The sequence below is a fragment of the Stenotrophomonas sp. BR163 genome, from assembly GCF_047520985.2.
Classification (GTDB): domain Bacteria; phylum Pseudomonadota; class Gammaproteobacteria; order Xanthomonadales; family Xanthomonadaceae; genus Stenotrophomonas; species Stenotrophomonas sepilia.
In genome coordinates this window covers 90419-148089 of the sequence record NZ_JAXBRE020000007.1, presented here as the reverse complement: position 1 = coordinate 148089, position 57671 = coordinate 90419, and the positions used below count along the sequence as shown (strand labels likewise).

43 protein-coding genes, 1 tRNA gene and 2 pseudogenes (1 of these 46 cut by a window edge) are annotated in these 57671 nt (G+C 65.3%); 22 read left to right on the top strand and 24 right to left on the bottom strand.

Going from position 1 to position 57671, the window contains the following annotated elements:
- The 4 genes in view from ACM0PY_RS08530 to ACM0PY_RS08515 are tightly spaced (each overlapping or abutting the next) and all read right to left on the bottom strand, a layout consistent with a single transcriptional unit that may run on beyond the window.
- Positions 1–130: the start of a pilus assembly protein PilP gene (locus ACM0PY_RS08530; RefSeq protein WP_005418914.1), read on the bottom strand. It extends 404 nt beyond the left edge of the window; 130 of the gene's 534 nt are visible here — the first part of the coding sequence; it begins with the start codon at positions 128–130; the stop codon falls past the left edge of the window.
- On the bottom strand, positions 130–786 hold the full coding sequence (locus ACM0PY_RS08525) for a type IV pilus inner membrane component PilO (RefSeq protein WP_057493352.1): 657 nt from the start codon (positions 784–786) through the stop codon (positions 130–132). Before ACM0PY_RS08525 ends, ACM0PY_RS08530 begins: the two co-directional genes overlap by 1 nt.
- Entirely contained in the window at positions 783–1667 is an 885-nt protein-coding gene (locus tag ACM0PY_RS08520) for a PilN domain-containing protein (protein ID WP_180884799.1), read from the bottom strand. The genes ACM0PY_RS08525 and ACM0PY_RS08520 overlap by 4 nt, the downstream gene beginning before the upstream one ends.
- Positions 1667–2725, bottom strand: coding sequence for a pilus assembly protein PilM (locus ACM0PY_RS08515; RefSeq protein ID WP_014038321.1), 1059 nt, complete (start codon positions 2723–2725; stop codon positions 1667–1669). Before ACM0PY_RS08515 ends, ACM0PY_RS08520 begins: the two co-directional genes overlap by 1 nt.
- A 219-nt stretch (positions 2726–2944) precedes the next feature.
- On the opposite strand from ACM0PY_RS08515, the gene ACM0PY_RS08510 reads away from it, so the two are divergent.
- Positions 2945–5368 carry a penicillin-binding protein 1A gene (locus tag ACM0PY_RS08510; RefSeq protein ID WP_065179086.1) on the top strand — a complete coding sequence of 808 codons (2424 nt, stop codon included), beginning with the start codon at positions 2945–2947 and terminating at the stop codon, positions 5366–5368.
- 151 nt (positions 5369–5519) lie between these two features.
- Positions 5520–6164: a hypothetical protein gene (locus ACM0PY_RS08505; protein WP_134972357.1), complete on the top strand. Its 645-nt coding sequence runs from the start codon at positions 5520–5522 to the stop codon at positions 6162–6164.
- A 341-nt stretch (positions 6165–6505) separates the two neighbouring features.
- Here the strand turns inward: ACM0PY_RS08505 and ACM0PY_RS08500 are convergent, their stop codons facing one another.
- The 15 genes from ACM0PY_RS08500 to gmk form a co-directional block, all read right to left on the bottom strand.
- Positions 6506–7252, bottom strand: coding sequence for a hypothetical protein (locus ACM0PY_RS08500; RefSeq protein WP_134972356.1), 747 nt, complete (start codon positions 7250–7252; stop codon positions 6506–6508).
- Positions 7253–7321: 69 nt separating this feature from the next.
- Positions 7322–11923, bottom strand: coding sequence for an ESPR-type extended signal peptide-containing protein (locus ACM0PY_RS08495; RefSeq protein WP_180884797.1), 4602 nt, complete (start codon positions 11921–11923; stop codon positions 7322–7324).
- Between the two features lie 65 nt (positions 11924–11988).
- A complete protein-coding gene (locus ACM0PY_RS08490; protein ID WP_065197144.1) occupies positions 11989–12699 on the bottom strand; it encodes a pilus assembly protein in 711 nt (236 codons plus the stop codon).
- 18 nt (positions 12700–12717) lie between these two features.
- Complete coding sequence (locus tag ACM0PY_RS08485; protein WP_180884795.1) at positions 12718–13851, bottom strand: CblD like pilus biogenesis initiator family protein; 1134 nt, start codon at positions 13849–13851, stop codon at positions 12718–12720.
- Positions 13848–16574, bottom strand: coding sequence for a TcfC E-set like domain-containing protein (locus ACM0PY_RS08480; protein ID WP_180884793.1), 2727 nt, complete (start codon positions 16572–16574; stop codon positions 13848–13850). The genes ACM0PY_RS08485 and ACM0PY_RS08480 overlap by 4 nt, the downstream gene beginning before the upstream one ends.
- A gap of 59 nt (positions 16575–16633) precedes the next feature.
- Positions 16634–17131: a CS1 type fimbrial major subunit gene (locus ACM0PY_RS08475; RefSeq protein WP_134970379.1), complete on the bottom strand. Its 498-nt coding sequence runs from the start codon at positions 17129–17131 to the stop codon at positions 16634–16636.
- Positions 17132–17407: 276 nt separating this feature from the next.
- A complete protein-coding gene (locus tag ACM0PY_RS08470) occupies positions 17408–17770 on the bottom strand; it encodes a NirD/YgiW/YdeI family stress tolerance protein (RefSeq protein WP_134970377.1) in 363 nt (120 codons plus the stop codon).
- Between the two features lie 318 nt (positions 17771–18088).
- Entirely contained in the window at positions 18089–19366 is a 1278-nt protein-coding gene (locus ACM0PY_RS08465) for a citrate synthase (RefSeq protein WP_061480588.1), read from the bottom strand.
- A gap of 296 nt (positions 19367–19662) precedes the next feature.
- Positions 19663–19905: a type B 50S ribosomal protein L31 gene (locus tag ACM0PY_RS08460; protein ID WP_005410871.1), complete on the bottom strand. Its 243-nt coding sequence runs from the start codon at positions 19903–19905 to the stop codon at positions 19663–19665.
- 88 nt (positions 19906–19993) lie between these two features.
- The gene (locus tag ACM0PY_RS08455; protein ID WP_005418952.1) at positions 19994–20932 is read right to left on the bottom strand and encodes a nucleoside hydrolase; all 939 of its coding nucleotides are present in this window, start codon (positions 20930–20932) and stop codon (positions 19994–19996) included.
- Positions 20933–21347: 415 nt separating this feature from the next.
- Entirely contained in the window at positions 21348–23459 is a 2112-nt protein-coding gene (recG, locus tag ACM0PY_RS08450) for an ATP-dependent DNA helicase RecG (RefSeq protein ID WP_180884791.1), read from the bottom strand.
- A 7-nt stretch (positions 23460–23466) separates the two neighbouring features.
- Positions 23467–23853: a RidA family protein gene (locus ACM0PY_RS08445; protein WP_134970376.1), complete on the bottom strand. Its 387-nt coding sequence runs from the start codon at positions 23851–23853 to the stop codon at positions 23467–23469.
- A 147-nt stretch (positions 23854–24000) separates the two neighbouring features.
- On the bottom strand, positions 24001–26163 hold the full coding sequence (locus tag ACM0PY_RS08440; protein WP_005410876.1) for a RelA/SpoT family protein: 2163 nt from the start codon (positions 26161–26163) through the stop codon (positions 24001–24003).
- 106 nt (positions 26164–26269) lie between these two features.
- Positions 26270–26569, bottom strand: a complete 300-nt coding sequence (rpoZ, locus tag ACM0PY_RS08435; protein ID WP_005410877.1) for a DNA-directed RNA polymerase subunit omega — start codon at positions 26567–26569, stop codon at positions 26270–26272.
- A gap of 110 nt (positions 26570–26679) precedes the next feature.
- Complete coding sequence (gene gmk, locus ACM0PY_RS08430; RefSeq protein WP_005410878.1) at positions 26680–27345, bottom strand: guanylate kinase; 666 nt, start codon at positions 27343–27345, stop codon at positions 26680–26682.
- Between the two features lie 290 nt (positions 27346–27635).
- Between gmk and fdnG the strand changes: the two genes are divergently transcribed.
- From fdnG to ACM0PY_RS08380, 10 genes are all read left to right on the top strand, one after another.
- A complete protein-coding gene (fdnG, locus tag ACM0PY_RS08425) occupies positions 27636–30704 on the top strand; it encodes a formate dehydrogenase-N subunit alpha (RefSeq protein WP_141653593.1) in 3069 nt (1022 codons plus the stop codon).
- Positions 30705–30714: 10 nt separating this feature from the next.
- Positions 30715–31632 carry a formate dehydrogenase subunit beta gene (gene fdxH, locus ACM0PY_RS08420; RefSeq protein ID WP_111178726.1) on the top strand — a complete coding sequence of 306 codons (918 nt, stop codon included), beginning with the start codon at positions 30715–30717 and terminating at the stop codon, positions 31630–31632.
- A complete protein-coding gene (locus tag ACM0PY_RS08415) occupies positions 31629–32276 on the top strand; it encodes a formate dehydrogenase subunit gamma (protein ID WP_180884789.1) in 648 nt (215 codons plus the stop codon). Before fdxH ends, ACM0PY_RS08415 begins: the two co-directional genes overlap by 4 nt.
- Before the next feature lie 548 nt (positions 32277–32824).
- Complete coding sequence (fdhE, locus tag ACM0PY_RS08410) at positions 32825–33808, top strand: formate dehydrogenase accessory protein FdhE (RefSeq protein WP_134972345.1); 984 nt, start codon at positions 32825–32827, stop codon at positions 33806–33808.
- Between the two features lie 3 nt (positions 33809–33811).
- Positions 33812–35236, top strand: coding sequence for an L-seryl-tRNA(Sec) selenium transferase (gene selA, locus ACM0PY_RS08405; RefSeq protein WP_180884787.1), 1425 nt, complete (start codon positions 33812–33814; stop codon positions 35234–35236).
- Entirely contained in the window at positions 35233–37164 is a 1932-nt protein-coding gene (gene selB / locus ACM0PY_RS08400) for a selenocysteine-specific translation elongation factor (protein ID WP_180884785.1), read from the top strand. Before selA ends, selB begins: the two co-directional genes overlap by 4 nt.
- A 24-nt stretch (positions 37165–37188) precedes the next feature.
- Positions 37189–37284 (top strand) — tRNA-Sec (locus ACM0PY_RS08395).
- Between the two features lie 26 nt (positions 37285–37310).
- Positions 37311–38390: a selenide, water dikinase SelD gene (gene selD / locus ACM0PY_RS08390; protein WP_180884783.1), complete on the top strand. Its 1080-nt coding sequence runs from the start codon at positions 37311–37313 to the stop codon at positions 38388–38390.
- A 70-nt stretch (positions 38391–38460) separates the two neighbouring features.
- On the top strand, positions 38461–38952 hold the full coding sequence (locus tag ACM0PY_RS08385) for a helix-turn-helix domain-containing protein (protein ID WP_164262070.1): 492 nt from the start codon (positions 38461–38463) through the stop codon (positions 38950–38952).
- Positions 38949–39488: a nucleotidyl transferase AbiEii/AbiGii toxin family protein gene (locus tag ACM0PY_RS08380; RefSeq protein WP_235646785.1), complete on the top strand. Its 540-nt coding sequence runs from the start codon at positions 38949–38951 to the stop codon at positions 39486–39488. Before ACM0PY_RS08385 ends, ACM0PY_RS08380 begins: the two co-directional genes overlap by 4 nt.
- Here the strand turns inward: ACM0PY_RS08380 and ACM0PY_RS08375 are convergent.
- Together ACM0PY_RS08375 and ACM0PY_RS08370 are read right to left on the bottom strand one after the other, a co-directional pair.
- Positions 39405–39776 (bottom strand): PRTRC system protein C, encoded by a 372-nt coding sequence (locus ACM0PY_RS08375; RefSeq protein ID WP_219633518.1) that lies wholly within the window; start codon positions 39774–39776, stop codon positions 39405–39407. The two genes, ACM0PY_RS08380 and ACM0PY_RS08375, sit on opposite strands and share 84 nt — an antisense overlap.
- Positions 39777–40041: 265 nt before the next feature.
- The gene (locus ACM0PY_RS08370) at positions 40042–41031 is read right to left on the bottom strand and encodes a hypothetical protein (protein WP_180895435.1); all 990 of its coding nucleotides are present in this window, start codon (positions 41029–41031) and stop codon (positions 40042–40044) included.
- A 610-nt stretch (positions 41032–41641) separates the two neighbouring features.
- Here ACM0PY_RS08370 and ACM0PY_RS08365 point away from each other — a divergent pair.
- The 3 genes and pseudogenes from ACM0PY_RS08365 to ACM0PY_RS08355 all read left to right on the top strand — a co-directional run.
- Positions 41642–41818 (top strand): annotated as a pseudogene (locus tag ACM0PY_RS08365) (dsDNA nuclease domain-containing protein); the annotation flags it as partial.
- A gap of 60 nt (positions 41819–41878) precedes the next feature.
- A complete protein-coding gene (locus ACM0PY_RS08360) occupies positions 41879–45439 on the top strand; it encodes a helix-turn-helix domain-containing protein (protein WP_235646786.1) in 3561 nt (1186 codons plus the stop codon).
- An 816-nt stretch (positions 45440–46255) separates the two neighbouring features.
- Positions 46256–47143 (top strand): hypothetical protein, encoded by an 888-nt coding sequence (locus tag ACM0PY_RS08355; RefSeq protein WP_180884778.1) that lies wholly within the window; start codon positions 46256–46258, stop codon positions 47141–47143.
- 54 nt (positions 47144–47197) lie between these two features.
- On the opposite strand, the gene ACM0PY_RS08350 is transcribed toward ACM0PY_RS08355, so the two are convergent.
- Entirely contained in the window at positions 47198–48322 is a 1125-nt protein-coding gene (locus tag ACM0PY_RS08350; RefSeq protein ID WP_414609373.1) for a tyrosine-type recombinase/integrase, read from the bottom strand.
- A gap of 115 nt (positions 48323–48437) precedes the next feature.
- Positions 48438–49298, bottom strand: coding sequence for a YicC/YloC family endoribonuclease (locus tag ACM0PY_RS08345; protein WP_180884774.1), 861 nt, complete (start codon positions 49296–49298; stop codon positions 48438–48440).
- Between the two features lie 124 nt (positions 49299–49422).
- Here ACM0PY_RS08345 and rph point away from each other — a divergent pair, with 124 nt between their 5' ends.
- From rph to pepQ, 7 genes are all read left to right on the top strand, one after another.
- The gene (rph, locus tag ACM0PY_RS08340) at positions 49423–50148 is read left to right on the top strand and encodes a ribonuclease PH (protein ID WP_049426699.1); all 726 of its coding nucleotides are present in this window, start codon (positions 49423–49425) and stop codon (positions 50146–50148) included.
- Positions 50145–50534, top strand: coding sequence for a VOC family protein (locus ACM0PY_RS08335; protein ID WP_061480722.1), 390 nt, complete (start codon positions 50145–50147; stop codon positions 50532–50534). The genes rph and ACM0PY_RS08335 overlap by 4 nt, the downstream gene beginning before the upstream one ends.
- On the top strand, positions 50531–51127 hold the full coding sequence (gene rdgB, locus ACM0PY_RS08330; RefSeq protein WP_010484033.1) for an RdgB/HAM1 family non-canonical purine NTP pyrophosphatase: 597 nt from the start codon (positions 50531–50533) through the stop codon (positions 51125–51127). The genes ACM0PY_RS08335 and rdgB overlap by 4 nt, the downstream gene beginning before the upstream one ends.
- 56 nt (positions 51128–51183) lie before the next feature.
- The gene (gene hemW, locus ACM0PY_RS08325) at positions 51184–52410 is read left to right on the top strand and encodes a radical SAM family heme chaperone HemW (RefSeq protein ID WP_235646788.1); all 1227 of its coding nucleotides are present in this window, start codon (positions 51184–51186) and stop codon (positions 52408–52410) included.
- 164 nt (positions 52411–52574) lie between these two features.
- Entirely contained in the window at positions 52575–54854 is a 2280-nt protein-coding gene (locus ACM0PY_RS08320; protein WP_180884772.1) for a DUF1631 family protein, read from the top strand.
- On the top strand, positions 54851–55225 hold the full coding sequence (locus ACM0PY_RS08315; RefSeq protein ID WP_005418979.1) for a PilZ domain-containing protein: 375 nt from the start codon (positions 54851–54853) through the stop codon (positions 55223–55225). The genes ACM0PY_RS08320 and ACM0PY_RS08315 overlap by 4 nt, the downstream gene beginning before the upstream one ends.
- Positions 55226–55300: 75 nt before the next feature.
- The gene (gene pepQ / locus ACM0PY_RS08310; protein WP_180884770.1) at positions 55301–56632 is read left to right on the top strand and encodes a Xaa-Pro dipeptidase; all 1332 of its coding nucleotides are present in this window, start codon (positions 55301–55303) and stop codon (positions 56630–56632) included.
- A 531-nt stretch (positions 56633–57163) separates the two neighbouring features.
- Here the strand turns inward: pepQ and ACM0PY_RS08305 are convergent.
- Positions 57164–57616: pseudogene (locus ACM0PY_RS08305) on the bottom strand (M24 family metallopeptidase); the annotation flags it as partial.
- Positions 57617–57671 lie beyond the last annotated feature (55 nt).

Here is a 57671-nt window from a genome sequence, read left to right as displayed (position 1 = left end):
GCGCGCGCTCGCCTTCCACCCACTTCTCAAGGTTCGGTGCGTCGCCGGGCGTGCTGGTCACGCCACGGCCGCAACCGGCCAGCAGCAGTACAGCCAGCACCATCGCACCACGTACGGTCTGCGCGCGCATCACTTCTTGCCCTCCTTGCCAGCGTCGGCCGCCTGCTGCGCCTGCACTTCGGTCTCGTCCAGGTAACGGTAGGTCTTGACCGTACCGGACAGTTCCAGTGCACCGCTGCGGACGTTGCCGCCGGTCTTTTCCTTGGGCTTGAGGTTGATGTCATGCATGGTCAGGATCACCACCCGCGGCAACGAGGCCACGCCACTGACGAATGCGCCGAACTGGTGGTAACTGCCCACCATGCGCAGCTTGATCGGCTTCTCGGCGTAGAACTCCTTGATCTGCTCCTGCTCCGGCTCGAACAGCTCGTTGGTCAGGCCGCTGGACAGCGCGGTCTGCGAGATGTCGATGATCAGGTCGGGCATTTCGGTCTTGCTCGGCAGCTGCCGCAGCATCTGCTGCAGCACCTGCTCCATCTGCGCCAGCTGCTGCTTCAGCGGCCCCAGGTTCACCGCGCGTTCCTGCTGCTTGGTGAACTCGGCGCGCAGCTCGACTTCCTTCGATTCCAGGCCGGCCAGTTCTTCGCGCTTGCCGCTGATCAGCAGCATCCACGCCACGAACATGATGACCAGCGCCAGCAACGAGCAGAAGACGATCTTGGCCTTCTGCGGCCAGTTGCCGATGTCGTTGAAATCCAGATTCTTGATGTCGATCTTCTGGCTCATGCGCGGTCCCCCTGCAGCAGCGCATTGAAGGCCTGCGGCGGCTGCGCCAGGCGGCTGCCCTCAGGCTTCGGGGCGGGTGCCGGGGCCGGCGCGGCGGCCGGAGCGGCCGGTTGGTTCGGCTTGGCCGGAGTGGCCGGCGGTACAGCGGCCGGTGCAGCGGGAGCCGCTGCCGGCTGGCCCGCTGCCGGAGCCGCAGGCGTCGCGGCACCCGGACCTGCGGCCAACGGAGCCACCGGTGCCGGCGGAGCCGTCGCTACCGACCCATCGGCGTTCAGGCCCGGCGTCGCCGAGACCTCTTCGCTCTGTGCCGGCAGTTTCACCTTGACCACGAACACGTAGGGCAGCGCCTTGATGTCGGCCAGCGGACCGACCTTGCCATCCTTGTCCTTCTCCGGGTCACGCGCTTCGATGATCGACAGCTCCGGATTGGTCATCCAGCCGGAGGTCTCCAGGTTGCGCATGTAGGCCGAAACGCGGGCGTTGGACTGGGTGCGGCCTTCCAGCGTCAGCACATCCCCTTCCTGCTTCAGTGCGGTCAGCACCACGCCATCGGGAATGGTGCGCACCAGCGCGTCGAACAGGTGGACCATCTGCGAGCGCTTGGCCTGCAGTTCCTCGATCACCTTCTTGCGGGCCAGCAGGCGTTCCTTCTGCGCGTCGAGGCGATCGATCTCCTTGTTCTGTTCCTTGACCTTCTCGATCTCGGCTTCCAGATAGGCGTTGCGGTCCATCTGGCCGCTCACCTGGCGGTCGTAATAGAACCAGATCATCAGCGACAACAGCAGGCCACCGACAGCGGCCATGCCCAGCATTGCGTAGAACTCGCGCTGGCGTTGCTTGCGCCGCTCGGCGCGCCAGGGCAATAGATTGATGCGTGCCATCAGTCGAAGCTCCTCAGCGCCAGACCGGTCGCGATCATCAGCGCGGGGGCATCCTGGGCCAACGCATGCGCGTTTACCTTCGGCCCCAGGGTCATCTGCGCCAGCGGGTTGGCGACCACGGTCGGCACGCCCAGCTGTTCCTCGACCATCTCCGGCAGGCCGCCGAGCACGGCGCAGCCGCCGGCCAGCACGATGTGATCGACGCGGTTGAATTCGCTGCCTGCATAGAAGAACTGCAGCAGGCGGCTGATCTGCTGGACCGTGGCTTCCTTGAACGGCTCCAGCACTTCCATCTCGTAGCTTTCCGGCAGGCCGCCCTGGCGCTTGGCCAGCCCGGCTTCCTCGTAGCTCAGGCCATAGCGGCGCATGATCTCGTCGGTCAGCTGCTTGCCACCGAACACCTGCTCGCGGCTGTAAAGGCTACGGCCGCCGCGCAGGACATTGAGGGTGGTCATGGTGGCGCCGATGTCGACCAGCGCAACCACGCCGTCGATGGACACCGGCAGCTCGCTGGCGACCAGGGCGTAGGCGTTCTCGACCGCGAAGGCCTCAACGTCCATCACCTTGGCCTGCAGGCCACCGAGCTCCAGCGCGGACTGGCGCAGCTCGACATTCTCCGAACGCGACGCGGCCAGCAGCACCTGGACCATCTCCGGGTTGTTCGGGATCGACCCGATCACCTCGAAGTCCAGGTTCACTTCCTCGATCGGATACGGAATGTAGTTGACCGCTTCCAGCTCGATCTGGGCTTCCATGTCGTTTTCGTCGAGATCGGCCGGCATCGGGATCACCTTGGTGATCACCGCCGACCCCGCGACGGCGGCAGCGGCCAACTTGGCCTTGCTGCCTGAACGGTTCATCGCCCGGCGGATGGCCTCACCGACGGCCTCCACTTCGACGATGTTCTTCTCCACCACCGCATTCGGCGGAAGAGGTTCCACAGCGTAATGTTCCACGCGGAAACGATTGCCGCTGCGGGACAGCTGCAAAAGCTTTACCGCAGTCGAACTGATGTCGACGCCTACAAGCGGCGACTGACTTTTTGGGATGAGCCCCACGGTTTCTCCCCTGCCGACGGGCACTTGGACGCAAGACCTGCGTCCGAGCATTAATAACGTATTCTTAGCAAATGGCAACGGCCCTGCTGTGAAATCCCTCACGGATTCACCACGCAGCCCCTGACTGTTCCCCTTGCGCTCCCCGGTGCCGACCCCAGCCGCCACCTTGCGTAATCTATACTCTGCGACCACGAAATTCGCAATCGGAATCTGAACCCGATGACTCGACTCCGCCGCTGGCTGCGCTGGATCTTCCTGATTGTCCTGGTCCTGGCGCTGATCGGCGCGGCCGCCGTGGGCGGTCTGTACTATGCCGTTTCCTCCAAGCTTCCCGACGTGCAGACCCTGCGCGACGTGGAAATGCAGGAGCCGATGTACGTCTACGCTGCCGACGGCAAGCTGATGGCGGTGTTCGGCGAGACCCGGCGCACCCCGGTCACCATGAAGGACGTGCCCGAGCGGCTGAAGCAGGCCTTCCTGGCCACCGAGGACGCCCGCTTCTACGAGCACGGCGGCGTGGACTACATGGGCATCGGCCGTGCGGTCTGGCTGCTGGCCACCACCAACGACAAGCGCGTGCCGGGTGGCTCCACCATCACCCAGCAGGTCGCCCGCCAGTTCTTCCTCAGCTCCGAGTACAGCTACACCCGCAAGCTGGCCGAGATCCTGCTGGCGCGCAAGATCGAGTCCGAGCTGAGCAAGGACGAGATCTTCGAGCTGTACCTGAACAAGAGTTTCTTCGGCAACCGCGCCTACGGCGTGGCGGCCGCCGCCGAGTTCTACTACGGCAAGAAGCTGAACGAGCTGGACCTGGACGAGATGGCCTCGCTGGCCGGTATTCCCAAGTTCCCGTCGTCGGGCAACCCGATCTCCAACCCGGAACGTGCCCGCCAGCGCCGCGACAATTACGTGCTGCAGCGCATGGCCGACCTGAAGTTCGTCAGCCAGGCCGAAGCCGACGCGGCCAAGGCCGTGCCGATGCACGCCACCGCGCATGAGCCGCCGGTGCAGGTCGATGCACCCTACGTGGCCGAGCTGGTGCGCCAGGAAATGATCGCCCGCTTCGGCGGCGACGTGGTCAACAAGGGCTACCACGTCACCACCACGATCGACTCCACCCTGCAGACCGCCGCCAACCTGGCCGTCCGTGATGGCCTGCTGCTGTACGACCACCGCCACGGTTGGCACGGCGTGGAGAAGCAGGTGCAGCTGGGCGCCGGCGACGATACCGCCGCGCTGGCCGAGCACCTGCGCGGCATGTACGGCCAGGCCGGCCTGCTGCCGGCAATCGTCGCCAGCACCGCGGCCGATGGCAGCGCCACGGTGGTGCTGGCCAACCGCACCGAGATCGTGCTGCCGGCCGGCGCCGCCAAGTGGACCAACAAGACCCCGGGCAAGCTGGTGCAGCGCGGCGACATCGTGCGCGTACGCGCCGGTGCCAAGGAAGGGGAGTGGCTGCTGGACCAGATCCCGCGCGGCCAGTCCGCACTGGTCTCGCTGGATGCCCACAGCGGCGCGCTGAAGGCGCTGGTGGGTGGCTTCAGCTTCTCCGGCAACAAGTTCAACCGCGCCACCCAGGCCCGCCGCCAGCCGGGTTCGAGCTTCAAGCCGTTCGTCTACGCGGCCGCTTTCGACAAGGGCTACAACCCAGCCTCGATCGTGCTCGACGCCCCGGTCGTGTTCCGCGATCGCCGCGGCAAGACCTGGGCCCCGCAGAACGACGGCGGCGGCTTCCGCGGCCCGATGCGCCTGCGTGAAGCGCTGGTGCAGTCGCGCAACCTGGTCTCGGTACGCCTGCTCGATGGCATGGGCGTGGACTACGCGCGCAAGTACATCAGCGAGTTTGGCTTTGCCGAATCGGAGTTGCCGCCGAACCTGTCGATGTCGCTGGGCACTGCATCGCTGACCCCGCTGTCGGTGGCGCGTGGCTACGCGGTGTTCGCCAATGGCGGCTCGCGCGTGGATACCTGGCTGATCGACCAGGTCAATGACCGCGACGGCAACCTGGTGTTCAAGGAAAACCCGGCGCTGGCCTGCCGCGACTGCGCCGGCAGCAGCGATCAGCCGGTCAACCAGGTGGTGGATGGCTTCAACTTCGGCGCCCCGGCCCCGAAGGTGGACCCGGCCGCTGCGGCCAAGGCCGAAGCCAAGACCGAAACTGCCGCCGCTCCGGCCAACCCGGATGCCCGCACCGCTCCGCGCGCGATCGACGCCCGCACCGCCTACCAGCTGGTGTCGATGATGCGCGACGTGGTCCAGCGCGGTACCGGTGTGCAGGCCAAGGTGCTCGGCCGCGAGGACGTGGGCGGCAAGACCGGCTCCACCAACGACCATCGTGACGCCTGGTTCTCCGGCTTCGGCGGCCCGTACGTGACTACCGTGTGGGTGGGCCGTGACGACTTCCGCTCGCTGGGTTACCGCGAGTACGGTGGCAAGGCGGCGCTGCCGATCTGGATCGACTACATGCGCACCGCGCTGAAGGACACCCCGATCGCGCAGAACGAGCCGCCCAGCGGCATGGTCCAGGCCACGCTCAACGGCGCGACCGAGTGGGTGAAGGTGGAAGACATGGATCGCCTGACCGACTACGACCTGAACCTCAATACGCCGCAGGCCGACGCCGCCGCGTTCGATATCTTCTGAGGAAGAGTGCAGTGGGTGCCAACCGTGGGTTGGCACCGATGCGACTGTAGAGCCGAGCGTGGGCTCGGCTCTACATCCCCACCTTGAAATACCTACGCGGATGTCACATCCGTGCGCTAGTCTGTAGCCAGGTCGCAACAGGAGTCATCGCATGCATCGCGCCCGCCAGCATGCTGCCAGCCAGACCCGCGAGCGGCGCCACCGCCTCGCCCACGAAGCCGCCCGCCTGATGGCTGAAGGCGGCATCCGCGACTACCACCAGGCCAAGCTGAAGGCCGCCAGCCGGCTCGGCATCCACGACGATGCCTCCCTGCCGCGCAACACCGAGATCGAAGACGCCCTGCGCGAGTACCAGCGGCTGTTCGCCGGGCCCCAGCACGGCAATGAACTGCAGCGCCGCCGCGAGGCCGCGATACGCGCGCTGGAGTTCCTGCACGGCTTCGCCCCACGGCTGGCCGGCCCGGTGCTGGAAGGCACCGCCGATGCCAACAGCCCGGTGCAGCTGCACCTGCACAGCGACGACCCGGAAGCCGTGCATCGCTTCCTGGACGAGCACGGCATTCCCGCCGAATCGCGGACGCGCCGGCTGCGCATGGACCGCGAACGCAGCCTGGACGTGCCGGTGTGGGTGTTCAGTGCCGAGGAGCTGACCTTCGACCTGGCCGTGCTGCCGTACGATGCGCTGCGCCAGGCGCCGCTGTCGCCGGTGGATGAGAAGCCGATGCGACGCGCGTCTGTCGCACAGCTGCGGCAGCTGCTGGCCGAGGCGGAGATCACCGCGTATATCGGCGGGTGACGGTTGAGCGGGTTCTGGTGGGTACGGACCGTTGGTCCGCACGGCGCATCGGGCATCCGGACACCTGACCGAAGAGCAGCCGAGCATGGCTCGGCTCTACAGAAGACGCGCTACCTGCTTCATTCTTCTGGTGGGTGCGGACCGTTGGTCCGCACTGTGCATCAGGCATCCGGACACCTGACCGAAGAGCAGCCGAGCATGGCTCGGCTCTACAGAAAGCGCGCTACCTGCTTCCTTCTTCTGGTGGGTGCGGACCGTTGGTCCGCACGGTGCTTCAGGCATCCGGATAGCTGACCGAAGAGCAGCCGAGCATGGCTCGGCTCTACAGGAGGTGCGTTGCCCTACCAGACATCATGGTGTTGCTCCTCCGTTTCATCGCCAAGCAGGCGCATCAGCCAGGGGGCTCCCACCCGCTGCGGGTACGCCATCATCATCCGCGCGTGCATGTTCTGCAGATCGCCCAGCAACCAGGTCTGGTTGTAGACATCGCCGAACGGATCGGACCACGCCGTCTGTATCCGCGCGCGCTCACCGCCGTTGAGGTTGGGCATCCTGTCCAGCGGGATCTCCAGTACCGGCTCCAGCGCCCGGTTGATGGCCGCGTTCTCCGCCTCCGCCGCACGCATGAGCTCCAGCCGATGGCTCACCTGCCAGCACGGGAAAGGGAAGCAGCTTCCCGTGGCATCGATGTACGCCGCGATGTCGGCCAGCATGTGAGCCTTCAGCTGCCACACCACCGCACTGTCCAGCAGCTGCCGCACCCGCAGTGTGCGCAGCGTGCCGGCGCGGACATCCTCCGGCGTGGCGAACGGCTCGCCCGGGGTTGGGCCGCCATGCCGCACCAGCACGATGCGATGGATCGCCTCCTGGGTGATGTTCTCCACGCGCAGCGCGGCGGCCTCCGGATGCACGCGCGGCGGCGGCACGCTCGATACCCGCCAGGTGTACCAGGCCGCCAAGCCCATGCCCGCCACGCACAGCAGGGCGAACAGCAGCCAGCGGTCCAGATTGCGGGTGTAGTAGTAATACCGCGCCCGCCAAAGGTAGAACGTGCGGTAGCTGATGAACCGGCTTACCCATCGATACATTGCCATCTCCTCGGCAAGGACCCCGGCGCGGCGGGGCGGATTACGCGCGTCACGCCGGGGCTCCATGGCTTACCAGCCGATGCCCACGCCGACGCCCATGCTGCGCTCACCGCTGTTGGTGAACGCACCATTGAGGCTGAAGGTGGCCGAGCCCTTCTCGTTGAGCACGCGCTGGTAGCCCACGGCCATCGCGGACTCACCCTCGCTGTAGCCCACGCCCGCACCGAGGCGGTTGTAGGTGGCCAGGCCCGCGGTGTTCATCGCCATCGCGGTCTGTGCGCTGCTCATCGCCGCCATGCGGTTGAAGCGCTTGTCCATCTTGTCCAGGCGACGCTCGAAGTTGCTGATCGCGCCATCGGTGTACTCGTTGGCGCGTGCCAGCATCTTCTCCAGTTCAGCGGTGTCGACCTGCGGCTTGGGCGTGTCGTCCTTCTTCGACTTCGGCTGCGGCGCGGGCTTCTCACCTTCGCCTGTCGACGCTACCTGCTGGCCGCCTTCGGCCTGCGGCACCGGTGCTTCTGGTTCGGGCACCGAAGCGACGGCCATTGCCCGCGGCTGCGGCGCATCGATGCGCTGCTCCAGCCCGTCCATGCGGCCGTTGAGCTGCTGCTGCATCGAGTGCAGCTGGCCGCCATTGACTGCATCACGACTGCCAGCCGCGATCAGGCCATTGGCCACGTTGGAGATGACCATGCCGTGGGTTCCGGCGAGGGTGAGCTGGTTGAGACCGTCGGCGCGGACCGAGGGGGTGTCCTGGAACACGCTGCGCAGCTGGGACTCGACCTGGTTCACGCGCGATGTGGTGCTGACCACTGCGCCGTCGAGCGCTTCCAATGCACCATTGAGCGTGGACTGGGACTGGCCCTGCACGGTGAAGCTGGGGCCGACGATGTTGCCGTTGGCATCGACCCCACCGCCGAGCGCGGACAGCGCGCCGCGCAGCTGACCGACGGTGGCAGCGTTGTGGTTGGCGGTGCCGTTGGCGATGTTTATCAAGCGACGTTGCGCCGCGGGGTTGCCGAATGAAGCAACTCCAGCTTCCGTAGCAGCGGACCCGGCGCCAAGGGCCAAAGAACCCGTCGCATCTGAATCAACCATTGCCCCAAGCCCGATCGCAATGCCTCGTGCGGAGTGCACTTGAGATCCCGCACCGACGGCGAAACCATTAGGTGCGTCGATTGAAACCGCCGAGCCACGACCGAGGGCAACAGAGTTAACGCCAAGCGCCGTCGCATAGGCACCAAGCGCCGTGCCTCCATCAGAGCCGGTGTATGCGGAATCACCTATTGCCACGCCCAAGAAGCCAGCAAATGCATCTTTGCTTAGCTCATCTGTACTGATCTTCAGAAAACGTCCCTGATACTCAATCTCGGATATGCGATTGCTCACCTCAAACAACTGGCGCCCATTAACTACATCTCGACTATCAACGGAGAGCGAGCCGTCGGCCACACCAGTCAAGCGCGCACCACCGTAGTCGATTACGCTCGCTTCCAGTTCACGCGTTGCCTGCTGGCCCATCTCCCTCTCCTTGCGCATCGCCTCCAGATCATTTCGATTCTGCGAGATCTTCTGCTCTGCCGCGTACAACTGGCTACCGGTCACGGCATCACGGCTTCCTGGCGCCACTCGTCCGTCAGCCAAGTTGGTCAGCACCATGCCGTTCACGCCACTGAGCGCGATCTGGTTCATGCCATCGCCACGGGCCGAGGGTGAATCCTGGAAGATCGAGTTGAGCTGCCCCTCCACCGTGTCCGCACGTCGGCCTGCGGTGATGACAGCGCCATCGAGCGCCATCAACGCGTCCTCAACGGTGTTCTGCGTTCCGCCCTGCACTGAGTAGTTCGGGGCAATGATGTTGCCGCTGGCGTCCATGCCTGCTCCGCCGCCAAGGGTAGCGAGGGAGTCTTTGAGCTGGGAGACGGTAGTGGCATTGTGATCGACAGTACCTCGAGCAATGTTCACGAGGCGACGCTGCATACCGCTGTTGCCGAAGGATACAACTCCAGCTTCATTTGCCTGTGCGTCTCTTCCAAGTGCCAGCGAACCATGGGCTCCGCTTCCGATCTTTGCACCCGCACCAATAGCGACACCGTCATTTGCTCCGCCACCTGCAGCCCCCACCTCCGCACCAGCCCCCATTGCAAAGCCATTCTCGGAGTCCTCGAAAACGGTAGCTCCTCGCCCAATCGCAGTTGAATTCCTACCCATTGCTCTGGCTCGCGTCCCAACAGCTGTGCCACTTTCAGCACCGGTTTTGGCCGAGTTACCGATAGCGACCCCTCCCGCTCCAGCTTCAGCAGGTTCACTAATGGGGGCCACGCCGATACTCAGATATTGACTCACGCCTTCTAAAGCTGAGATCCGTGAGTTACTTGAATGCAGTTGCTTCCCAGATACAGCCTCAGTACTGCTGGTACTCAGCAAGCCATCCGCCACACCACTGATCTTCCGGTTGGCATTGGCGCTATTGCGAACATCCAACGTCGTTCCGCTGTTCCTTTCGCCCAGACGCACATTGCCGGTCGTAGACACTTGTGCCACAAGCCCGCCAAGCGCTGCGGTTTCGACCAACGCCTTGGCTGCATCCGTCTTTGCCGCCGCCGCCTCTGTGCCCGCAGCCCTGGCAATGCTCTCCACCGCCGCCACCTTGTCATTGGTGGCATTGAGCTGCCTGCCGTTGACGGCTTCATAACTGCTGGCATTGACCAGACCATCGGCCACACCAGTCAGCTTTCGACTCGCATTCGCACTATTGCGCACATCCAACACCGTTCCGCTGTTCTTCCCACCCAGGCGGACATTGCCGTTGGCGGCGGTCTGGCTGACCAGTCCTTCCAACGCGGTGGTGCTGACCAACGCCTTGGCAGCATCTGCCTTCGCAACCGTGGCATCCGCCTGCGCAGCTGCAGCCGCCTTCTCCACGGCAGCTACCTGCACATTGGTGGCATTGAGCTGCTTGCCGTTGACCGCTTCATTGCTGCTGGCACTTACCGTGCCATCCGCCACACCGGCAACCTTCCGGCTGGCGTTGGCGCTGTTGCGCACGTCCAGTACGGTGCCGCTGTTCTTCCCACCCAGGCGGACATTGCCGGTGGCGCCTGTCTGGGAGACCAGGCCGGCGAGCGCGGTCGTCTCGGTCAGTGCCTTGGCAGCATCGGCTTTTGCGGCATTAGCCGCCGTCTGCGCGCTTGTAGCCGTGCTCTGCGCAGTGGACACGGCCTGGTTGGTCGCGAACAGCTGATTGCCGGTGATGGCATCGGTACTGCCATTGCTGACCGCGCCATCGGCAATGTACTGGATCTTGCGCTTGAGCGTAGCGCTGCCCACCGAAACGGAGTTGACCGACGCCGTGACAGAGCCGGCACCCAGTGCCACCGCGTTGTCATGGCGGGCGTTGGCCCGGTCACCCAGTGCCACGGCGCTGGTGTTGGCCGACACTGCAAGATTGCCCAGCGCAGTGGCGAACTGCGCCTTGGCCTCGCTGCCACGCCCCAGCGCAGTGGACTGCTTTGCCGTGGCCTTGCTCAGGTACCCCATTGCAGTGGCATGTTCGGCGGCCGCATTGGCGTCACCGCCTACGGCAATGGAGAAGTTCCCGCTGGCAATGGCCCGGAAGCCGGTCGCGACCGCGCCGTTTGCGCTGCGCGTGTTTGCACCGATGGAAACGCCGGCGTTCTGGCCGGTCACTCGGTTGCCCTCCGCATCGACGCCGGCCAGCGCATCGAATCCGAGTGCGACACTGCGACCGTTGTAGGCCTTGGCATTGTTGCCGATGGCGGTGCTGATGCCGTAGCTCCCCGATTCTGCGACCGCGCCCCTGCCCAGTGCCAGGGTGGTGGCATCGATACGATTGGTGGCGGACTGCGCAAGCGTCCGAACCGCTGTCAGATCATTTTTCATGGTGCCGACGTTTGCTTCGACCGCACCCAGCTTGCTGTTGGTCGCATACAACTGCTTTCCCGTGACGGCGTCGGTACTGGCTGCGGTGATCCGCCCATCGGCTACGTTGACGATCCGCCGCTTCTCCTTGTCACTGCCGACGGAGACGGTGTTCACTTCACTGGCAAGCGAATTTGCACCGATCGCCACTGAATTCTCGCTCTGCGAGAGCGATCCACTACCGATGGCAATCGAGTTCTGGCGCGTGGCTGACGCCTTGTTTCCGAAGGCAGTGGACCCGATGCCCTTGCCATAGGCGTTGGCACCCACCACTGTGCTGTGCCCCAGCTGGGCGGTGGCGTTGTAGCCAACTGCAACGCTGTCCACGCCACTGATGTATGCCTGCTGACCGAGAGCAGTGTTGTAGTTGCCAAGCACCTTGGCCTTGTGACCAAAGGTGGCGTTCCACGATCCATCGTTGTAGGCCCCGCCGCCCATGATCAGATACTCCTTGGACGTGGACAACTTGGCGTTTGCATAAGGGGCCGCGTCCGTTTGGCCGAGATGCGGGGCGCAGCGGAGCTCGGGCTTACCCAGATCAAAGACGTTGCAGCCTTGGAATTCGACTGCGCCGGCGTCCATAACGCCAATCGTGGATACGGAAAGCGCAACAACCCGCAACGCAAGCTTCCTTCTTGAAGCACCACAGCACCTTGCGACAGCCAGCTCGCTCGCTACCACCCAGCACTGGCGTGCTGCATTCCAGATACGCCGATAGATTCGATTCATGGTCTTTCTCCTTAACAGTTTGTGGAAAAACATCCCGCGCCAGGCGCGGGACGCAGGGAGGGGGATCAGCTGGACTGGATGGCCACGTCCTGGACATGCTCGCGATAACCGTCCTGGCTAAGCCGGTAGCGCAGGCGCAGCGAATTGCCCGGCTGCGGTTGGAACGGCAGGGTGAAATCGGCGTCCGGGTACAGGCTGTGCGAGAGGTCGTGCGGCGTGCAGACGCCGGCGGCCGTACATTCGGCCGCATGGACGATGCCCACGCGCAGGGTGCCGCTGTTGTGCAGCGTGTTGCCGCGCACCTGCAGGTCGACCACGCCATCGGCGGGCACCACGTTCACCAGCGCGCCCCACACCAGGCTGACGCCGACATCGGCGTGCGCAGCGTCGTCGCTGCTTTCCAGTTCAGTGCCTTCCGGGCCGCGCACACCTTCGAAGTACACGCGATATGCGGTTTCCTTCTGCACCGGCTGCAGGGGGATCAGCCGGATCAGGCGATTGCCACCGCCTGACAGCGCGAACTTTCCGGGCGTGATGGCAATGGCCGAATCGGCAACCTCGATGTCCTGCTCCTGTTCGCGGGGCGTTGCCGGGTTGTCGATGCGGCGCAGGCTGGCCTGTACATACTGCGGGCGGGTGGACTGCGAGTAGACGCGTATCTGCGCACCCCGCTTGGCATCCATCGCGGTTCGCATGGGATGGATGGACAGGTTGGCGTGTGCTGATGGCGCAAGCAGCGCACTCAACGGCAGCATCCAGACGATCAGTTTGTTCATGGCAGGCTCCGTGTGGGATCAGGGTTTGGCGGTGGGTACGCGCAGTTCCACCGTCAGCTCGCCCTCGTAGAGACCGGGGCGCTTGCTGGCGACGGGGGTGGGAGGTGTCAGCAATGTCAGCGGCGTGGGCACGCAATAGACCGGCTGGCTGATGCCGGGCAGCATCACCAGGCGCAGTTCGGCGCTGTCGATGCCATGCAGCAGTTCTTCCACGCCATGCCGCATGCGGATATCGCGCCCGCCGTAGTTCAGGCTGACGTGGTAGTCCAGGCGCTGGCGGTCGTCGCTGCCACCATCGCGGTGCCAGACCGCGAAGTCGCTGCCGGGTGGCGGGCGCGGCCCGCTGTCGCGCACGGTGACGCCGAGGAACTCGCTCTGCGAGCCGAGGCCGTCGTAGAGGCACATCTCCAGCTGCTTGCGGCCGCCCACCATCTGCTTGATGGGGTCGTAGCGCAGGTCCATGTTGACCAGCGGCGCAATGGTGTCGAAGGCTGGGAAGTAGATCGAGATCGCGTCGTAGTCGGTGACGGTGAAGTCGAAGTTGAAGGTGGCTGTGGCGACGGGTGCTGCGGCGGGGTCGGCCTTGATGTTCAGGCGCATCGTGGCCTTCCAGTGACCTGCGACGAGGCGCGCCAGTTCTGATGGTGGAAGCGCAAGCCTCGCACCCGTACCGATTGGCTGATCGATACCACAGGTGTAATAGAAGGCTTCATAGAGCGCCCGCTGACTGCTGTCCCAGTAGTCCGGGCTGCAAGTCCAATCGCTCAGTATTCTCTGAAGGCTTCCGAGCAGCCGAAGCTCTGCCTGCAGGCCGGTCCGGATCTCTACAAGCCGCAAAGCGACTTCGGATGGTCCGCTAACTATCGATGAATCTCCTTCGGTCGGGCACCGACCGAATTCACTGTCTGAAGCAGACTCACACACCACATGGATCTGCCCGTACTTCATCGCCATGTCATGACTGAACCCCAGCACCGTCCTCGGCGCCCACAGCACCACGTCACCGGGCACGGCCGAGCGGTCCCACGTCATCACGATGTCCCGGCTCTGGTCGGTGGGATGTGTCTCCGGCGGCCACTGCGCCCACGCCCGTGGCATCAGCACGGCCAGCGCGCACACCAGCATCAACACGAACAACACACGCCGGCTCATGGCGTTCCTCCTGCAGCAGCGGTCTGGGGTGTGGCGGCAATCAGCGCGCGTTCCTGCAGCAGCCGGGTGACGCGGGCCTGCTGGCGGATCTCCGCCGGCAGCTGGGCCACGGCCAGCGGTTCGCAGTGCACGGCACCGACCAGCAGCACCACCTGGCGGCGCTCGCGCACCTGCAGCGGGCAGTGCAGCAGGCGGTCGTCCTGCAGCAGGTAGAGCGTTGTCTCGCGACGCGGGAAGTCGGCGACGAAGCCGCCGTTGGCGCTGGTGCCGGGCACCGGCGCGTTGAGGATGCGGGCGCCGCCCAGCGGCGCGCCGGCAAGCGTGCGGGCGGTGCCGATGAAGGTATAGGTCACTTCGATCGGCACCGGCATGCGCATCAACCGCCCCGGGGCCAGGAACATCGGGCGCACGCCGCCCACGCCGCTCACGCGGATGGCGGCCATGCTGGTATCGATGCCGGCGTCCTGCAGTTCGGCCCGGTGCGACTGGTAGGCGGTCAACGGCAGCAGCCGGCGCTCGCCGATCTGCAGCCGTTGCCGGCCTGCGCCACTCACCTGCAGTTCGGCCGCCACGCCCTGAAGGTCCAGGTCATCGGTGGCGGCTACCTGTACCGCCAGCCCAGCATCAGCGCCGCTGCCTGCGCCCCAGTAGGCCCCCCGCCGGCCCAGCGCGAAGGCGGAGCTGTGCGTGCCGCTGTAAGCGGTCTCGCTGCGGCCATGCTGCTGGTAGTACGCCACGGTGGCGCCGGTCTGTCCGTAGCGGTTCTGCAGCTGCCCGCCCAGCGATGCGCTGTAGCGGTCGTTGTTGTTGGCGCGCAGCTCGGAGGTCAGCTCACGCAACTGCGCGTCCACCTCCTGGCGATAGCTCTGGCCGACGCTGTAGTTGATCTCCGGCCGCTGGTGCTGCGGCTGGCGCATGTCCACCGCATAGCGGCGCTGGCCGTTGCCAACATGGCTGCGCTGCAGGCGGGTGAAGCTTACGTTGAGGTAGATGCCACGGTCGCGCGTGCGGGTGTCACGGGCACTGTCGTGGCTGTGCTGCTGCCACAGGCCCAGCCGCGTGGAGACGCTGAAATCCTGCCAACGATGGCTGCGGCTGAAGCTGGCCTGCCAGGTGCGGCTGAGCTGCGGCTCGCGGTGCGGTTGCAGTGGTTGCGGCGGCAGGAACGGATCCAGTGGCGCCAACGGATCATCGTCACCAGGACGGCTCCAACCGGTGCGCCAGGTCTGGCGCCGGGTATACCCCAAGTACGCCGTACCACCGGCGATCGGCAGCGAGACCGATCCGCTGAGCGAGTTGGTGCAGCCCAGGCGGTCCCGTGCATCGGCCTCGAACTGGCAGGCCTTGCCACGCATGCGCTGCTGGTAGATGTTCCAGGACGCCTTGCGCCGGTATGACAGCTGATGCTGCTGGCCGTGGCTGCCATCGCTGCCGCGCATGCCGCTGAACGTTGCGCGCATTTCCTGCGTGGCCAGCACGCGGCGCAGGTCGACGCGCAGTTCGCCATAGCTGTGCCCGCCCAGATGGGCAACGCCCGCGGTAACGGCCAGGTCGCGTGCCAATGGCACGCGCATGCCGGCCACCGCCACCTGTTCGCTGTCGAAGCGATCGCTGCGCCGCTCGTTGCGGCGGCCCCCCTGCACGAACCACTGCCATTGGCTGTCGGTCCAGTCGCCGCCCTTGTCGAAGGGGGCCTCTTCGGTACGCACCAGCACGCCATCCTCGTAGATGCGCATGCGCACCAGGTAGCTGCCGAACGGGAAGTTGCGGGTATCGATCTGGTTGATGCCGGCCTTCAGGTAGTAGGTCTGCAGCAGGCGCTCGCCGTCGAACACGTCCACGCGCGCATCGCGGGCGAGCAGGACCGTCAATGGCGAGGCCTGCACGGCGGCATCGCTGTCCACGTAAGCCTGGGTGGTGCCCACGCGGGCACCGTCGAAGCGGTCCAGCGGCAGCATGCTGAAACCGAAGGTGCCGCCCTGTGGGCTGGACAGGTTGCGGCGGTCCATGCGCCCGGCCTGCAGGTAGTACTGCTGGCCCAGGTCATGGCGGTAATAGACGTTGTCGAATTCGAAATGCGCATCGCCACCGCTGCTGCGGTAGCGCTGCTGGGTGAAGTACCAGTCGGCGGAAATATGGCCCCGCTGGAACAGGCCGAGGACGCCAGTGCCGCGCGCACTGAACGACTGGTAGTCGCGCCCACCGGTGAGGTTGAGCACCTGCTGGTGCAGGAAAGCGTTCTCGGCATTGCTGCTGAGCGCGTGGAAGCGTTCCGCGGCGGGCTCGCCACCGATCCACTGGCGGGCCACGAACAGGCGCACAGCGCCCTCCCCTTCGTCGTACAGCGCACGCGCGGCGGCAGGATCTTCCGGGGGATCCAGATAGCCGCAACCGGCCTCGGCGCCACCGAAGCGGCAGGCCAGGTGGCTGTTGCGTGGCAGCGGCTGCGACAGCGCCGGCAGCAGCGCGGCCTGCGCCTCGGCGGACAGGTCCAGTGCCTGCAGCACGCGCGCGGGATCTTCCAGCTGCACATGCTCCAGGGTGACGCGCACCGGCGACAGCCCGGCCGAGCGGCCGAACAGCCGGATGTCGAGTTGTTCGGTCTGTCCTTCGACCAGATCTTCGAAACCGGGCGGGACGCCGCGCGCGGCCGCCAGCGGAGTGGACAACGCCAGGGCGAGCGCGACCGCCAGCCGGGTAACGGCGGGGGCGTGTGGGGTCATGGGGGGTACGCTGGGGTAGCGGCCGGCCCGGAGTGCGGGCCGGCGCGGGAAGCCGTGGATCAGGGCTTCTGGTTCATGACGATGTAGACCATGCCTTCATAGCGGCCGCTGACCGTAAGCGGGCCACCGGCACCCGCCTGGGCGATGGTCAGGGGCATCGAGATGGAGGCACCCGGCGTCGAGCTGGCGCCGTTGAACAGGTCAGCCGCCTTGAACTCGGTGACCGCAGTGGTCAGCGCGTCGGTGTTCAGGCTGACGGCCAGCGGCACGCGCGTGGCACCATTAGTCAGCACCGGATCATGGCCGAGGCGCACCTCGATGTCCGCGGTTTCGTCATTGGAATGGATGCGCACCTGCTGCGTCGACGGCAGCAGGCCACGCAGCGGATCGTGGGTCAGCTGCACGGTGTCCGGCAGCGGGGTGCCATCGTCGCGCAGCAGTGCCAGGGTCGGGTCGACGTCGGCATAGACGGAGATCTTGGTTTCCAGCGCGTGCGCGGACAGCGAAGCAGTGGCCAGCGCTGCAGCGAGCGCGGCCTTCTTGATGATGGCGTGCATGGTTGTCTCTCTCGGACAAAGGGGGAATATGAAAGCTCCCCTCCCCAAGGAGAAAAGGGAGGGGAGCATCGCCCGCGGGGATGGGTGCGGGCGACGGAGAGAATGTTAGAAATCCATTGCCATGCAGGCCATTCAAGCATTCCTAAAACGTTGAACGTTAAGGGGAATTCTTGAATTCGCTCAATGTTTGAGGGTTATGCAATTTCCCTCATCGGTTCAATGCAACAAACCTCATTGCATTGAATTTGTAGAGCCGATGCTCGGCTGCCGTTCGCTTCAACCTGCAGGCACGACGGTGACGTGATCGACATCGATGTCGGTGGGCTTGAAGCGATGCGTGTCGACCTTGCCACGCAGTTCAACCACGGTGTCGGCGCCAATGGCCTGCGGCGGCAGGTCTTCGTCATCGATCTCGACCTCGATCTGGCCGCTGGCATCACGGAACTGGTAGCGCTCGTCACCAATCTTGGCGATGAGGGTGCCACGCAGTACCACCGGATGGTCATCGCGCTGCGCACGTGCGTCAGCGACGGTGCTGGCAGCGGCCCCTGCCCCCGGCCCCGTGTACTGCGCAAAGGCCTGCGGGCTCAGCAGGGCCAGCGGCGTGGCGATGAAAGCGAGGGCGAGCAGTCGGTTCATGGCGTTCTCCATACAGGGGTCAGTACGCACAGGTTCTATCGCCTTCGACGTGATACCCATGCAACAGATCCGAAAAGATGTGAATGCGACATTCATTGTCAGAGCGCGTTCAGATCCGGAAGCGGGCTCTTGTAGAGCCGAGCCCATGCTCGGCTGGCGCCCGTCCACACCGCGCAGCCGAGCATGGGCTGGGCTCTACACCGATCATCCGGGAATCGTGCGGACCAACGTTCCGCAGTCGGCATCCGCCGAAGACGATCAGGACAAAAAAAACGCCCCGCGGATGCGGGGCGTTCTCAGCACAACCTTCGCGGGCGATCAGCCCTGGTAGTCGCGCACGTCGCTGCCGGTGTAGACCTGGCGCGGACGGCCGATCTTCATTTCCGGATCGACCTGCTGTTCCAGCCAATGCGACACCCAGCCGGAGGTACGGCCCAGGGCGAACATGACGGTGAACATTTCAGTCGGGATCTGCAGCGCCTTGTAGATGATGCCGCTGTAGAAATCGACGTTCGGGTACAGCTTGCGGGCGACGAAGTACTCGTCCTGCAGCGCAGCCTGTTCCAGCTTCACGGCCACGTCCAGCAGCGGATCCTGCACGCCCAGCTGCTTGAGCACCTTGCTGGTCATCTCGCCGATGACCTTGGCGCGCGGGTCGAAGTTCTTGTAGACGCGGTGGCCGAAGCCCATCAGGCGGAAGCCGGAGGTCTTGTCCTTGGCCTTGACCACGGCGGACTCGACGTTGTCGGCGCTGCCGATCTCTTCCAGCATCTTCAGCACGGCTTCGTTGGCACCGCCGTGGGCCGGACCCCACAGCGCGGTGACGCCCGCAGCGACCGACGCGTACGGGTTGGCACCGGTCGAGCCGACCAGGCGCACGGTCGAGGTCGAGGCGTTCTGCTCGTGGTCGGCATGCAGGATGAACAGCAGGTCCAGTGCCTTCACCACGTCCGGGTTCAGGTCGTACTGGCCGTCAGCGGACTCGAAGGTCTGCTTCAGGAAGCGGCTGACGTAGTCCAGCGAGGTGTCCGGCTTGTTGGCCGGCAGGCCCTTGCCGTGGCGGTAGATCAGCGCCGACAGGGTCGGCACCTTGGCGATCAGGCGCACGGCGGCCTTGCGGCGCTGCTCGGCGTCGGACAGGTCCAGCGAGTCGTGGTAGATGGCCGACAGCTGCGCGATCGCGGCCGCCAGGATCGCCATCGGGTGGGCATCCTTGGCAAAGCTGCCGATCAGGGTGTTGATCGACTCATCGACGTTGGCTTCGGCGGTCAGCTCATCGGTGAAGGCCTTCAGCTGCTCGGCGCTCGGGCGCTCGCCGTTGATCAGCAGGTAGGCCACTTCGACGTAGCTCGACTTTTCCGACAGCTGTTCGATCGGGTAGCCGCGGTACAGCAGCACGCCCTTGTCGCCGTCGATGTAGGTGATGGCGGACTTGCAGCTGGCCGTCGCGGTGAAGCCGGAATCGTAGGTGAAGAAACCCGTTTCCTTGGTCAGCTTCGCGATGTCGACGCAGTCGTTGCCAAGGGTGGGTTTGATGACGGGCAGAACGACGGACTTGTCGCCGGCGTTGAGCGTGACCTGATCAAGATCGGACACTGTGTGCGCTCCTTCATGGGAAGGCGCCTGCCCAAGCGCATTGGTCAGGCACGTGAATGACGTCCTCGGCCTGTGCCGGGGATCACGTCATTATCGCACAGCAGCATTTGTCGGGTGCTAGACGGAAGTCGTATACGACAGGCGGCCAGACACCGGCCGTTGAGCGGCCCGGATCGGCAAAAGCGTTGTCACACGAACGCAGTGTTCCGTCCATCCAAACGCCCGTTGGGTTGGCGTTGGGGAAAAACAAACGGCCGCGCAGAGCGCGGCCGTCGGTTCGAAGCTGGATCGACAGATCAGCGCGCGTAGCGCTTCTGGAACTTGTCGATACGGCCCGAGGTGTCGATGACCTTGTGCTTGCCCGTGTAGAACGGGTGCGAAGCCGAGGAAATTTCAACCTTGACCAGCGGGTATTCGTTGCCGTCTTCCCACTGGATGGTTTCCTTCGTCGCCATGGTGGAGCGGGTCAGGATCTTGAAATCGGAGGTGACGTCATGGAAGACGACGTCGCGGTAGTTCGGATGGATATCGGCCTTCATGGGCTCACACCGTAAATGGGCTGGTGGTCAAGAGCGGCATTATAAGCACCGGTTGCCGCTCGGGGCAACCGGTGCGGGGCAACGGACGTCAGTCCGCGCCCAGGGCCTGGCGCACCAGGGCCTCGAAACGCTGCTGGTCGTAGGCCATCAGCAGATCGCAGTTGTCCGGCTGGCCGGTCTGGCGGTTCCAGTCGACGATGGTGGCGCCGCGGCTGAACGTGCCATTCAGCTCGACGTTCAGCGGCCGCGACTCGACCTGCAGCTGCCCTTCCGGATTCAGCGCCCACGCCATGGCCACCGCATCGGCGGTATACCAGCGGCCGCCCTTGGCATCTTCCGACAGCGCGCGGGTCTTGCGCGAGATCAGTTCGTAGAAGCGGGCGCGATCGGAATCGGCCTGCAGCCATTTCTCGGCGTCCTCCAGCGGCAGGCCGTGGGCAACGGTGGCCTCCCAGTCCGACACCAGCAGGTGCTTGAACGAGGTGAACACCACGTGCGCGGCTTCCGGATCGAACGCGATGTTGAATTCGGCTGCCGGGGTGATGTTGCCGTGGCAGGTAACCGCACCGCCCATCACCACGATGCGCTTGATGCGCTGGGGCAGGGTCGGGTCCAGCTTCAGTGCCAGCGCCAGATTGGTCAGCGGGCCCAACATCACCAGCATCAGTTCGCCGGCGTGTTCGTGCGACAGGCGCAGGATGGCCAGGGCAGCGTGCTCGGCCTCGGCCTGGCGGCTCGGCGGCGGCAGGTCCACGTCGCCGTAGCCATCACGGCCATGCACGTGGGCAGCGTCAACGGAGGGATGCAGCAGCGGATCCGGGCTGCCGGCAAACACCGGTACGTCGGGGCGGCCGACGATGTCACAGAGCTTGAGGGCGTTGCGGACGGTGTATTCGAGGCCGACATTGCCGGCGGCGATGGTCAGGGCGACCACGTCGTGCCGTTCATCGGCAAAGGCCATCAGCAGGGCCAGGGCGTCGTCCACACCGGGATCGGTGTCGATCAACAGGGGGATCTTGTGGGTCATCGTTGCCGTCTTCAGATCGGCAACGAAGTGTGGACCGGGATGATGACCGTTGCAAGTACGGGGGTTGGGGTTCTGGCAGGGCTGCGCCCTGCACCCGCAGAGGCAGGAGCAACGGCAACGGCAAAAGCTGGTTTCCTGAGCGATGGCGGGGTGGGGCCGGTTGCGGGGGACGCTGCAAGTACGTCCATGTAAGCTCGGTCGCCGCATCCATGCGGCTCACGCCCCCGCAACCGGACCCATCCCGCCTTCGACAGATCGCTACCGCTGCTGGTAGGTGTCGACCTTGGTCGACACATCCACGCGATGCTTGGATGAACATGGGAATAATCGAAAAGGCTTTCCGTAGAGTCGAGCCATGCTCGACTCCCGCGCGCAGCGCGAACGGCAGCCGAGCATGGGCTCGGCTCTACAGGGATCAGGCCGAGGCGTAACGCACCGCGGTGCCGATCCAGCGCTGCACCACGCGATCAGCCAGGGCCGGTTGCTGGGCCAACAGGCGCTCGGCCAATTCATGCACGCCGGGCAGCAGGCCAGCGTCGCGGGCCAGGTCGGCAATGCGGAAACCGGCCAGGCCGGTCTGGCGCGTCCCGAGCAGTTCGCCGGGGCCGCGCAGTTCCAGGTCCTTCTCGGCGATGACGAAACCATCGTTGGTTTCGCGCATGGTCTGCAGGCGCTCGCGCGCCATCTGCGAGAGCGGGGCCTGGTACAGCAGCACGCAGCGCGATACCGCCGAACCACGACCCACGCGGCCACGCAACTGGTGCAGCTGGGCCAGGCCGAGGCGCTCGGCGTTCTCGATCACCATCAACGAAGCATTCGGCACGTCCACACCCACTTCGATGACCGTGGTCGCCACCAGCAGGTCGATCTCGCCGGCCTTGAACGCCACCATCGTCGCCAGCTTCTCGGCGGCCTTGAGGCGGCCATGCACCAGCCCGACGCGCACGCCGGGCAGCAGCGCCTGCAGTGATTCGTAGGTGGCCTGCGCCGGGGTGGCATCCAGCTCTTCGCTTTCCTCGATGAGCGTACACACCCAGTACACCTGCCGCCCTTCCTGGCAGGCAAGTGCGATGCGCTCGATCAGTTCCGGGCGACGATCATTGTTGAGCGCGACCGTCTGCACCGGTGTACGTCCCGGCGGCAGTTCGTCGATCGCCGACACATCCAGGTCCGCGTACTCGGACATCGCCAGCGTGCGCGGAATCGGCGTGGCGGTCATCACCAGCTGGTGCGGCACGCTGCTGCCGCCCGCGCCCTTGTCGCGCAGGGCCAAGCGCTGGTGCACGCCGAAGCGGTGCTGCTCGTCGACGATGGCCAGCGCCAGGTCCTGGAACACCACCGCCTCCTGCATCAGCGCGTGGGTACCGACCACCACCTGTGCTTCGCCGTTGGCGACCTGCTCCATCACCTTGGCGCGCGCCTTGCCGGTGACCTTGCCGGCCAGCCAGGCGATGCGCACACCGAGCGGTTCCAGCCAGCCGCGCAGATTGTTGAGGTGCTGCTCGGCCAGCAGTTCGGTGGGTGCGGCCAACGCAACCTGCTTGCCCTGCTCCACCGCCAGCATGGCGGCCAGCGCGGCCACCACCGTCTTGCCGGAGCCGACGTCGCCCTGCACCAGCCGCAGCATCGGGCTGGGGCGCGCGAGGTCTTCACGGATCTGCTTGAACACGCGTGCCTGCGCGCCGGTCAGCGCGAACGGCAGCTGCTTCAGCAGCGCCTTGGCCAGCTTGCCAGGACCGGCCAGCGGCGGCGCATGGTGTGCCTGCAAGGCAATGCGCTGGCGCCGCAGGCTGAGGTGATGGGCCAGCAGTTCTTCCATCGCCAGGCGACGCTGCGCCGGGTGGGTACCGGCGGCCAACGCGGCCAGATCGGCATCCGGCGGTGGCCGGTGCACGGTCAGCAGCGCGCTGCGCAGCGAAGGCAGGCCCAGGCCATCGAGCCAGCCGCTGGGCAGCAATTCCAGCGTGCTCTCCTCGGGCAGGCGGTCCAGCGCCTGGCCGATCAGCTTGCGCATGGTCATCGGGCCGACGCCTTCGACGGTGGGATACACCGGGTCGAGGCGGTCGCCGAGTTCGGGATCGTCGTTGCGGCCCAGCACCTGGTAGCTGGGATGGACGATTTCCAGGCCGAGCTGGCCGGGCTTGGGCGTGCCGAAGCAGCGCAGCCGGGTGCCGACCGCGAACTGCCCGACCTGCTGCTGGCGGAAGTGGAAAAAGCGCAGCACCAAGGTGCCCTGCCCTTCGTCTTCCACCGCCACTTTCAGCATCGGCCGGTAGCGCATGCCGCGCTCGACCGCGACCACCCGCCCTTCCACCTGCGCCGGCACGCCGTTGCGCAGGTCTTCGATGCGGGTCAGCCGGGTCCGGTCTTCATAGCGCAGCGGCAGGTGAAGCCAGAGATCCTGCAGGGTGGCCAGGCCACGCGCCTGCAGCTTGGCGGCCACGGCCGGACCGACGCCGGCGAGCATCGCCAGGGATGCTTCGCCGGACGGTGACAGGACCGGGGTGACCGCCGCCTTGCGTGCCACGTGGCGGTCAGTCGATGACCATCACCGCGTCGACCTCGAAGCTGGCGCCCTTCGGCAGGCCGGAGACTTCGATGGTGGAACGGGCCGGGTACGGGGCCTGGAAGTAGTCCTGCATGACCGCGTTGACCTTGGCGAACTGGCCCAGGTCGGTCAGGTACAGGCCCAGGCGCACGACCTTGTCCAGCGAACCACCTGCGGCTTCGGCCACGGCCTTGAGGTTGTCGAAGGCGCGGCGGGCCTGTGCTTCGACGTCACCGGCGCCGACGATGTCGCCGGTGGCCGGGTCGAGCGGGATCTGGCCGGAGAAATACACGGTGTTGCCGGCGCGCACGGCCTGCGAGTACGGGCCGATGGCGGCGGGAGCCTTTTCGGTGTTGATGATCTGGCGGGACATGGGTCGCTCCGGTGCTTGGGGGAAAACAGAGCGGTGATTGTACCGGCTGGGCGCGGCATCGGCTGGGGTCGGATCCGTTTCCCGGCGGGAAACGGATCCGACCCCGTGCGTCGTGTGCGCGGAACGTCATCCACGCATGGCGTGGATCTACTGGCGGCGTACCGATTGCACGACCGACAGGCGGCGCAGGCGGCGCATCACTTCGGCCAGGTGGTTGCGGTCGCGCACCTGGATGTTGAACGCCAGCACGGCGGCGTTGAAGTCGCGATCCAGGTAGTCCACGCGCTCGATGTTGGAATGGCTCTGTGCGATGGCGGCGGCCAGCTGCGCCAGCACGCCGGTGCCGTTTTCCACTTCCACCACCAGCGAGGTGTCGTAGTCGCCGGAGACGGTGGTGTCCCAGCCGATCGGCACCCAGCGCTCGGGCGACTTGCGCAGCTCGGCCAGGTTCGGGCAGTCCATGCGGTGCACCACGATGCCCTTGCCGGCGGTGTGGTAGCCCATGATCTCGTCGCCGGGTATCGGCTGGCAGCAGCCGGCGAAGGTCACCACGCCGCGTTCGCTGCCGTTGATCAGGATCTTCTCCTGCGAGTGGTGGCGCGAATGCGGGCCGCCACGCAGTTCAGCGTAGGCCATCAGCGCCTGCGCGGCCTGGGTCGGCATCCAGTTGCCCAGTGCGACCTCGGCCAGCAGCGCTTCCAGGCGCGGGAAGCGGTGTTCGGCCAGGAACGCATCCAGGCGGCCTTTCGGCAGGCGCTCCAGCGACGAATCCATCGCTTCCAGCGCGCGGTCGAGCATGCGATGGCCGAGCTGCACGGCATCTTCGTGCTCCAGCTGCTTGAGCTGGTGGCGGATGGCGGTGCGCGCCTTGCTGGTGACCACGAATTCCAGCCACTGCGGTTTCGGCGTGGCCGAGCGAGCGGTGATGATCTCCACCGACTGCCCCGACACCAGCTTGGTGCGCAGTGGCACCAGTTTCTTGTCCACGCGCGAGGCCACCGCCATGTTGCCCACGTCGGTATGCACGGCGTAGGCGAAATCAAGCGCGGTGGAGTTGCGCGGCAGCGCCAGGATCTTGCCCTTCGGGGTGAACAGGTAGACCTCGTCAGGGAACAGGTCGACCTTGACGTTGTCGAGGAACTCCAGCGAGGAACCGGCGGCGCGCTGCGAGTCGATCAGCTCGACGATCCAGGCGTGGGCACGGCTCTGTGCGCTGTTGGGCGAATCGCCGCCGAACTTGTAGGTCCAGTGCGCGGCCACGCCGCGTTCGGCGATCAGGTCCATTTCCTCGGTACGGATCTGCACCTCGATCGGCGAGCCATACGGCCCGAACAGCACGGTATGCAGCGACTGGTAACCGTTGGCCTTGGGAATCGCGATGAAGTCGCGGAAGCGCCCATCCAGCGGCTTGAAGGTGGCGTGCACCGAGCCCAGCGCGTGGTAGCAGCTGGGCACGCTGCGCACGACCAGGCGGAAGCCGAACACATCCATCACCTGGTCGAAGGATTTGTTCTCGTCGCGCATCTTGTTGTAGATGCTCCACGGGGTCTTGATGCGGCTGATCAGCCGATGCTCGATCCCCTCCTTGGCCAGTCGCTGCGACAGCTGCACTTCCACCTGCGCCATCGCTTCGCGGCGCACCACCGGCTGGCTGCGGATGTGTTTTTCGATGATGGCGTGGCGCCATGGGTAGAGCGCCTTGAACCCCAGGTTCTGCAGCTCGCTCTTGACCAGGCTCATGCCCAGGCGCTGGGCGATGGGCGCGTAGATCTCCAGCGTCTCGCGGGCGATGCGGCCACGCGCTTCGCGGCTCTGCGCGCCCAGCGTGCGCATGTTGTGCAGGCGGTCGGCCAGCTTGATCATGATCACGCGCAGGTCGCGCGACATCGCCAGCAGCATCTTGCGGAAGCTCTCGGCGGCCGCCTCCTGGCGGTCACGGAACTTCAGCTTGTCCAGCTTGGTGACACCGTCGACCAGTTCGGCCACGGCTTCGCCGAACTCGGCGGCCAGCGCCTCGCGGGTCAGCGGGGTGTCTTCGATGGTGTCGTGCAGGATCGCGGCGATCAGCGCTTCCACGTCCAGGCCGAGTTCGGCCAGCACCTGGGCAACGGCCACCGGATGGGTGATATAGGGCTCGCCCGACTTGCGCGTCTGCCCAGCGTGCGCGGAGGCCCCGACTTCCCAGGCACGGCGCAACAGCGGCAGCTGTTCCGGCGGCAGGTAATGGGCGGCGCGTTCAAGCTGGAGGACGTAGTCGGGTACGGCGGCAGCGGGGGCTGCGGCGACCTTGGCAGTGGGGCCTGGGTTCATGCCCGAAGCCTATTCCAGCGCGACGTTTACGGCAAATCCTGAATGCGAAACAGCCCGCACGGGGCGGGCTGTTCGGTGTATCCAACGATTACGTTGATCGATGCGATCAATCGTCGTTCTTGGACATGTCTTCGTCGGCGACCACTTCGGCGGCAGCCCACTCCAGCGCTTCGCGCTCGGCGCGCTCACGCTCGGCCTTCTCGACTTCGTCGATCAGGGCGTTGTCGATCTTGCGGGCGGCGATTTCGCGCAGCGCCAGCACGGTCGGCTTGTCCTCGGTCTCGCTGTTGTCCAGCGTGGCCTGCACGCCGTTGGCGAGCTGGCGGGCACGCTTGGACGCCATCATGACCAGTTCGAAACGGTTGTTAACGACTTCCAGGCAATCTTCTACGGTGATGCGGGCCATACGGGCTCCCGGCGACCGGTCGGCCGCTCAGTCGAATGAGGGAAAGGGGACGGAGTATACTGGCAGGGGCTGGACAAAATCAAGCCAACCCCTACCCGATTCTTTTGGAATCAGTCAGTTGCACCCGGATCGGGGGTCAGCAGCGCCTGGATCAGGCCGGCGTGGCGGACCTTCTGGGCCTCCCGGCGCAGGCGGCTGGCAGTGAAGATGGCGCACAGCTCGTCCACGGCAGTGTCGAACACTTCGTTGACGATGACGTAGTCGAACTCGTTGAAGTGCAGCATTTCATCGCGGGCTGCCCCCAGCCGCTGGGCGATGACCGCTTCGCTGTCCTGGCCGCGCTTGCGCATGCGGTCCTGCAACGCCTGCTTGGACGGCGGCAGGATGAACACGGTGACCGTGCCCGGCACCAATTGGCGCACCTGCTGCGCGCCCTGCCAGTCGATCTCCAGCAGCACGTCCTGGCCGGCGGCCAGCTGCGGTTCCACCGACTGCCGGGCCGTACCCTTCCAGTCGCCGTGCACCCAGGCGTGCTCGAAGAAGTCGCCGGCGGCGATCATCTGCTCGAACTTCTCGGCACTGACGAAGTGGTAGTGCTGGCCGTTCACCTCACCGGGGCGCATCGCGCGCGAGGTAAAGGAGATCGACAGGGCGATCTGCGGGTCACGCGCCAGGGTGGCGTTGACGATGCTGCTCTTGCCGGCGCCGGACGGGGCGGCCACGATGTACAGCGTGCCACGCGCAACGGCGTCCGACGGCTTCGACGGGGCGCTCATGCGCGGAACCCAATTGGTTGATTTCGCAAAATTTTTCCTCGGTGTTCCAGATCCGGCGCGGAGGATCGCGCCAGGACGGCGGGGGCTGCGCGGAACATCCTGGAACCAGGCCCGGCAGACGCTTCCCCAGGGGGCGGGCACGCAACTTTACCAGAGCAGGCCCTTTCCGGGCCCGTCCGGCAGGCGCCGCGCCTTGTGCCACATGGGCATCCGGAGGCCTGTGCTATAACCGGCCCGTACCCAACGACAGCCCGGAGGCCTGCGCCTCCCCGCCATCCCAGGAGAACGGCATGCCATCGATGAGCCGCCGCCAGTTCCTGAAAGTGACCGGGACAACCCTGGTCGGCTCCAGCCTGGCACTGATGGGCTTCGCGCCCGGCATCGCGCTCGCGGAGGTCAGGCAATACAAGCTGACCCGCGCGACCGAGACCCGCAACACCTGTACCTACTGTTCGGTGGCCTGCGGCATCCTGATGTACAGCCTCGGCGATGGCGCCAAGAACGCCGAGCCGAGCATCTTCCACATCGAGGGCGACCCGGACCATCCGGTCAACCGCGGCACGCTGTGCCCGAAGGGTGCCGGCCTGGCCGACATCATCCACAGCAAGTCGCGCCTGCTCTACCCCGAGTACCGCGCGCCGGGCTCGAACGAGTGGAAGCGGCTGAGCTGGGACGATGCGCTGGACCGCATCGCGCGGCTGATGAAGGAAGACCGCGATGCCAACTTCGTGCAGAAGAACGAAGCCGGGCAGACGGTCAACCGCTGGCTGACCACCGGCATGCTGGCGGCCTCGGCCACCAGCAATGAAACCGCGGTGCTGACCCACAAGGTCGTCCGCTCCCTGGGCATGCTGGCATTCGACAACCAGGCACGTGTCTGACACGGCCCGACGGTGGCAGGTCTTGCCCCGACGCTAGGCCGTGGTGCGATGACGAATCACTGGGTCGACATCAAGAATGCCGACCTGATCCTGATCATGGGTGGCAACGCCGCCGAGGCGCATCCGTGCGGGTTCAAATGGGTGACCGAGGCCAAGGCCCACAACAAGGCCCGGCTGATCGTGGTCGATCCGCGCTTCAACCGCTCGGCCGCGGTGGCCGACGTGTACGCGCCGATCCGCACCGGTACCGACATCGTGTTCCTGGGCGGCCTGATCAACTACCTGCTGACCGAGGACCGCATCCAGCACGAGTACGTGCTGAACTACACCGACATGTCGTTCCTGGTGAAGGACGAGTTCGCCTTCAAGGACGGCCTGTATTCGGGCTACAACGAAGAGAAGCGCAGCTACGACCGTTCCAGCTGGGACTACGCCTACGGTGACGATGGCTTCGTGCGCAGCGACCCGACGCTGAAGGACCCGCGCTGCGTCTACAACCTGCTGAAACAACACTACGCGCGTTACACCGTGGAGATGGTCGAGCGCATCTGCGGCACGCCGGCCGACAGCATCCGCCAGGTGTGGGACATGATCGCGTCCACCGCCGGCAAGGACAAGGCGATGACCATCCTGTACGCGCTGGGCTGGACGCAGCACTCGATCGGCGCGCAGAACGTGCGTGCCGGCACCATGGTGCAGCTGCTGCTGGGCAACATCGGCGTGGCCGGTGGTGGCATGAACGCGCTGCGCGGGCACTCCAACATCCAGGGCCTGACCGACATCGGCCTGATGTCCGACCTGCTGCCCGGCTACCTGACGCTGCCGAAACAGGATGAGCAGGACTACGAGGCCTACATCGCCAAGCGCACGCAGAAGCCCCTGCGCGCCAACCAGATGTCGTTCTGGCAGAACTACCCGAAGTTCCACGTCAGTCTGATGAAATCGTGGTGGGGCGATGCTGCCACCGCCGACAACAACTGGTGCTTCGATTACCTGCCCAAGCTCGACAAGCCGTACGACATGCTGCAGGCGTACGAGCTGATGAACGAGGGCAAGATCCACGGCTACATCTGCCAGGGCTTCAACCCACTGGCTTCGGCGCCGAACAAGGGCAAGCTGATCAGCGCGTTCTCCAAGCTGAAGTTCATGGTCAGCATGGATCCGCTGGAAACCGAGACCATCGCCTTCTGGCAGAACCACGGCGCACTGAACGACGTCGACCCGAGCACGATCCAGACCGAAGTGTTCCGCCTGCCCACCACCTCCTTCGCCGAGGAGAACGGTGCGGTGGTGAATTCCTCGCGCTGGCTGCAGTGGCACTGGAAGGGGGCCAACCCGCCGGGCGAAGCGCGCAGCGACATCGAGATCATGTCCGAGCTGTTCCATCGCATCAAAGCGATGTACGAGAAGGATGGCGGTGCGTGGTGGGAGCCGGTGCGCGACCTGGCCTGGAAGTACGCCAACCCGGAGCTGCCGACGCCGGAAGAACTGGCGATGGAATACAACGGCAAGGCGCTCGTGGACGTGTTCGATCCGAAGGACCCGACCAGGCTGGTGCGCAAGGCCGGCGAGCAGCTGGCCGCGTTTGGCGACCTGCGCGACGACGGCAGCACCGCCTCCGGCTGCTGGATCTACATCGGCGCCTGGGGTCCGACCGGCAACATGATGGCGCGGCGTGACAACAGTGACCCGACCGGCATCGGCAACACGCTGGGCTGGGCCTGGGCGTGGCCGGCCAACCGCCGCGTGATGTACAACCGCGCCTCGTGCGACGTGGCCGGCCAGCCCTTCGATCCGCGCCGCACGCTGCTGGCCTGGAACGGCAAGAACTGGGGCAACGTGGACGTGCCGGACTTCAAGGCCGACGAAGATCCCGCCGGCGGGATGGGCCCGTTCATCATGAACCCGGAAGGCATCGCCCGCTTCTTCGCCAAGGCCGGCATGGCCGAGGGACCGTTCCCGGAGCACTACGAGCCCTTTGATACGCCGCTGCGCAGCAACCCGCTCAGCCCCGGCCAGGCCCTGACGCTGAACAACCCGGCGGCACGCGTGTTCGCCAGCGACCGTGCACAGATCGGTTCGCCGGACGAGTTCCCGCATGTGGCCACCACCTACCGCCTGACCGAGCATTTCCACTTCTGGACCAAGCACGGCAAGTTGAACGCCATCATCCAGCCCGAGCAGTTCGTCGAGATCGGCGCGGCATTGGCCGACGAGCTGGGCATCACCAACGGCAGCCGCGTGCGGGTGAGTTCCAAGCGTGGCCATATCGAAGCCGTTGCGATGGTGACCAAGCGGATCAAGGCCCTGCAGATCGATGGAAAGACCGTGCACCAGGTGGGCGTGCCGATCCACTGGGGCTTCCTCGGTGCGGCCAAGCCCGGATATATCGCCAATACGCTGACCAATGCCATCGGTGACGGCAACTCGCAGACGCCCGAATCGAAGTGCATCCTGGTCAAGGTCGAGAAGGTGTAGGAGAAACGCCATGTCACTGCAATCGCTGGACATCATCCGCCGCTCGGCCACCACCACGCCCTCACCGGAGGCGCGCGGTGCGCACACCGGCCAGGTCGCCAAGCTGATCGACGTGAGCAAGTGCATCGGCTGCAAGGCCTGCCAGGTCGCCTGCATGGAGTGGAACGACCTGCGCGACGAGGTCGGCAGCTGCGTTGGCAGCTATGACAACCCGCCCGACCTGAGCGAACAGTCGTGGACGGTGATGAAGTTCCGCGAGTACGAGGACGAGAAGGGCAAGCTGGAGTGGCTGATCCGCAAGGAGGGCTGCATGCACTGCAGCGACCCGGGCTGCCTGAAGGCCTGCCCGTCGCCCGGCGCGATCATCCAGTACGCCAACGGCATCGTCGACTTCCAGGAAGAGAACTGCATCGGCTGCGGCTACTGCGTGACCGGCTGCCCGTTCGACGTACCGCGCATCTCCAAGAAGGACCACAAGGCCTACAAGTGCACGCTGTGTTCGGACCGGGTGGCGGTCGGCCAGGAGCCGGCCTGTGTGAAGACCTGCCCGACCGGGGCGATCACCTTCGGCAGCAAACAGGCGATGACCGAGCACGCCGCCGGACGCGTGGAAGACCTGAAATCACGCGGCTATGAAAACGCCGGCCTGTACGACCCGCAGGGCGTCGGCGGTACCCACGTGATGTACGTGCTGCAGCATGTGGACAAGCCCGAGCTCTACGCCGACCTGCCCAAGGACCCGCGCATCAGCCCGATGGTGGAAGTCTGGAAGGGCGTAGCCAAGCCGCTGGGCGTGCTGGCGATCGCCGCCACGGCCTTTGCTGGCTTCCTGCACTACATCGGCATCGGCCGCAACACGGTCAATGACGAGGAAGAAGAACAAGCCGAGCACGAGGCGAAGAAGATCGAAGAGGAGCAGCGGCCATGAAGTACGCCCCGCACCCGCGGCAGATCATCCGTTACCGCGCGCCGACCCGCATCAACCACTGGATCGTGGCGATCTGCTTCGTGCTGACCGCGCTGTCTGGGCTGGCGTTGTTCCACCCTGCCCTGTTCCCGTTGACCCAGCTGTTCGGTGGCGGCCCGTGGACGCGCATCCTGCATCCGTTCATCGGCCTGGCCATGGTGGTGGGCTTTGCGCTGCTGGCGTTGCGCATGTGGCGCGACAATCTGCCGGCCGCCGACGACCGCGCGTGGATGCGTGGCATGCGCGACGTACTGCGCAACGAGGATGAAAAGCTGCCACCGGTCGGTCGCTTCAATGCCGGCCAGAAGCTGCTGTTCTGGGCCATCATCGGCTGCCTGTCGGCACTGCTGCTGACCGGCTTCGTGATCTGGCGGCAGTACTTCAGCCACTTCTTCCCGATCGGGGTGATCCGCTTCTCGGTGCTCGCCCATGCGTTGTTCGGCTGGGTGCTGATCTGCGCGATCGTGGTGCACATCTATGCGGCGCTCTGGATCAAGGGGTCGGTGCGGGCGATGACCCAGGGCAAGGTGACCTATGGGTGGGCGTACAAGCACCACCGACAGTGGTTCCGGGACATCCTGCGCGGGCGGCGGGAAGAGGGGTAGCGGCAGGGCCTGCGGCCCTGCACCCGCTTCAAGCCAAGGCAACAGCAACAGCGGCTATCCGTGAGATGGCGGGGTGGATCCGGTTGCGGGGGACGCTGCAAGTACCCCTCCAGGGCCCGGCCCAGCCGCTGGCGGCTGTGCGTTCGGGCGCTTGCGAAGCAGTGCTTCGCAAGCAAAGCGCCCTCACCCATGTAAGCTCGGTCGCCGCTTGCTCGTGTGCGCTGTCCCGCGCACACGGCAAGACCGGGGTTGGGCGTCCTGCCCAACCCGCCCGAGGCATGCCTCGGGCCCATGCGGCTCACGCCCCCGCAACCGACCCCACCCCGCCTTCGACAGTTGGCCGCGATCTGTCGGTGGGTGCCGACCGTTGGTCGGCACTGATCGAATCCCGACCAACGCTCGGGATCCACTTTCAACAACCGATGGGGTCAGATCCGTTTTCCTTTGGAAAACGGATCTGACCCCAACCTTTCAATTGGCCGGCAACACGCTGGACGCCAGCGCCGACAACAGCGAGGATGGAGCCTGGTTCTTCTGGCTGGCCCTGCATGGCGCAACGCATCCTTGAACCTGGTGAGATCGAGACGCTCGCCTCGCGCGATGTGCCGCGCATCATCCTGCCTGATACCGAGTCGCTGTTCGCCACACGCGCGGCACGCCTGCGCAGCCTGGCTGCGCACAGTGCCATCGGTGGTTACCTGCAGCTGCTGGCGGCGCTGGCCGATGCACAGCAGGCGCTGCTGGAGGATCTGACACCGCAGCAACGCGAGGACCTGCAGGCACAGGCGCGTGCACAGCAGTCGAGCGCGGCGGCCGGCGCCGGCATGCCATTGCGGCCGGCCAACGCGCTGCAACTGGATGCGCGCTGGCACGACTGGCTGCGCACGCTGTGCCAGCACTGTGCCGACGAAGCGGGCCTACCGGTGGAAACCCGGCAGGAGCTGCAACGCGTCGCGGCTGCTGATGATGCGTGGCTGGATGCACAGGCGCATGCGGTGCTGGAACGCGATGACGCGCCCTCAGTCGACGCCGTCGCTGCGCTGCTGGTGATGAACGCGCTGCAGGTGTACTGGGCGGTGCTCGCCGCCAGCTTCCATCCGACCGACCTGAAGCCGCTGGCCGATGCACCAGGGCTGTGCCCGCTCTGTGGCACGATGCCGGTGGCCAGCGTGGTGCAGGCGCGCCCGCCCTACGCCGCCTATCGCTACCTGTCGTGCTCGCTGTGTGCCTGCCAGTGGCATTACGTGCGCGTGCAGTGCAGCCAGTGCGGCGCCGCAGGCAAGGACATTGCCTATCGCGCCCTGGCCGATGTGGACGGTGACCGCGGCGAGGCGGTGCGCGAGAGTGCGGTGCGCGCCGAGACCTGCGACCACTGCCACAGCTATCGCAAGATCCTGTACCTGGAGAAAGATCCGTCACTGGAGCCGGTGGCCGATGACCTCGGCACGCTGGCGCTGGACCTGCTGCTGGCCGAGGAAGGCTATGCGCGCGCCAGCCAGAACCCGCTGCTGTGGCAATCCGACGGCGACTGACCTATGCCACGCTCGCACGCCACACCGGCATCGGCCGCCGCCCTGCCTTCGCTGGACCGGCTGCTGCGCCTGCCTGCGTTGTCGGCCATGATCGAACGCCACGGCCGCAGCCGCATCACCCAACTGCTGCGCGCACACCTGCAGGAACTACGCGACCGTATCAGCGCCGCGCAGCTCTCGGCCGAACGCCTCGAACAGGCCATCAACGGCCCGTCGCTGGTCGCGGCGCTCGACGCCGCACTGGCGGCCGATGCACGGCTGGACCTGCAGCCGATCTTCAACCTGACCGGCACCGTGCTGCACACCAACCTGGGCCGCGCCCTGTTGCCCGATGTCGCCGTGCAGGCGGTCACCCGCGCAATGACAGCGCCGGTCGATCTGGAATTCGACATCACCCGCGGCCGCCGCGGCGACCGCGATGCACGGGTGCAGGCGCTGGTCTGCGAACTGACCGGCGCCGAAGCCGCCACCGTGGTCAACAACAATGCGGCGGCGGTCCTGCTGCTGCTCAACAGCCTGGCCAACCGCCGCGAGGTGGTCGTCTCGCGCGGCGAACTGGTGGAGATCGGCGGCGCCTTCCGCATTCCCGATGTGATGCGCAGCGCCGGCGCGCGACTGCTGGAAGTGGGCACCACCAACCGTACCCACTCGGCCGACTTCGCCCATGCCATCGGCGCCCGTACCGCGTTGCTGATGGAAGTGCATGCCAGCAACTACGCGATCACCGGTTTCACCGCCAAGGTCGACACTGCGGCAATGGCTGCGATCGCGCACGAGCACGGCCTGCCACTGGTGGTGGACCTGGGCAGTGGCAGCCTGTGCGACCTGGCGGCCTTCGGGCTGCCGCACGAGCCCACCGTGCAGGAAGCACTGGCGGCCGGCGCCGATCTGGTTTCGTTCAGTGGCGACAAACTGCTGGGCGGCCCCCAGGCCGGGATCATCGCCGGCCGCGCCGACCTGATCGCGCGGATCAACCGCAACCCGCTCAAGCGGGCGCTGCGCATGGACAAGATGGGCCTGGCCGCACTGGAAGCCGTGCTGGCCCTGTACCGCGAACCGGAACTGCTGGCACTGCGGCTGCCGACCCTGCGCAGCCTTTCGCGCCTGCGGGATGACATCGACGAGCAGGCACACCGCCTGCTGCAGCCGATGCGCGCGTCGCTGGCCGCCGACTACGCGCTTGAACGGGCTTCGATGTACAGCCAGATCGGCAGCGGCGCGCAGCCACAGGCGCAGCTGGCCAGCGCCGGACTGCGCGTTACCAGCGCGCGCCGCGGCGGGCTGGATCGCTTGGCCAAGCGCTTGCGCCAGCTGCCGCGGCCGGTGCTGGGCCGCATTGCCGATGACGCGCTTTGGCTGGACCTGCGCTGCCTGGAACCCACCGACGAAGCCGCCTTCCTCGCGCAATGGAGCACGCTGCAGGCATGATCGTTGGCACCGCCGGGCATATCGACCATGGCAAGACCAGCCTGGTGCGCGCACTGACCGGCATCGAGACCGATCGCCTGCAGGAAGAACGCACGCGCGGCATCTCCATCGAGCTGGGCTATGCCTATGTCCCGGTGGAGAACACAGGCGGAGGGAATGCCGAGGCGACGCTGGGTTTCGTCGATGTGCCGGGCCATGAACGCTTCGTGCATACGATGGTGGCCGGCGCCACCGGCATCGATGTCGCCCTGCTGGTGATCGCCGCCGACGACGGTGTGATGCCGCAGACCCGCGAGCACCTGGCAATCCTGCAGTTGCTGGGCGTGGATCGCGGTGCAGTCGCCCTGACCAAGATCGACCGCGTGGACGCCGCGCGCATCGCCCGGGTCGAGATCGAGATCGCCGCGCTGCTGGCCGGAACGCCGCTGCAGGGTTCCCCCGTATTCGCCTGCAACAGCACGGCGCCCAATGATGCCGGCATCAACACGCTGCGTACCCGGCTGCACGCGTGGGCGTCGGACGACGCCAACACGCGCCAGGCCGAACTGCGCGGCGAGCTGTTCCGCATGCCGGTGGACCGCGTGTTCTCGCTGGCCGGCCACGGCACGCTGGTGACCGGCGCAGTGCACGGCGGCATCGCTGCCGTGGGTGAGCATCTGCAGCTGATGCCGGCCGCCACGGACGTGCGCGTACGCAGCATCCACGCGCAGAACCAGCCCAGCGAACACGCCATGGCCGGGCAGCGCTGCGCGTTGAACCTGGCTGCCATCGCCCGCGACGACATCCACCGTGGCGACTGGATCGCCGACCCGCGCGCCCTGCTGGCGACCCGTCGCGTCGACGTGCGCCTGCGGCTTTCCGCACTGGCCGCACCGTTGCGCGACTGGGCGCCGCTGCACATCCACTGGGGCACGATGCACCGGCAGGCCCATGTGGTGCTGCTGGAGGATGTCGATCATGGCGACGGACAGTTGGTGCAACTGGTGTTCGATGCACCGGTCTGCGCGATGTGCGGTGATCGATTCATCGCCCGTGATTCAGCGGCCATCCGCACGCTGGGTGGTGGCATCGTGCTCGATCCGGACCCACCACAGCGGCGCCGGCGCAGCCCGGCACGGCTCGCCTGGCTGGGCGCACTGGAGCAGCTGGCCACAGGTGCGGGAATCGGCCCGCTGTTGCAGCAGGCTTCCTTCGGCATCGCCATGGCCGCCCTGCAACGCTACTGCCGGCGCGCGGCCGACCGGATCGATCTGCCTGCAGACACACGGCGCATCGTCACCCGCGAAGACACGGTGGTCATCCTTGCTTCGCACTGGCAGGCGCTTCGCGAACAAGTGACCATGTCGCTGCGCAGCTGGCACGAGCGACGTCCGGATGAACCCGGTGTTGATAGCGGGCGCCTGCAGCGCAGTACGCTGCCCGCGCTTGCAGCGAGCCTGTGGAATGCCCTGCTGCAGGGCCTGCTGGACGACGGCAGCGTGCAGCGCGTGGGCGCTTGGTGGCGCCTGCCCGGCCATGACCATGCGCCACCGGAACGCGAACGACTTCTGCTCGAACGCGTGCTGCCGCAGCTGCACGCCGGTCGCTTCGATCCACCGTGGGTGCGCACGCTGGCCACCGGCGTTGGTCTGGCCGAAGACGAGGTCCGCGCCGTCCTGCGCCGCGCTACCGCGCGTGGCGAACTGTTCCAGGTAGTGCCGGACCTGTTCTATGCACCGGCCCGCATTGCCGAGCTGGCCGCGATCGTCGCGCAGCTGTCGCAGGCCACCGGCACGGTGGATGCGGCCACCTTCCGCGATGCCATCGGCCTGGGCCGCAAGCGCAGCATCCAGATCTTGGAGTTCTTCAACCGCGTTGGCTACACTCGACGCGTCGGTGACCAGCATCGGCCGCGCGGCGACCTGCAGTGGAACGCAGCCCGCGACTGAGCCCACCGGTGCCGCCGTACTTTCGGAAGGCATGCGCATCCGGGCATGCGGCTGGGCTTCAAACCCAGTAGGGGGCGTCGATCGTTCCCTGGTAGGTTCGACTCCTGCTGCCTTCCGCCATTGGTGTTTCCGCAGGAGATGTCGGCATGGCCACGCACGCGCAGTCCCCCGCCCCTTCAACGGCCGATGCCCCGCAACGACTGACTTCGCTGGCACACGGCGGCGGCTGCGGCTGCAAGATCGCGCCGGGCGTGCTGTCCGAACTGCTGCGTGGCGTGCCAGCGCTTCCGGCACCGGCCGAACTGCTGGTCGGCCGCGAGACCAGCGACGACGCCGCGGTGTACCGCCTCGATGACCGCCAGGCAATCGTCGCCACCACCGATTTCTTCATGCCGATTGTCGACGACCCGTTCGACTTCGGCCGCATCGCCGCCACCAACGCGCTGTCGGACCTGTACGCGATGGGGGCACGACCATTGTTCGCGCTGGCCATCGTCGGCATGCCGATCAACACGCTGCCGCAGGAGACCATCCGCGGCATCCTGCAGGGCGGCGAGCGTGCCTGCGCCGAAGCCGGCATCGTGGTCGCTGGAGGCCACAGCATCGATTCGGTGGAACCCATCTATGGCCTGGCCGCGATCGGCGTGCTCGACCCGCAGCGGCTCAGGCGCAATGCCGATGCCCGCGCCGGCGATGTGCTGGTGCTGGGCAAGCCGTTGGGCGTGGGCGTGTATTCGTCGGCGCTGAAGAAAGAAGTGCTGGACGCCGACGGCTACCAGCAGATGATCGCGTCGACCACCCGCCTGAACACCGTGGGCGTGGCCCTGGCCGCGCTGGACGGTGTGCACGCGATGACCGATGTCACCGGTTTCGGCCTGCTCGGCCACCTGCTGGAAGTGTGTCGCGCCAGTGGTGTCGCTGCGGAGGTGGACAGCGCACAGGTGCCGCTGCTGCCTCAGGCCCTGGAGCTGCTGCAGCGCGGCTGCTTGACCGGCGCGTCCGACCGCAACTGGGCCTCGTATGGTGCGGAGGTGCGTTTCGCCGATGGGTTGCCGGCACACTGGCAGCCGCTGCTGACCGACCCACAGACCAGCGGTGGGCTGCTGGTGTCCTGTGCTCCGGAAGCGGTGGATGCGGTGCTCGCCTGTTTCCACGACGCAGGGTTCGGCCAGGCGGCCGTGGTGGGGCGATTGGGCGAAGGCGCGCCGGGCGTCAGCGTGGTTTGAGACGTGAAGGTTTGCCAACACGCCGCTCCCGGACACTTGAATTATGTCCAAAATATTGGACACTCAAGCCATGAACCTGATCGACATCGGCAAGGCGGTTCGTGCCCGGCGTGAGGAACTTGGCCTGTCGCAAGGCCAACTGGCTCATCTCAGCGGCCTTTCCCGGCAAACGGTGGTCGGCCTGGAAGGGGGCACCCTGAGCGACCTGGGCGTCAATCGCGTGGGACAGTTGATGGCCGTGCTGGGCTTGGATGTTCCGGCACCCAGCACCGAAAACCGGCTGCGCAAGCAAGGCCTGAAAATGGCCGCACGAACCGCGAACGTGAGTTACGCGAGCGAACTGACGGCCGGCGAGTTGGCCCGCGTGCTGGTCAGCGGGGAGGTTCCATCGACCTATGCAGCGCAGATGGCGCACCTGCTGGATGAAGCCCCTCCCGCCATGATGGTGATGGCAGTCGAGGAGGCTGCAATCGCCGCGCAGTTGCCACCACGGCGCATCTGGCGCAACGTGGCGAAGATGGCCAACACGCTTTCTGCCCATCGCAAGGACCTGTGGATGTGAACCGGGAATTGCCTGCCGGCGCCTGGCAGGCGCTGCTGCCCCGAGCGCTGGTCCTCATCGAGGAGATTCGCCGCCACGGCGGCGTCATCGATCCGTTCTGGACGCTGGGCGGCGGAACGGTACTGATGTTTCGACATCGGCACCGACTCAGCAAGGACATCGACATCTTCATGCCGAACCCCCAGTACCTGGGCTTTGTCACTCCCCGCTTGAGCGATGTGGCCGCAAACCTGACCGGCGACTACAGCGAAGATCCCAGCGCCTGGGTCAAGCTTCAGTTCGAGGAAGGCGAGGTAGATTTCGTCGCGACTCCCAATCTTCTCGATGATGTCTGGGAGGAATGGACGATCGATGGTCAGCGCATACGGGTGGAAACGTCGGCGGAAATCATCGCCAAGAAAATGTTCCATCGCGGGAATCGGACGACACACGGGGCAGAACCAGCGTCGCGGTCATGGCAGCGGCGGGAGTACGTCACTGGGGAGCGCCAGCCGAACCGGACGCTCGTTTTGCGCAGGTGCCGCCTCGGCCAATAAACTCCACGCGCCCGAGGCGCGTCCGACGCCTCGTCGTTCCAGGACGGAAGACAGACCGGCGTCGATCGGCGGCGTGCGGCCCTCATCCTGCGCTTGGAGATCGCGTGCGAACGCGGCCAGATGCTTGCCCCCCCCGGCCCCCTTGGTGCCGACCGCCTTGCGGAAGACGAACTCCTGCTTTCCATCGGCCAACGGCCCCACGTCGATCTCTGCACTGAGAAGTTCCGGATACTGCGCGCCGTACAGATCGCGCAATGCCTTCGGCTCCAATCCGGGTACGTCCGGCAAGTTCACCTCCCGGCAGCGCTGATCAATGTGCTGGGCACGGGCGTGCCGGAGCTGGCCTACGTCCAACCGGATCATTTGCATGACGTAGGGCTCGGCCGGTCGTCGACACGAGGTGCGAAATCGCCTGGCAGGTGGATTGGACAGTGCCTTTGGCGGCAGCATACTCCTATGTCAGTGCCTGTCCGCTCATCCTGATACCTCATCTCATGCAGGATCAATGGCGGGAGAGCCCACTCCAGGCCAATCCTATTCATCACATGACTTCTCAGGCGCCTATCGTCGGAACCTCTTCCGATTCCGCCAGTGAGAATGGCTGTCCGAAGGCCCATGAGAGTGGAAACGCGCTCCGGCGCTGGCACCTCGTACATCTGAACGATTCAGCGAGCAGAAGCAGCGGAACGTTATGCATCGTAACCTTCAACGGCGATGAGCAACTGGGGCATGTGATGCGAGGCGAAAGGATCTCACCCATCAGCGCTGAAAAAGCTTCCGCATATCCCTTGTGATGCAAGCACCTGTACATATTCGTTGTGCGGAAAGCAAACGCTGCTTTAGCGCCCTCATCAGGCGCTGCGACTCGTTCATGAAGCGCCATGATCACATGCGAGAGATAGAGCAGCGCCGTGGGGAGCGCCATGTAGAGGGTCTCGTACAAGCCGTCATCGCTTGGGTCCTTGAAGATGAAGTTGAAGTTCTCCGGTGATGTCCTGATCTCGATTCGCTCAACAGTGATCAGATGAACCGCGTGCTGGAAGAATCCATAGAGACCGTATGGATTCCCCGCATCGAAGACGGCAGAGATCAGTTCCTCCGCGGAGACAAGATCGGAGAGGCCAATCTTGGCGATTGCGGAAGATAGGATCTCTCTGCGGCGGTTGCCGAGTAGTTTCTGGGTGAGCTTGGTGGGATCTCCAGCCGCGAATGCGGAATAGAATCCATCTTCATCCGCCACCATCCAAGATAGGTACATCAGGCTATCCAGAAGGGGCTTCCGGAGTAGATTGAATCCCGGAACGAACTTCCGCTTCTCGAAACACCTCAGCGACTCGAAGATGTGATGTGCGCAGTCGGAAGTCATTGCAGCCGTGATCTGATTCAAGATGACGCGCCTTGCCTCCGAGTGCAGACCCAGCTCACGCATAGCTGCCAGCGTGTCGTGCTTCTTGGCGAGCTTGCGGAACCTCCTGCCTTGTTCCCTGCTTTCAAACTTAAGGGAAACTGTCGATGCGTCGGCAGCCTCATACTCCACGAGCATCCGAGCGACCTCATCATGCAGAAAGAAGCAGTACTCGTGCGCGAGCCGAAATTCTTTGGGTATCCACCCAAGGCGATTGGATGCGATGAGAATCCCCAAGATCAAACCCCTCCGCTCAAGCATGAATCAACTTTCATCTTCCTGTCCTCAGAGCTGAGCATCGAGTTCCGGTCCGCCGACGCACCAACCCGCAGGAACACCCAACGTCAACCCTTTACCAAACTCCCGACTCAGGACATTGACCATTTTGCTCGTGCTCCAAGGGTCATGCGGCCATCCGAGGGACTCTCGGTTTTCGAGCCAGTGTACCCAATGCATCCATCGCCAAATGAGGTTCCCGGGCTCAGCCAAATCGCCCCTCTCGTTCGCGGAATGCCCGCCTAGGGAAGTGCGAGGCTCGTGACACTACTCTAGGCATTTGTGGCTGGTGGTGGAGCATATGGAAAAGATCCGCCATCTACAGGATCTAGGCGCTTAGAATTCGTCATCGGTCCTTCCACGTTTTCACGGAACGACACACTGGACTAGGCCGTTTCGGTGACAGTCGACTGTTTGAGGTGCATAGGAAGACAAGCACAGCCCCAAGGCCCATCGCAAAGGAAGATGTGACGTGTTGACAAGAGCTGGCTCTCACGCAGGACGAGGATTCCGATACCAAGACGCGGTGGCAGTTTACTTCTGTGCCAAGGAATATTCGGGCCAAGGCCACCACGGCTCGGTTTTCCCGGAGGGAGGCGACGACTTGGAGTTGAGATCTGCCACCGCTAGAACGCTGGTGCAAGTCAAGTCACGCCGGGATCACCTCGGCCCCTTTTCGCCTCGGGCAGCCACCTCCTTCATCCGAAAGATGTGGGATGCCGAGGACGTGGCGGATAGCGATCGGTTCCTGCTGGTACTAGAAAGCGACGTCGGTGAGCACCGCAGCGCGAAAGAAGAGCTTCTCGGTTTATCTTCGTATCCGCACATCGTCTCGGAACTGGGAAAGAGCAACGCAGCGGATGGATTGATCGCAAGAACCCAAGTACTCGTCCTGCCCAATCCGCGCTCTGGCGCGATAGACCTCATCGCAGCCACACAGGGCTGCACACTGCTTGAGGCAGAGATCTACTTCTCGGATCTTCTCGGCCTGGTTGGCCGAGTGTCCGATGAGAATGGCCTACGCTCAGCTGGCACTTTCATCGGCATTGCCGTCTCTGACGTCCAACATCGCCTGGAGGTACTGCAACCGCTATTGACGTCAGTCGTCCTCGAGGAGGCACTAACGCTCGGCTACTGCGATACAGTCGATTTCCTGTGGCAGGACGCAGACCCCCTATTTTACTTGGGCGTGGACGTGCAGGCATCGCATGTGGCGGCGGGCCTAGTTGTAGAGCGCCCTAAGCTTCGTGCCGCCGTTCTCTCTGGTCTGGAGTCCAGAAGAAACGCTCTAATCTACGGGGCTTCGGGATCAGGAAAGTCTGCACTTCTGTGGGAGGCGGCGCACGCTAGTCGCCACTCGGTTCGCTGGTTCCGGATCCGCAGCCTGTCGCCGCCCGCCGTGCCATCGCTGATCCAGTTGGCCCGCGCCCGCCGTGCCTCCCCTGAATCGCCGGTAGGCTTCATCATCGACGACGTCGGTCGAGGGTTCACGGAAGGCTGGACCACACTGGCCTTAGAAGTTGACCGGACCCCTGGAATTCTGCTTTTGGCGTCGGTGCGTGAGGAAGACCGCTATCCGCTGGCGGACGTTCGCCGGGCCTCGCAGATCAAAGTCGTGGGAGATGAAGCGCTCGCCGAGCGCGTCTGGCTGGAACTTCGCGAACGAAGACAAACGAGCTGGCAGGGATGGAAAGAGCCATGGGAACTTGCCGCGGGACACCTGCTGGAATACACCCACGTGCTCACCCAAGGGCAACGCTTAAGCGAGACACTTCACGCGCAAGTCGCTCAGCGGATGAATGATCCCCTGCGGCACAGCGAGCTAGACCTGCTCAGGGTCGTCAGTTGCGCGAACGCTGCTGGATGTGGGGCGAACATCTCAGACATCCCCAAGCGGCTGGGCGTTGCTCCCTCTACCATGTCCCACGCCCTTACCCGTCTCAAGGACGAGCATCTGGTCCAGAACACCGGAGATGGGCTTATCGTCGGGCTTCACGAAGTTCGTTCACAAGAGCTTCTGCGGCTGTGCCATGAGTATCCGCCACCACTCCTTCCCGAGACAGCGGCCATGGCGGTCTGGCTCGTTCCCGCCAACGACCTCAAGCGCTTCTTGGAGCGTACCCTCTCCCGACACGCAGAGTGCGACGATGCGGTCCTCGAAGCACTGGCGCTTCGACTGGAAGATGCCCCGAGCCCAGCGCTTTTCAGTGCCATTCTGACTGGCCTGGACCGTGCCAACGCGCATCGAATTGCCCGCGCGTGGCTGGACACGCCTGAGGCCAAGGCAGTGCCGAGATCATTGCTGGACACGCCCGCCGGACTCGCGATAGCGAATGTCGATCCTCCCGATATCGGGCCGGTGGTCCCGGCGTGTCGACGCTTCGGTGAGATCCGGGCGGAAGTGGTGACTTCCGGCCTGGCTGCACGCCTTCTAGCACGTCTGCCGGCGGTTCAACTGCGGCGCGTACTTGAGTCGGTCGTTCAACTACCCGAGCTCACAGAGTGCCTCGCCGCACTCTTGGGGCAAGCCGTGCCAGCAGACCACCTGCTCGAGTTCAAGCAGCTGTGCCCGCCACTCCTTTCGGCAAACTTTGAGGATGTGGTATCCCTGCTTGACGTTGCGGCACGGATCGACCGATCTCTGGCGGTCGAATGGGTCGACGATGTCGACCAATCCTTGCTCCATCAGCGCTTCAACGAGCACGTGTCCTGGGCCGAAATCCCCACTCTGCAGACCTGCGAAGAAGGCTGGATGGTCCAGTCAAACCTCTGGATTGTAGCTTCATCCGACCAGCAAAACGTTCACGAAGCAGTGGTGCGGGCGTGCGACGTTCTGGTGGCTCTGACACCGATCGCCGACGTAGTGGCGAGTACAGCGTTGGCCCCAGACGGGCATGGGGTGATGCTGCCGGGCACGGATCAACTTCTAGTGCGAAAGCGCATACCCAGGACCAGTTTCTTCGCTGAACCGGAGGTGGCCCGAAACCGTGCCTGGATTGCCATCTTGAAGGCGCAGCTTGCGGTCGACAGCTATACGTCCTATCTAGCCAAGTGCCTTGAATTTATTCGAAGCCTGAACCTGAATATCAAGAAGCTTCTGGATGAGAATTTCAGAGGAAAGAAAAATCCGTCTGCGGGAAAAGCGCTTGGCCAAATCCACGTGCAGAGCTCTACGCTGGTTGTGCCCCAACAGAAATTTTCTGCCACCCCTAGGACCCACTCAAGGCTTCAGGGAGTCATCGCGAGCTGCTCCTCAGATTTGATCGTCCGGTTCTACAAACTGCCAATGGATGCTGCCGCCTACCTGGGCTGGTTGAGTGACCTAACGAAGAGCATCTCATCGGCAGAAGCTGACGAGCCTTGGGAAATCCTATCGCCATTGCGTCCCACGGATCTGAGTGAACTGCGTTCACTCATTGAAGGTATGCAGACGCTGGCGGGAGAAGCTCACGCAAGGAACCGCTCGCCATTCATCACCCATCGCAGAGTAGCGATGCCCAGAGGTAAAGGCCTTGAAACCGCTATCAAAGCCTCAGCCCGGCACCGCGAAGCGGAACTGAGAGCTCTCGAGAGCGAGGTCAGGTCACAACTTCCCCATGGAGAAGGACGCCTTGGAGTACACCTACTACCTGACAGAGCCAACCCATCCCTTTGGCCTCCGGCAGACATTCTGATCACCGCAGAGCTCGATGGTTCCGGAACTGACATCACGTTGGAAAGCATCACTGCGGCTCTTCACGCGCTCGCCGAGAACGGGCGAAAGGTATGCCTGTTGCCGGTCATGCGTAGGCGAGGACTGACCAATCTTGCTTCTGCCGGCTACAGCACGCTGCTCCCCGCGACCAGCGAGGAGGCACGCACCTGGTGCCATCAGGCAGGAGTGGAAATAGCTCCTCTACCTCGGGTGAATGTCTTCATGCGGATCATTAGCTACTTAGGAGATGTCCAAGGAATCAAGGCGTACTGGGAGCATAAGCAACACAGAACAAGCTCTGAGCAGAACACATACCAAGCCATTCTGGGAAGCTTGGACGAATCCATATCCCATTGGCACTCGTTTGACATCTCCGCCGACCATAGGGCCGAAGGAGCGGCGTTGATTGAAGGATCTCTGAGCGGCGAATTCCCTCTGGTCGCTGGCTCATTAGAGGCTCTTCGAGGAACGGAAACTTCCGCAATGGCGCCCCTGAAGGAACTCATAGCCCAGCTAACCGTCGTTGACTGCTTAAATGCCGAGCCTCCATCCGGGTCTGGCATCGACATTGACTGACTCCTCTTCGAAAGATCTGCCTGAGTTTTTTGCCAAACGTCATCATGCCTGCAGCTTCGCCGACTACATCCGCAGCTGTTTCTGATGCTCGAGCCAGACAAGGGCTATGAGGATTTCATCGACTGTCTCTACGGGACCGAATTCCATGGAACGGAGCACTACCAACCAAAATACTCCCTTCGTTCCCCAAGTAGCAGATCGTGTTCTGGGCACTGCTCTTCCCCGCCTTGGGGACAAGGCGTAGTGGACCGGCTTCTCTTAGGCATCGCGCCTACTCGCCTCCGCCTGCCTTGGACGCGGGGCGTTGGCGGATCGAGCACGCCCAGTACGAGATCCACGATACCTGTTGTCCACTGTGCCCACCGGTCTCGGCGCCGCCCTCTTCCGCGTCCCCGCCCACGCCCGTCCCCTCTCCGACCCAAATGGCCTGTGTGCGCGCCAGCGCGTATGGATTGCAAAACGGCACTCCAGCAATCCCTTACCATCCTGACCAAGTACGTCCAATCTGTCGGCTAAGAGGCGCGCCGTCTCCTCGACGCCGATGCAAGGTGTCAACGCCCTGTGGCGACTAGGACCCCAGAAGTTCTTCGATCCAGATTTCAATCATTGAAATGCCATAGATCGGAACGACCCGCCGCGCGGACAGTCGACAAGGGAAGAGATATCGATCCGACGTCCCCCGGAAGGAGCTTGCGCACGCCCCCACTTACCCCTCTGGCCAGGCACAGCGAAGGACGCTGTGCTGCAGAGCGGCAGACAAAACCATTGAGGGACTAGGTACTGATAAAATGGAAGCTGGTCAAACCACTTCGCCGTATGCCCACCATTCCCTCATCCATTGTGCCCCCACCGAAATCCTGGGAAGAGTTTGAGGACATCTCACTTTCTGCAGCCAAGCTACGCTGGAACTCGACGGACTTCTTCCGAAACGGGCGACAAGGGCAGTCGCAAGACGGCGTAGACATCTGGGGGCACGATGACCACGATCGATATATCGGCGTGCAGTGTAAGAACACAGTCGCGGGAATCACGCTGGCCGTTGTGGAGTCGGAGATTGATAAGGCAGAGAGTTTCGCTCCAACGCTGGATCGACTCTACATCGCGACTACAGCCCCCAGAGATGCGACGCTGCAGCGATCGGTAAGGGAAATGTCTCAGTCTCGAGGACGCGAAGGGAAGTTCAAGGTGGACGTTCTCTTCTGGGACGATCTCTGCCAGGACTTGGCCAAAGATGAGTCCGTGTTCTTCTCGTATTACCCACAATTCAGGGCTGACGCTGATCCAGCGGATAGGCACGACAAAGCGTTATGGAAAGAAATCACAACACTACTCCACTCAGATGGAGTCATTGGATTTCTGGATCAGACAAACATGGCCGGGTCGTCTTTCGAACTCGCAAGGCTGATCCCACTGTGGGATTTCCAGCACAAAGGCAGATTTCCCGAATGGGAGTTCATTTCGCCCGAGCTTGACACATTGAGAAAGGATCTTTGGAACGAAGTGGACGGCTACCTCAATCTACTGGCCTTCCAAACCTTCCCAACACGCACCCCGGGATGGAACAGCGTCCCTGCAGAATGGGAGATTGAAAATCCGGAGCGGTTCTGGCGTACGGTTGAGGGATTGCACGCGCGTGCCGAGAAGATCGTCAGCCTGCACGCGTCCTTCGTCCGCACGGGTCGAAGCAAAGGGTACAGCCGCTAGCGCCAGACGAGGTGACGAGCTGACGAGATTGCTTCGGCGGCGCGTCCCGACGAATCAGCGTCTTGACTCCATGGGCGCCTGACGGCGGTAGGACAAGCCCGCGGGTGCGTCGCGAGGGGCGAGTCGGCTCCCGGGCATTGCCTGCGGTGGCCCGGTGAGCGGCACTTCGATCTGGGCACCGGTCTTGGTGCGTCCGCCGCGCAGGAACCAGACCCCGCGGGCGAAATCAAACTCGCTCCACCGGGCCGAGAGCAGCTCCATCTTGCGCACGCAAAGCGCCAGCAGCAGCCACATGCCCAGCTCGTTCTCCCGCCCGAAACGCTCGCAGGTGCGCATCGCGCGAGCCAGGCCGATCAGCTCATGCAGGGGCAACCAGCGGGTGCGGGCTCGCTCCCGGCCGCCGGCATCGCGCAAGCCAAAGCTGGCGGCCGGATTCCCGGTGGCCCAGCCCAGCACCATCGGGTATTTGAACAGGCGCACCAGATAGCGCAACAGGTCATTGGCCACGGTGGGTGCCCCGCGCGCCACGGTGGCCACCAGCAGGCGATCCACGTCCAGCGGCACGACGTCGCGGGCGCGGGTGGTGCCCAGCGTGGGGTAGAGGTGCCGCTCCAGTACCGCTTGGATGCGGTCCGGGTGCTTGTAGCGGGGGGGGGGGGGGATGTAGCGGTCCAGCCAGGCCTGCACCAGCCGGCAGACGGTGGCCCGCTGCGGATCGATGGCCTGCACAACCAGCGGCGTGTTCGGTGCGGCCGACGTAGGCCGAGGTGCGGTCTTGACACTGTGCGTACGCCGCGCGTCCAGTTGGGCCAGCCGCTTGCCGGCGGCCACATCGATATCCTGCTGGATCAGGGCCCGATCGCTGCGCGCCTTCTCGCGGGCCTGGGCCAAGGACAGATCCGGATAGCGGCCCAGGACCTTTTCCTTGGCCGCGCCGCCAAAGCGGAAGCGCAGCACCCAGGAGGCCTTGCATGCGGCGGCGCCATGGGCGCTGGCCACGAAGGTCAGGCCATCGCCGATGCCGCGATCGACAGGGCCGGCACGCAGCCAAGCGCGCAGGGCTTTATCGGTGATCAGTTCCGGGCGTTTTGGGATTCCATTGCGATCTCCACGGAGTTTGCGGGGATCTGTGGGGGATGAAATCGGGACATGCCCGAATGGGCAAAAACCCCCACTCAATCCCCACAGACAACCTGCGCTATCGTGGGATCACTTGGGATGCGGCGACCGCAACATCTTGCCAAACTGCCGGATTTTTCACGCCGAAAGTGACGGTACGGCGCTGCGTGCAACATCACTCGATGTTCTGCACCTGTTCGCGGATCTGGTCGATCAGCACCTTCAGCTCCACCGCGGCATTGGACGTACGGCTGTCCACCGACTTCGAGCCCAGCGTATTGGCTTCGCGGTTGAACTCCTGCAGCAGGAAGTCCAGGCGGCGGCCGACCGGCTCGCGCTGCTTGAGCACGCGGCGGATCTCGACAATGTGGCTGCCAAGGCGATCCAGCTCCTCATCCACGTCCAGCTTCTGCAGCCAGAGCACCAGTTCCTGCTCGGCGCGGCCGGGATCGACCGGGTGCGGCAGGTCGGCCAGGCGTGCAGCCAGCTTGGCGCGCTGGCCGTCGCGAATGGCCGGAATCAAGGTGCGCACTTCGGTGGCGATGCGTTCGATGCCGTCCACGCGCTCGCTGATGGCGGCCGACAACTTGCCGCCTTCGCGCTCACGGGCCTCGACGAAGCCGTCCAGCACCTGGTCCAGCAGGGCCAGTGCCTCGGCCTGCAGGGCGGCGGCATCGGTGGCCTCGCCGCGGGTCACGCCGGGCAGCTGCAGCAGCTCGGTGAAGCTGACCTGCAGATTGGGGAAATCCGAGGTCAGCCGGTGCGCCAGGCGGCCCAGCTGGCCCAGCAGGGCCTCGTCCACCTGCAGGTTGGCCGCTGCCTCCGGTGCACGCAGGCGCATCACCAGATCCAGCTTGCCACGGCTCAGGCGCGCGGCGATGCGCTCGCGCAGCTGCGGCTCCAGCGCCCGCAGTTCCTCGGGCAGGCGGGTGCCGACCTCCAGGAAGCGGTGGTTGACCGAGCGCAGCTCGCAGCCCAGCGTGCCCCACGGGGTGACCCGCTTGCCGCCGGCATAGGCGGTCATGCTTCGAATCATGGAATGTGTCCGGTGCGTGCAAAGGGGGAATGGTACCCTAGCGCCCTCACCAGAGCCCCCTTGCCCGCCCCGTGAAGGCCGCGGGCGTGGCGGCGTACTCCCTCGCCATTACGGAACCCGCACCATGTCCGATTCCCGCCCCAGCGGCCGCCAGCCCGACCAGCTCCGCCCGGTCGTCATCCAACGCGGCTTCACCCGCCACGCCGAAGGGTCGGTGCTGGTGTGCTTCGGTGAAACCCGTGTGCTGTGCACCGCCAGCGTCGAGAACCGCGTGCCGGGCTTCCTGCGCGGCAAGGGCGAAGGCTGGGTGACGGCCGAGTACGGCATGCTGCCGCGCGCCACCCACACCCGCAGCGACCGCGAAGCGGCCCGTGGCAAGCAGGGCGGCCGCACGCTGGAGATCCAGCGCCTGATCGGCCGCAGCCTGCGCGCGTGCGTGGACCGCAACGCGCTGGGCGAGCGCACCATCACCCTGGACTGCGACGTGCTGCAGGCCGACGGTGGCACCCGCACCGCCGCCATCACCGGCGCCTACGTGGCCCTGGTCGATGCGGTGAACGTGCTGATGAAGCGTGGCGACATCAAGCGCAACCCGATCCTGGGCGCAGTGGCGGCGGTGTCGGTGGGCGTGTACCGCGGCACCCCGGTGCTGGACCTGGACTACGCCGAAGACAGCGACTGCGACACCGACATGAACGTGGTGATGAACGACGGTGGCGGCTTCATCGAACTGCAGGGCACCGCCGAAGGCCACGCCTTCCGTCGCGATGAACTGGACGCGCTGCTGGGCCTGGCCGAAAAGGGCGTGGCCGAGCTGCTGGCCGCGCAGCAGGCGGCGCTGTCGGCATGAACCGGCGCCTTGCCCTGACCACCCTGGTGGTGGCCGACTATGACGAAGCCATTGCCTGGTACACCGGCAAGCTCGGCTTCACGCTGCTGGAAGACATCGACCAGGGCCACAAGCGCTGGGTGGTGGTCGGCCCGACCGATGGCAGCGCCGCCGCCCTGCTGCTGGCCCGTGCCAGCGACGAGGCGCAGCGCAGCCGCATCGGCAACCAGACCGGTGGCCGCGTCGCCTTCTTCCTCAACACCGACGACTTCCACCGCGACCACGCGGCGATGCTTGCCGCGGGCGTCGAGTTCCTGGAAGCGCCGCGCGAAGAACCCTATGCAACGGTCGCGGTGTTCCGCGATCTGTATGGCAACACCTGGGACCTGCTGGAGCCCCGTCAATGAAGAAACTGGTACTGGCCAGCCACAACGCCGGCAAGCTGGTGGAGATGCAGGAGATCCTCGCCGACCTGCCGCTGCAGATCACCTCGGCCGCCGAACTGGGCCTGGGTGACGTGGAAGAGACCGGCCTGACCTTCGTCGAGAACGCGCTGCTGAAGGCGCGCGCGGCCTGCGAAGCGACCGGCCTGCCGGCGCTGGCCGATGATTCGGGCCTGATCGTCGACGCCCTCGGCGGTGCGCCGGGCCTGTACAGCGCGCGCTATGCCGGTCACCCGACCAACGCGGCGGCCAACAACGCCAAGCTGCTGGACGCGATGGCCGATGTTCCCGACGGCCAGCGCAGCGCCCGGTTCTATGCGGTGATCGTGCTGCTGCGCCACGCCACCGACCCGCAGCCGCTGATCTGCGAAGGCCGCTGGGAAGGCCAGATCATCCGCGAACTGCGCGGCACGAATGGTTTCGGCTACAACCCGGTGTTCCTGGACACCACCCACGGCCTGACCGCCGCGGAAATGGAGCCGGCGCTGAAGAACGCCATCAGCCACCGCGCCATTGCCCTGCAGCAGCTCAAGCAACAGCTGGCGACGCTGTACTGACGCCACCCGATCGAGCCAGGGAAGCCGGCCAGCGGCCGGCACTACCGAAGAAGCCCATGCCGCACGACCACGACCACTGCAACCACCTGGCGGGCGAAGCCTGCTCCGCTGACCACGACAGCCCGCCGCGACTGGTGCCACCACCGCTGTCGCTGTACGTGCACCTGCCGTGGTGCGTGCGCAAATGCCCCTACTGTGATTTCAATTCGCACCAGGCCAAGGGCGAGCTGCCGTTCGATGCCTACATCGACGCGCTGCTGCGTGACCTGGACCAGGACCTGCCGCTGGTCTGGGGCCGGGTGGTGCACAGCGTGTTCTTCGGTGGTGGTACGCCCAGCCTGTTCCCGCCGGAAGCGATCGACCGTTTCCTGCAGCAGGCCAGCGCGCGCCTGCGCTTCGCGCCCAATGCCGAAATCACCCTGGAAACCAACCCGGGCACCGCCGAGCATGGCCGCTTCGACCGCTACCGCGCGGCCGGGGTGAATCGCCTCAGTTTCGGCATCCAGAGTTTCGACGATGCCATGCTCAAGCGTCTGGGCCGCATCCACGACAGTGGCGAAGCCGAGCGCGCGGTGAAGATGGCGCAGGACGCGGGCTACGACAACTTCAACATCGACCTGATGTACGCGCTGCCGGAGCAGACCCTGGCCGGTGCCGAGGCCGATCTGGAACGCGCATTTGCACTGCAACCGGCCCATATCTCGCACTACCAGCTGACCCTGGAACCGAACACGGTGTTCTTCGCGCGGCCGCCGCAAGGCATTCCCGATGAAGACAACGCCTGGGACATGCAGGAGCACTGCCAGGCGCTGCTGGCGCAGGCCGGTTTCAGCCAGTACGAAGTCAGCGCCTACGCACGCCCCGGTCGGCAGAGTGCGCACAACCTGAACTACTGGCGTTTCGGCGATTACCTGGGCATCGGTGCCGGCGCGCACGGCAAGATCAGCTCGGGTGCCGAAGAACACGTGCTGCGCCGCTGGAAGCTGAAGCATCCGCAGGCCTACCTGGACAGCGCGGGCACCCCGGCCTCGTTCGGTGGTGACGACGTGATCGCGCCGGAGCGGCTGCCGTTTGAGTACATGCTCAACCTGCTGCGCCTGCACGAAGGTTTCGGCCTGCGCGATTTCGAGTCGCGCACCGGGCTGCCGCGCAGCGTGCTGGACGCACCGCTGGCGGAGGCCGTCCAGCGCGGCTGGCTGGATGTGGCGGACGGCCATGTGCAACCGACCGAGCTGGGCCGTCGATTCACCAACGATGTGGTGAGCCTGTTCCTGGAGGAATAGACCTTCCGCCGTAGCGGGTAGCGCCGGCCGCTGGCCGGCACCACCGTTCATCCGTCGTCCCTCCCCAGCGGACGTGAGACACGTTCACCCTAAAGTAGCGCCGACTGCGGCCGACACGGTAGATTCACAAGATCGATCCGCGGGAATCCGGATACCGCTCGCCGATGTCAGCTGTCTTTTCCATTACCTCTGCCGACAAAGCCCGCCTGGCCGCCAGCGACCTGCCACCGCGGGTCCGTGAGCTGCTGGGCGCGTTGATCGGCCTGTGCCGGCAAACGCTGGCCGCGCCGCTGATCCTGACCGTCGAAGCGTTGGAGCAGACGCTGCTGCACGACGCGGATCGCGCGCGCAATCCGCAGCTGCAGGCGGAGCTGATGGCCCAGCGCGGCCAGTTGCATGCCTTTTCCGGTCATTTCGCTGACCGCATGCTTGATGCCGTGGCCGATGCGCTGATACGGCTGCGCGAACCCACGGCCCACTCCAGCCCCGGTTCCACGCCGCCGCCGCTGCCCGGCATGCTCGGGCTGTCGCTGGTCGATGAGCATGAAGTGGACCGCGACCTGCTGCTGACCGAGATGGTGCGGCGGGAGACGCTGCGTTCGACCAACACGCTGAACCTGCTGGGCCAACGCCTGGGCGTACTGGCGGCAGCACCGGCCTTCGAGGCCGACACCCTGCCGCTGGCACCGCAGGCACTGTGCGCCATGCTGCGCCGGATTGCCGAACAGGATTCGCTCGCTGTCGACGTTCAGCTGGCGCTGTACCGCAGCTTCGAACGCCAGGTGCTGGAACGCCTGGGCGACATCCTCGACCGTGCCAATGCCCTGCTGGCCCAGCACGGCGTGCTGCCCGGCCTGGTCTACACCCCCTACCTGGCGCGTTCATCGAGCACCCGGCGGATCATCACCCAGTCGGTGGGCGGTGGTCGCACCACGCAGCCGGCAAAGCGTGCCGCCGCGCCACTGACCGGCTGGAACGGATCGGCACCGGCCGGCTCCTGGTCGAGCCTGGTGCAGGACGCTTTCCAGGATGACAGCACGGCCGGCGCGGCCATGCCGGGCCTGACCACCTCCACGGGCAGCGCGCTGCATGCGCTGCTGCAGCAGGCACGCCATGCCAGCGCAGCACCTGCGGATCGCGATGCAGTGCCGAGCGCGGCCGTGGATGCGGTGCTCGCACGCCTGCAGGCGCAGTCCAGCGCCGCCACCGGCGTTGCCGACCTGCAGGCGGCCGTGGTGGCGCAACTGCGCAGCGAGCATGGCATGCAGGCCCAGCTGGGCAGCCACGACCGCGACAGCCTCGACCTGCTGCGCATGCTGATGCAGCAGGTGCAGCAGCAGCAGCGTCCGGACCCGGTGCCGGCCGCCCTGCTGGCGCGCCTGCAGGTACCGCTGGCACGTGCGGCAATGGCCGACCCCGGCTTCTTCGTGCGCGACGAGCACCCCGCGCGCGAACTGCTCAACCAGATTGCCGAAGCCGGCGCCAACTGGCTGGGCGACGATGATGTCGACCCGCAGTTGCTGCAGCGCATGGCACAGAGCGTGCAGGGCCTGCTGGGCCAGGATGCGCGGGCACCGGAGGCCTTCGCCAGCGCGAACGAGGACGTGCAGCAGCATCAGCGTGCCGCAGCGCATCGCGCCGAGTTGGCCGAACGCCGCCATGTCGAAGCTGCACGCGGCAAGGAGCGGCTGGAACTCGCGCGGCGACAGGCCAGTGCACAGATCGACCAGTGCTGCGACGCGCAGCAGCCGCCCCGCTTCGTGCAGACCCTGCTGCGTCAGGCCTGGGCCGATGCCCTCACCCTGACCCGCCTGCGCCACGGCGACGATTCACCGCAGTGGCAGGAACGCCTGCAGCAGACCCAACGCATCGCCGCCATCACCGCGCAACCCGTTGATGCACCCGGCGGCACCGATGCAACGCTTGCTGCCGAGGTCGAGGCCGCCCTGCTGCAGGTCGGCTACCACGCCGAGGAAGCCGCCGCCGTCGCACGCAGGCTGGCCACGCCTGGCGGCGAGGACGAGAGCACCTCGCGTACCGAACTCAGTGCCCGCCTGAAGGCACGCGCGCGCCTGGGCGAGCACGCCGGTACGGCCGCCGGCACGACGCCCGCGGCACCGCGCAGCAGTGCCGAGGAAGCCGCTTACCAGCAGCTGTCCTCCCTGCCCTTCGGCAGCTGGTTCGACATCGACACTGGCGATGGCACACTGCGCCGCCAGCGCCTGTCCTGGTACAGCCTGCTGACCGGCCACGCCCTGCTGGTCAATCCACGCGGGCAGAAGATCGCCGATACCGACCTGGATACGCTGGCCCGGCAGATCAGCGCCGGCCAGGCGCAGCTGGTCACTGAGGACAAGGCCCGGCTGGTTGACCGTGCCTGGGAGGCCAGCCTTGGCGCATTGCGTGCACTGGCGGCCGGCCATACGCAGGAGACCTCCGCATGATCACCCAACCGCCGCAGGACACCCGCCGCGCACCGCGCCGCCAGGTCTCGGACCTGGTACCGGTCACCGACCAGATGCGCGAAAGCGTGGTGGGCCGGCTCGGCAATATCTCCGAAACCGGCATGCTGATGCTGGCCAGCGCACCGTTGCGCGAGGATGCGCTGTACCAGTTGCGCTTCCCCTTGCCGCTGGGCGACGGCCGCCACCAGGACATCGACGTGGGCGTGCACCTGCTGTGGAGCGAACCTGCACACGCCCCCGGACAGAGCTGGACCGGCTTCCGCTTCCTCACCCTGTCGCGCGAGCATCGGCAGCTGCTGCGCCAGTGGGTGGGCGAAGACAGCGACGAGGGGCCGGTTTCGACGGCCTGAGTGCCGGTTCCAGCACAGCGGTTTTTCCCGGTATGCGGCAGAATCTAGGGCCGTTTTCCGTGTCGAGCCACCGCAATGATCCAGCAAGACCCCGGCGCCCTGTATCCCGACCACCTGGCCGTGCTGTGCCGACGTGCCGAACAGGCGCTGGCCCGCGGCGGCTTCGATCACCTGGTGGTGCCGAGCGGCACCCTGCACTACCAGATGTTCGACGATCGCGACTACCCGTACGCGGTCAATCCGCAGTTCAAGGCCTGGCTGCCGCTGACCCGCGTGCCCAACAGCTGGATCGTGTTCACCCCCGGCAAGCGCCCGGCGGTGATCTTCCACCAGCCCTTCGACTACTGGCACGTGGTGCCGGATGCCCCCAGCGGCTGGTGGGTGGAGCACTTCGACATCCACATCATCCGCAAGCCGGAAGAGGCGCTGGCCCTGCTGCCGGCCGATCCATCGCGCTGCGCGATCCTCGGCGAGCCGCAGAGCGCGCTGGGCAGCTACGTGCCGAACAACCCGGCGCCGGTGGTGAATTACCTGGAATGGCACCGCGGCAGCAAGACACCGTATGAGATCGCACTGATGCGCCAGGCCCAGGTGCTGGGCGTGCGCGGCCACCGCGCGGCCGAGGCCGCATTCCGCAATGGCGCCGACGAGTTCAGCATCCACATGGCGTACTGCCAGGCGGTCGGCCAGGACGCCAACGAGCTGCCGTACGGCAATATCGTGGCGTTGAACGAACATGCCGCCGTGCTGCACTACACCGAGCTGGGCCGCAAGGCACCGCAACCGCTGCGCAGCTTCCTGATCGATGCCGGCGCCAGTGCCCGCGGCTACGCCAGCGACATCACCCGCACCTACGCCGCGCAGGGCCACGACGAATTTGCGGCGATGATCGCCGCCGTCGACGCTGCCCAGCAGCAGATGTGCGCAGCGGTGCGCCCGGGCTTCGACTACAAGCAGCTGCACGTGGACGCACATCTTTCGCTGATGGGCGTACTGAAGGACTTCGGCGTGATCAAGGTCTCGCCGCAGACCGCGCTGGAGACCGGCGTCAGCGCCGCGTTCTTCCCGCATGGTATCGGCCACCTGATCGGCCTGCAGGTGCACGACGTGGCCGGTTTCGCGGCCAGCGACGAAGGCGGCCGCATCGAGCGCCCGGCGGGCCACCCGTACCTGCGCCTGACCCGCGTGCTGGAGCCGGGCATGGTGGTGACCATCGAACCGGGCCTGTACTTCATCGACATGCTGTTGAATGAAGTGAAGGACGCTGGCCACGGTGATGCGATCAACTGGGACCGCGTGGACTTCTTCCGTCCGTATGGCGGCATCCGCATCGAAGACGAAGTGCTGTGCACCGACGGCGAAGCGGACAACCTGACGCGGCCGGCGTTTGCGGCGGCGAACGGCTGAGCCCCTCGTGGTTTGACGCTTGGAGCAAAAGCCGCGCTTGGCGGGGCGGGTGGGCCATGCAGGGGACGCTGCAAGTACGTCCCTGTAAGCTCGATGGCGCCATCCATGGCGCCAACGCCCCTGCATGGCCCACCCGCCCCACCTTTGACAGTTTCCTGCGCGCGTCCAACCACGGAAAAGAAAAAGAAAAGCAAAAGCGGGTCGCTTGCTGCGCTCGCTCTGTGTCGACCAAGGTCGACACCTACCAGTAGATCCACGCCATGCGTGGATGATTCATTCGATATCTGACAGATGTGCCGACCAACGGTCGGCACCCACCAACAGCCGCGCGAACCTGTCGAAGGTGGGGCACTGTGGGTTTGCGGGGTGTGAGCCGCATGGATGCGGCGACCAAGCCTACAAGGACGTACTTGCGTCGGCCTCGCAAACCCACAGTACCCCGCCATCCCACGGAATGCCGCTGTTGCGGTTGCGGTTGCTGTTGCTGTGGCCTCTGCGGGTGCAGGGCCGCAAGCCCTGCAGAAAAACACCCTACCCCGCCATCACTGCTTCGATCTCATCGGCGCTGCGCGCCAGGCCTTCGGTCAGCACGCGATGACCGTCATCGGTGATCAGCACATCGTCTTCAGTGCGGATGCCGATACCGCGCCAACGCGGTTCCACCGTCGTGTCGTCCACGCCGATGTACAGCCCCGGCTCGATGGTGAACGCCATGCCAGGCTCCAGAAGGCGTGAATCACCGGCGAGGCGGTAATCGCCTACATCGTGCACGTCCAATCCGATCCAGTGGCCGGTCTTGTGCCGGTAGAAGCGCTGGTACAGGCCTTCGGACAGATTCTTTTCCAGCGTGCCCTTCAGCAGGCCCAGCCGCAGCAGGCCCTCGGTCAAGGTCTGCACTGCGGCCAGATGGCCGGCCTCGTAGGGCACGCCCGGCTTGGCCTGGGCCAGCGCCGCCGCCTGCGCTTCACCGACCAGGTCGTGCACGATGTAGGCGATTACCGCCTCGCCGGTGATTCACGCCTTCTGGAGCCTGGCATGG

Coding starts and splice junctions, on each gene's coding strand:
- ACM0PY_RS08525 (WP_057493352.1), bottom strand. CDS start 786: ATGAGCCAGAAGATCGACATCAAGAATCTGGATTTCAACGACATCGGC.
- ACM0PY_RS08520 (WP_180884799.1), bottom strand. CDS start 1,667: ATGGCACGCATCAATCTATTGCCCTGGCGCGCCGAGCGGCGCAAGCAA.
- ACM0PY_RS08510 (WP_065179086.1), top strand. CDS start 2,945: ATGACTCGACTCCGCCGCTGGCTGCGCTGGATCTTCCTGATTGTCCTG.
- ACM0PY_RS08505 (WP_134972357.1), top strand. CDS start 5,520: ATGCATCGCGCCCGCCAGCATGCTGCCAGCCAGACCCGCGAGCGGCGC.
- ACM0PY_RS08500 (WP_134972356.1), bottom strand. CDS start 7,252: ATGTATCGATGGGTAAGCCGGTTCATCAGCTACCGCACGTTCTACCTT.
- ACM0PY_RS08495 (WP_180884797.1), bottom strand. CDS start 11,923: ATGAATCGAATCTATCGGCGTATCTGGAATGCAGCACGCCAGTGCTGG.
- ACM0PY_RS08490 (WP_065197144.1), bottom strand. CDS start 12,699: ATGAACAAACTGATCGTCTGGATGCTGCCGTTGAGTGCGCTGCTTGCG.
- ACM0PY_RS08485 (WP_180884795.1), bottom strand. CDS start 13,851: ATGAGCCGGCGTGTGTTGTTCGTGTTGATGCTGGTGTGCGCGCTGGCC.
- ACM0PY_RS08480 (WP_180884793.1), bottom strand. CDS start 16,574: ATGACCCCACACGCCCCCGCCGTTACCCGGCTGGCGGTCGCGCTCGCC.
- ACM0PY_RS08475 (WP_134970379.1), bottom strand. CDS start 17,131: ATGCACGCCATCATCAAGAAGGCCGCGCTCGCTGCAGCGCTGGCCACT.
- ACM0PY_RS08470 (WP_134970377.1), bottom strand. CDS start 17,770: ATGAACCGACTGCTCGCCCTCGCTTTCATCGCCACGCCGCTGGCCCTG.
- ACM0PY_RS08460 (WP_005410871.1), bottom strand. CDS start 19,905: ATGAAGGCCGATATCCATCCGAACTACCGCGACGTCGTCTTCCATGAC.
- ACM0PY_RS08455 (WP_005418952.1), bottom strand. CDS start 20,932: ATGACCCACAAGATCCCCCTGTTGATCGACACCGATCCCGGTGTGGAC.
- ACM0PY_RS08445 (WP_134970376.1), bottom strand. CDS start 23,853: ATGTCCCGCCAGATCATCAACACCGAAAAGGCTCCCGCCGCCATCGGC.
- ACM0PY_RS08440 (WP_005410876.1), bottom strand. CDS start 26,163: ATGAACCCAGGCCCCACTGCCAAGGTCGCCGCAGCCCCCGCTGCCGCC.
- rpoZ (WP_005410877.1), bottom strand. CDS start 26,569: ATGGCCCGCATCACCGTAGAAGATTGCCTGGAAGTCGTTAACAACCGT.
- gmk (WP_005410878.1), bottom strand. CDS start 27,345: ATGAGCGCCCCGTCGAAGCCGTCGGACGCCGTTGCGCGTGGCACGCTG.
- fdxH (WP_111178726.1), top strand. CDS start 30,715: ATGTCACTGCAATCGCTGGACATCATCCGCCGCTCGGCCACCACCACG.
- ACM0PY_RS08415 (WP_180884789.1), top strand. CDS start 31,629: ATGAAGTACGCCCCGCACCCGCGGCAGATCATCCGTTACCGCGCGCCG.
- fdhE (WP_134972345.1), top strand. CDS start 32,825: ATGGCGCAACGCATCCTTGAACCTGGTGAGATCGAGACGCTCGCCTCG.
- selA (WP_180884787.1), top strand. CDS start 33,812: ATGCCACGCTCGCACGCCACACCGGCATCGGCCGCCGCCCTGCCTTCG.
- selB (WP_180884785.1), top strand. CDS start 35,233: ATGATCGTTGGCACCGCCGGGCATATCGACCATGGCAAGACCAGCCTG.
- selD (WP_180884783.1), top strand. CDS start 37,311: ATGGCCACGCACGCGCAGTCCCCCGCCCCTTCAACGGCCGATGCCCCG.
- ACM0PY_RS08385 (WP_164262070.1), top strand. CDS start 38,461: ATGAACCTGATCGACATCGGCAAGGCGGTTCGTGCCCGGCGTGAGGAA.
- ACM0PY_RS08370 (WP_180895435.1), bottom strand. CDS start 41,031: ATGCTCGTGGAGTATGAGGCTGCCGACGCATCGACAGTTTCCCTTAAG.
- ACM0PY_RS08360 (WP_235646786.1), top strand. CDS start 41,879: ATGTGGGATGCCGAGGACGTGGCGGATAGCGATCGGTTCCTGCTGGTA.
- ACM0PY_RS08355 (WP_180884778.1), top strand. CDS start 46,256: ATGCCCACCATTCCCTCATCCATTGTGCCCCCACCGAAATCCTGGGAA.
- ACM0PY_RS08345 (WP_180884774.1), bottom strand. CDS start 49,298: ATGATTCGAAGCATGACCGCCTATGCCGGCGGCAAGCGGGTCACCCCG.
- rph (WP_049426699.1), top strand. CDS start 49,423: ATGTCCGATTCCCGCCCCAGCGGCCGCCAGCCCGACCAGCTCCGCCCG.
- ACM0PY_RS08335 (WP_061480722.1), top strand. CDS start 50,145: ATGAACCGGCGCCTTGCCCTGACCACCCTGGTGGTGGCCGACTATGAC.
- rdgB (WP_010484033.1), top strand. CDS start 50,531: ATGAAGAAACTGGTACTGGCCAGCCACAACGCCGGCAAGCTGGTGGAG.
- hemW (WP_235646788.1), top strand. CDS start 51,184: ATGCCGCACGACCACGACCACTGCAACCACCTGGCGGGCGAAGCCTGC.
- ACM0PY_RS08320 (WP_180884772.1), top strand. CDS start 52,575: ATGTCAGCTGTCTTTTCCATTACCTCTGCCGACAAAGCCCGCCTGGCC.
- ACM0PY_RS08315 (WP_005418979.1), top strand. CDS start 54,851: ATGATCACCCAACCGCCGCAGGACACCCGCCGCGCACCGCGCCGCCAG.
- pepQ (WP_180884770.1), top strand. CDS start 55,301: ATGATCCAGCAAGACCCCGGCGCCCTGTATCCCGACCACCTGGCCGTG.